Below are 55,140 nucleotides of genomic sequence, written 5' to 3' on the forward strand. Positions count from 1 at the left end.
AGCCCGAGAAGTTCGACCTGTCGTACACCGACTCCGACGGCGGCCGACGGCGGCCGGTGATGGTGCACCGCAGCCTGGTCGGCAGCATGGAACGGCTGTTCGCCCACCTGATCGAGGCGCACGACGGCGCCTTCCCGCCCTGGTACGCCCCCGTGCAGGTGACCGTGCTCCCGGTCGACCCCGACGATCCGGGCCAGGCCGTGGCGGCCGACCGGCTCGCCCGGGACGCCGTCGCGCTCGGCCTGCGGGCCGAGGTCGACGGGGGCGGGTCGCTGGGCTCCCGGATCCGCGACACCGCCCGCCGTCGGGTGCCGTACGTCGCGGTGCTCGGTGCCCGGGAGGCGGCCGACGGCGCGGTCGCCCTGCGCCTGCGCGACGGCCGCCGCCTGGACCCGCAGCCCGCCGCCGACGCCCTGGCCCTGGTCGCGTCGGTGGTCGCCACCAGGTCGGCGGCGCTGCTGCCCTGACCCCGGCCCGTCACCCGGACCGGGGCCGGTCGTCGCTGTCGCTGGATCTCCGGCCACGACGATCAGCCCTGGACCGAGGCGGCGGGCAGCGACACGGGGTCGGGGGGGAGGACGGGATCGGGCTGGCTGAACTGGGACTGGTAGAGCCGGTGGTACGCGCCCCGGGCGGCCAGCAGCCGATCGTGGGTGCCCTGCTCGACGATGCTGCCGTTCTCCATCATCAGGATCAGGTCCGCGTCCTGGATGGTGGAGAGACGGTGGGCGATGACGAAGCTGGTCCGGTCCGAGCGCAGCGCCGCCATGGCCCGCTGGAGCAGCACCTCGGTCCGGGTGTCCACCGAGCTGGTCGCCTCGTCGAGGATCAGCAGCGACGGCTCGGCCAGGAACGCCCGGGCGATGGTGATGAGCTGCTTCTCGCCGGCGCTGACGTTGCTGCCCTCCTCGTCGATGACGGTGTCGTAGCCGTCGGGGAGGCTGTGGACGAACCGGTCCACGAAGGTGGCCCGGGCGGCGGCGGCGATCTCCTCCTCGCTGGCGGTCGGCCGGCCGTACGCGATGTTGTCCCGGATGGTGCCACCGAACAGCCAGGTGTCCTGGAGCACCATGCCGATCCGGCCGCGCAGGTCGTCCCGGCTCAGGGTGGTGACGTCGACCCCGTCCAGGGTGATCCGGCCGGCGTCCAGCTCGTAGAAGCGCATGATCAGGTTGACCAGGGTGGTCTTGCCCGCCCCGGTCGGCCCGACGATCGCCACCGTGTGCCCCGGCTCGGCGACCAGCGACAGGTCCTCGATCAACGGCTTGTCCGGCTCGTACCGGAAGGAGACGTGCTCGAACTCGACCCGGCCGTGCGGGTCGGTCACCCGGGCCGGCGCGGCCGGGTCGGGGCTCTGCTCGTCGGCGTCGAGGACGGCGAACACCCGCTCGGCGGACGCCACCCCGGACTGGAGCTGGCTCGCCATCGAGGCGACCTGGGTGAGCGGCTGGGTGAACATCCGGGAGTACTGGATGAACGCCTGTACGTCGCCGAGGCTCATCGACCCCGACGCCACCCGCAGGCCGCCGACCACGGCGATGGCCATGTAGCTGAGGTTCCCGACGAACATCGTCGCCGGCATGATGATCCCGGAGATGAACTGGGCGCCGAAGCTGGCCCGGAACAGCTCCTCGTTCTTGGCGGTGAAGGCCGCCTCCACCTCGCGCTGCCGGCCGAAGACCTTGACCAGCTCGTGGCCGGTGAACGCCTCCTCGATCTGGCCGTTCAGCTCGCCGGTGTGCTTCCACTGGGCGATGAACTTCGGCTGCGAACGCTTGGCGATCTGGCTGGTCACCAGCACCGACAGCGGCACCGCGACCAGGGCGACCAGCGCCAGCAGCGGCGAGATCCAGAACATCATGGCCAGTACGCCGACCAGGGTGAGCAGCGAGGTGAGCACCTGGCTCAGGGTCTGCTGGAGGGTCTGCGAGATGTTGTCGATGTCGTTGGTGACCCGGCTGAGCAGGTCGCCGCGCGGCTGCCTGTCGAAGTAGGGCAGCGGCAGCCGGTTCAGCTTCTCCTCCACCTCGGCGCGCAGCTGCAGCACGGTGCGCTGCACCACGCCGTTGAGCAGCCAGCCCTGCCACCACATCAGCAGGCTGGCCGCCAGGTAGAGGACGAGCGCCAGCAGCAGCACCCGACCCAGCGCGGTGAAGTCGATGCCCACCCCGGGCACCAGGTCCATCCGGGCGAGCATGTCGGCGAAGTTGTCGTTGCCGGACGCCCGGGCCGCCGCCACGGCCTGCTCGGCGGTGGTCCCGGGCGGGAGCTGCCGGCCGATCGCCCCGCTGAAGATCAGGTCGGTGGCATGGCCGAGGATCTTCGGTCCGTACACGTTGAACCCGACGCTGATCAGGGCGAGCCCGACGATGACGACGAGCGGGAGCCGGTGTGGCCGCAGCCGCTTCAGCAGCCGGCGGGCCGACGGCCCGAAGTTCATCGACTTCTCGGCCGGCATGCCGGCGGTCGGCAGCGGGCCGCCGCGGTGGCCGTCCTTGGCCCGCCGCGTCGGCGTCTGCGCCTGGGCGCCGGCCGCAGGCTGTCCCTGCGGCGCGGGCTTCTGACCCGGTACGGCGGTCATGCCGGCACCCCCGCGCTCTGCTGGGAGGCGACGATCTCCGCGTACGTCGGGCAGTTCTCCAGTAGCTCGGCGTGTCGGCCCATCCCGACGATGCCCCCGTCCTCAAGCACGATGATCTGGTCGGCGTCGACGATCGTCGAGACCCGTTGGGCCACGATCACCATCGCCGCGTCCGCGGTGACCGGCCGTAGCGCCGCCCGGAGCCGGGCGTCGGTGCCGAGGTCGAGTGCGGAGAACGAGTCGTCGAACAGGTAGATCTCCGGCCGCCGGACCAGGGCCCGGGCGATGGCCAGGCGCTGCCGCTGCCCGCCGGAGACGTTGGTGCCGCCCTGCGCGATCGGGGCGTCCAACCCCTCGGACAGCTCGGCGACGAAGTCGCGCGCCTGGGCGATCTCCAGGGCCGTCCACAGCTCCGCGTCGGTGGCGTCCGGGTTGCCGTACCGCAGGTTGCTGGCGATCGTCCCGCTGAACAGGTACGGCCGCTGCGGCACCAGCCCGATCCGCCGCCACAGCTCGTTGGGCGCCATGTCGCGGACGTCCACCCTGTCGACCAGCACCGCGCCCGCCGTGGTGTCGACCAGCCGGGGGATCAGCGAGAGCAGGGTGCTCTTGCCGGATCCGGTGCTGCCGATGATCGCCGTCGTGCGCCCGGCCGTGACCCGGAAGGAGATGTCGTGCAGCACCGGCTCGCTCGCCCCCGGGTACTGGAACCGCACGTCGCGCAGTTCCAGCTCGCCCCGGCCGGTCACCTCGGTGGCCGGCGCGGCCGGCGGGACCACCGAGGAGTCGGTGTCCAGCACCTCGACGATCCGCTCGGCGCAGACTGCGGCGCGCGGCACCATCATCAGCATGAAGGTGGCCATCAGGACGGCCATCAGGATCTGCATCAGGTACACGAGGAAGGCGGTGAGCGCGCCGATCTGGATCTGCCCGGAGTCCACCCGTTGCGCGCCGAACCACAGCACCGCGACGCTGGAGACGTTGAGCACCAGCATCACCACCGGGAAGATGACGGCCATCAGCCGGCCCGTGCGCAGTGCGGTCGCGGTCAGGTCGACGTTCGCGCGGGCGAAGCGTTCCGTCTCGTACGGCTCGCGGACGAACGCCCGGACCACCCGGATGCCCGTGATCTGCTCGCGCAGCACCCGGTTGACGGTGTCGATCCGGGTCTGCATGAGCCGGAAACCGGGCACCATCCGCCGGACGATCAGCCCGAGCGCGAGCGCCAGCACCGGGACGCAGACCAGCAGCAGCCAGGACAGTCCGACGTCCTCGCGCAGCGCCATCACCACCCCGCCGACGCTCATGATCGGCGCGCCGACGAGCATCGTGCAGCTCGTCAGCACGAGCATCTGCACCTGTTGCACGTCGTTGGTGTTGCGGGTGATCAACGAGGGCGCGCCGAACCGGGCCACCTCACGGGCGGAGAAGCGGTTGACGTGGCCGAAGATCTCCGCCCGGACGTCCCGCCCGAAGCCCATCGCCGTGCGGGCGCCGAGGTAGGCCGCAGCGATCGAGCAGGCGATCTGGACCAGGCTGACCAGCAGCATCCAGCCGCCGATGCGCAAGATGTAGTCGGTGTCGCCACGGGCCACGCCCCGGTCGATGATGTCGGCGTTGAGGCTCGGCAGGTAGAGCGAGGCCATCGTGCCGACGAACTGGAACGCCACCACCGCCGCCAGCGGGCGGTAGTAGGGGCGCAGGTGGGCGCCGAGCAGCCGGATCAGCACGCCGGCTCCTGCGGTCTCGTCTCGGGACCTGTCATCTGTGGCTCCTCTCCACTGCCGATGACCTCGATCAGGAACTCCCGGATCACGGCTGCCTTCGCCGGGTCGGCGTCGACGGAGGTCAGCGGTGCCCTGGTCTGCATGAGGGTGGTGAGCTTGGCGACCCGCTCCCAGCCGGCGGGGGTGAGGGCCAGCCGTACGCTGCGCCGGTCGGCGTCGTCGCGGTGTCGCTCCACCAGGCCGTCGCGTTCCAGGGTGTCGACGATGCCGGTGAGGGTGGCGGGGCGGACGAAGCAGCGCTCGGCGACCACCCGGTGCGGCAGCTCACCGTGCCGGGCGAGGGTGATCAGGGTGCCCATGCCGGCCTGGGTGAGGCCGTGTTCCTCTGCCAGGTAGCGGTTCCACTGCTGGCCGACGATGTGGCCGGCGGTGACCAACAGACGGCCCAGCGGCACGTCTCCCAGCCCGGTCGCGTCCATGCCCCTCAGATTAGCTCCCTGATAGTCAGGCCCCAAACGATATTACAGCGGCGGTGGCAAGGAGCGCCGCTTGGAGCAACTGCGTGGGGCCGAGTGGAGTTACCGGCCGCCCGGCCAGCGTCAGGTCGCGCCGCCGCCCGGTCCGGCGACTCTGAGCGGTCGCCGGACCGGCGCATCCCGTAGCGAGGTCAGTTCCATGGCCGAAGGCAGCTCCATGATCATCAGGCCCCGAAGGAAATGGCGAGCGCCACGGCGACGTACAGGGCCTGCTCCGCCGTTCGCCGCCCGAGGGGTGTTGCTGGCTGGCCCCCGAAGGGCACCCCGCGCCGGGCGGCCGAGACGTTGGCCGGAAACATGACCATCATCAGCAGGGCCAGGCCGGCCGCGGCCCAGCGGGCGCTCGTCGGCGCGAGCAGCCCCACCGCGCCGACCAGTTCCAGCACCCCGGTTGCCGTGACCAGCAGGTCGGGTCGAGGCAGGGTGGGCGGCACCATCGCGATCATGTCCCTGCGGAGGGGTGGGGCGAAGTGGGCGACGCTGGTCACCACGAACATCAGGGCCAGCCCCACCCGCAGTGCGGGATGCCAGCCGTCGAGTGCGCCCACGCCGGCCAGGCCGGCCAGCCGGGCGAGCCCGGTGCCGGCCACGAGGGCGATGAGTGGAGCCACGGAGAAACCTCCTCAGGGGGGACGAATCTTGTCGCCGGCAAGATTGCCCCTCCCGGCGCTATCTTGTCAACAGCAAGATAGGCTGGCGGCATGACGGGAACGCGCGGCTACCACCACGGCGACCTGCGCCGATCCCTGCTCGCTGAGGCGGTGCGGGTGATCGAGGAGGCTGGGCAGGCGGCGTTGAGTCTGCGCGACCTGGCCCGCCGGGCTGGCGTCTCGCACGCCGCCCCGGCGCACCACTTCGGTGACAAGGCCGGGCTGCTCACCGCGCTCGCCGCCGACGGGTTCGACCTGCTCGCTGAGGCGCTGCACGGCGCGGGCGACGACCTGCTGGACAGGGGCGTCGCGTACGTCGACTTCGCGGTCCGGCACCGCGCGCACTTCGAGGTGATGTTCCGCCCGGACCTCTACCGGCCCGACGCGGAGGAACTGGTGGCGGCCCGCGAGCGCGCCGGCGACGCGTTGCACTCGGGGGTGGCCACGCTGCCCGAGGGACGCCCCACGGCGGAGGAACCGCAGGGCGACGCGCTCGCGGCCTGGTCGATCGTGCACGGCTTCGCCACGCTCTGGCTCTCGGGCGCGCTGCCGGCCCGGGTCGGCGACGACCCCCGGGCCGCGGCCCGGGCGATCGCCGGCCGCCTCTTCCCGAAGGAGTGACGGCGCCGGCCGCCGGACCGGCGGGTCACCAACTCGTGGGCAGCGGCATCCCCTCGGTGTAGCCGGCCGTGCTCTGTACTCCGACCAGCGCACGTTCGTGGAACTCGGCCAGGTTTCGCGCGCCCGCGTACGTGAAGGCGCTGCGTACCCCGGCGATGATCTCGTCGATCAGGTCCTCGACGCCCGGCCGGGTCGGGTCCAGGTACATCCGGGCCGAGGAGATGCCCTCCTCGAAGGCCGCCTTGCGGGCCCGGTCGAACGGGCTGTCGTCGGCGGTCCGGGCGCTGACCGCCCGGGACGAGGCCATCCCGAAGCTCTCCTTGTACCGCCGGCCGTCCGCGTCGGTGTACAGGTCGCCCGGTGACTCGTACGTGCCGGCGAACCAGGACCCGATCATCACGTTCGACGCGCCGGCCGCCAGCGCGAGCGCCACGTCCCGGGGGTGCCGCACCCCGCCGTCGGCCCAGACGTGCCGGCCCAGGTCCCGGGCCGCCGCCGCGCAGTCGAGCACGGCGGAGAACTGCGGCCGGCCGACCCCGGTCATCATCCGGGTGGTGCACATCGCACCCGGTCCGACGCCCACCTTCACGATGTCCGCGCCGGCCTCGACCAGGTCGCGTACCCCGTCGGCGGTGACCACGTTGCCGGCCGCGACCGGGACGCCCGGGTCGAGCTTGCGCACCGCCCGCAGCGCGGAGAGCATCCGTTCCTGGTGGCCGTGCGCGGTGTCCACCACCAGCGTGTCCACCCCCGCCTCCAGCAGCGCGGCGGCCTTGCCGGTGACGTCGCCGTTGATCCCGACCGCCGCCGCGACCCGCAGCCGACCCCGGTCGTCCGTCGCCGGCCGGTAGAGGGTGGCGCGCAGCGCGCCCTTGCGGGTCAGCACCCCGACCAGCCGTCCCTCGCCGTCCACCACCGGCGCGAGCCGCCGCCGGCCCGCCGAGAGTCGGTCGAACCCGGTACGCGGGTCCGCGTCCGCCGGCACCGTGTGCAGCTCGGTCGACATCACGTGCCGGAGCTGGGCGAACCGGTCCACCCCGACGGTGTCCGCCTCGGTCACCACGCCCAGCGGGCGACCGGCTTCGTCGATCACGACCACCGCCCCGTGCGAGCGTTTCGGCAGCAGGTGGATGGCGTCGCCGACAGTGTCCGTCGGGCCGAGCGTGATCGCGGTGTCGTGCACCAGGTGCCGCCGCTTGACCCAGTCGACGACGGTGGCCACCACCTCGATGGGGATGTCCTGCGGGATCACCGCGACGGCGCCACGCCGGGCGACCGTCTCGGCCATCCGCCGGCCGGCCACGGCCGTCATGTTGGCCACCACCAGGGGGATCGTCGTGCCCGTGCCGTCCGCGGTGGCCAGGTTGACGTCCAACCGGGAACCGACCTCGGAGCGGGCGGGCGCCATGAAGACATCGTTGTATGTCAGGTCGTGCGCGGGAACCGCGCCTTGAAGAAAACGCACGTCGCCATCATTCCCGCCCGCCGACGCCCGCGCCCCCGGTGGTAGCCGAAAACACCCTGACCAAGCCCGGAGCCGACGTGGTCAGCCGAGCAGCAGGGTCACCGCGACCGCGACCATCACGAGGGCGACCACGCCGTCGACGAGCCGCCAGGCCGCCGGGCGGGCCAGCACGGGCGCGAGGCGGTGGGCGGCGGTGCCGAGGGCCGTGAACCAGACCGCGCTGGCCAGCGCGGCTCCCGCGCCGAAGACCCAGTGGTGCGGATGCTGGCGGGCCACCCCACCGAGCAGGAGGACGGTGTCGAGGTACACGTGCGGGTTGAGGTAGGTGAACGCGAGGCAGGCCAGCAGCGTCGCCCCGAGGGTTGCCGGCGGCCGGTCGGCGGGGGAGAGCGCGCCGGGCCGCAGCGCGCGGCGGACGGCCAGCGCGGCGTACCCGAGCAGGAACGCGGCGCCGAGCCAACGGACAGCGGTGACGGCGGCGGGGTGTTCCGCCGTGGCGGTGCCCATCCCGGCGATGCCGAGCGAGATGAGCAGCGCGTCGGACGCGGCGCAGACGGCGACCACCGGCACGACGTGCTCCCGGCGCAGGCCCTGCCGCAGGACGAAGGCGTTCTGCGCGCCGATGGCGGCGATCAGCGCGATGGAGAGGGAGAAACCGGCGGCGGCGGAGCCGGCCACGGAACTGCTGAGGATTTCGGGCACGGGCAGACGCTACGAGCCGCCCGCGATGCAGCCCAGCTAAAGATCTTCATGGTGGATAAGCTCAGCTTCATCATGCTGGACTCCATGCAGCTCAGGACGTTCGTCGCGGTGGTCCGCGAGGGCAGCTTCGAGGCGGCGGCGCGGTCCCTGCACGTCACCCCCTCGGCCGTCAGCCAGCGGGTCAAGGCGCTGGAACAGGCCGTCGGTCAGGTGCTCATCCGCCGGTCGAAGCCGTGCCGGGCCACCGACGCGGGCCGTCCGCTGCTGCGGCTGGCCGGGCAGGTGGCCCTGCTGGAGCGCGAGGCGCTGCATGCCGCCCGACCGCCGACGGTCGGCGGATCCACCCCCACCCGGGTGACGATCGTCGCGAACGGGGACTCGCTCGGCACCTGGTTCGTCGGCGCGCTGGCGCTGCTGCCCACCGAGCTGGCGCTGCTGTTCGACGTCCGCCGGGACGATGAGGACCACACGGCGGAGCTGATCCGCGACGGTACGGCGATGGCGGCGGTGACCGCGCAGCGGGAGGCCGTCCAGGGCTGCCGGGTGGAGCGGCTGGGCGCGATGCGGTACGTCGCGCTGGCCCGGGCCGGGTTCGCCGCCCGCCACTTCCCCGACGGCCTCACCGAGGCGGCCCTCGCGTCGGCGCCGATGATGGCGTTCGACCGGAAGGACCAGCTTCAGCACAGGTTCGCCCGTACCGTGACCCGCCGTCGGATCGACCCGCCGATCCACTACGTCCCGTCCTTCGACGGCTTCAACGAGGCGGTGCGGCTCGGGTTGGGCTGGGGCATGGTCCCGGAGCGGTTCGCCCGCGTCGACCTCGCCGCCGGGCACTGTGTCGACCTCGGTGCCGGGCGTCACCTGGACCGCCCGTTGTACTGGCAGCACTGGCGGGTGGCCTCCGCCGCCCTGGACGCGCTGACCGCCGCCGTCCGGGCGGTGGCGGGCGCCGAGCTGCGCTGACGTCGCCCGCCCGCGTCCCGCTCGCTGGGTGGGCTCGGCCTGGGCCGCGCTGGGGCCGCCCCCGCCCCGGGGCGCGTGGGTCAGGCGATGGTGCAGATTGCCGCGCCGGCGGTGATGACGGCACCGACCTCGGCCGCGAGGCCGCTGACCGTGCCCGCCCTGTGGGCGTGCAGCGGCTGCTCCATCTTCATCGCCTCCAGCACCACGACCAGGTCACCCTCGGCGACCGTGTCCCCGTCGGCGACGGCGATCTTGACGAGGGTGCCCTGCATCGGGGAGGTGAGCGCGTCCCCGCTGACCGCCGCGCCGGCCTTGGCCCCGCCGCCCCGGCGGGCCGGCTTGCGCGTGGCGGGCGCGGCTGCGGTCGTACCCGCGCCGAGGCCGGCGGGGAGGCTCACCTCCAGCCGCTTGCCGCCGACCTCGACCACGACGGTCTCGCGCCCGGCCGGCGCCTCGGCGGGGCCGGCTGCGGCGGTGAACGGTGGGACGGTGTTGTCGAACTCGGTCTCGATCCACCGGGTGTGCACGCTGAACGGTTCGGCGGTGAACGCCTCGTCGCGCACCACGAGCCGGTGGAACGGCAGGGCGGTGGCCATCCCCTCGACGACCATCTCGTCCAGCGCCCGCCGGGCCCGCTCCAGGGCCTCGGTGCGGGTCTCGCCGGTGACGATCACCTTGGCCAGCAACGAGTCGAAGTTGCCGCCGATCACGTCGCCGGCCGAGATGCCGGTGTCCACCCGGACGCCCGGGCCGGTGGGCAGCCGCAGCGCGGTGACCGTGCCGGGGGCGGGCAGGAAGCTGCGGCCCGGGTCCTCGCCGTTGATCCGGAACTCGATGGAGTGCCCGCGCGGGGTCGGATCCCCGGCCAGCCGCAGCTTCTCGCCGTCGGCGATCCGGAACTGCTCACGGACGAGGTCGATGCCGGCGGTCTCCTCGGTGACCGGATGCTCCACCTGGAGCCGGGTGTTGACCTCCAGGAAGGAGATGGTGCCGTCCGCGCCGACCAGGTACTCCACGGTGCCGGCGCCCTGGTACCCGGCCTCCCGGCAGATCGCCTTGGCGCTCTCGTGGATCTGGGCGCGTTGGGCGTCGGTGAGGAACGGCGCGGGGGCCTCCTCGACCAGCTTCTGGTGCCGGCGCTGGAGCGAGCAGTCCCGGGTGCCCACGACGACCACGTTGCCGTGCTGGTCGGCGAGGATCTGCGCCTCGACGTGCCGGGGCTTGTCCAGGTACCGCTCGACGAAGCACTCACCCCGGCCGAATGCGGCGACCGCCTCCCGGGTGGCCGACTCGAAGAGCTGCGGGATCTCCTCCATCGTGCGGGCCACCTTGAGTCCGCGCCCGCCGCCGCCGAAGGCGGCCTTGATGGCCACCGGCAGGCCGTGGTCGACGGCGAAGGCGATCACCTCGTCCGGGCCGCCGACCGGGTCGGCGGTGCCGGGGACCAGGGGAGCGCCGGCCCGCTGGGCGATGTGCCGGGCGGTGACCTTGTCGCCGAGGTCGCGGATCGCCTGCGGGGCCGGGCCGATCCAGGTCAGACCCGCGTCGATGACGGCATGGGCGAAGTCGGCGTTCTCGGAGAGGAACCCGTACCCGGGGTGGACGGCGTCCGCGCCGGCCTTCTCGGCGACGTCGATCAGCTTGTCGATCCGCAGGTACGTCTCGGCAGCGGTGTCGCCGCCCAGGGCGTACGCCTCGTCGGCCAGGGTGGCGTGCAGTGCGTCCCGGTCGGAGTCCGCGTAGACGGCGACGCTGCCCAGGCCGGCGTCGCGGCAGGCACGGATGACGCGGACGGCGATCTCGCCGCGATTGGCGATGAGTACCTTGCGCACCTTGGTGGCTCCTCCCCGGAGGTTACTGACCGGGAGTTTATCGGCCGCCGTCGGCACCCTAACGATCGCTCAGTGTGGCATGCGGCACTGCCCGAACGTCGATAGTCAAACTTGTCTAATACGCTCGTCGGGTGTCTGCCACACGCATGATGATTCTCGGGCTGGTCAAGTGGATGCAGCCGGTGCACGGCTACGACGTACGTCGTGAGCTGCTCAGCTGGGGTGCCGACAAGTGGGCCAACGTGCAGCCCGGCTCGATCTACCATGCGCTGCGCAAGCTGGCCCAGGACGGGCTGCTCCGCGAGGTGGCGAACGAACAGGTCGGGGCCCGGCCGGCGCGGACGACGTACGAGATCACCCCGAGAGGGCTCGGCGAGTTCGAGACCCTGCTACGCGAGCTGTGGTGGGGCAACCAGCAGCCCGCCGACCCGTTCGTGGCCGCGTTCGCGTTCCTGCCGGCGCTGCCCCGCCCGGAGGCGGTGGCCGCGCTGCGCAGCCGGGGGCAGGTGATCCGGGCCGGCGTGGAGAGCATGCGCGCCTCGATGGAGTCGTCCTGGATCCGGGATTCCAAGCCGGTCGGGGTCGCCTGGACGTACGAGTTGTGGATCGCGCGGGGGGAGGCGGAGGCGGACTGGTGCGACCGGGTCGCCGACCGGATCGAGGCCGGCGTGCCGTACCTGCCGGAGGGCCTGGCCGGCCGCGACGGCCGGATCGCGGTGGAGCCGGCCGCTGCCCTTGCCCCGACCCAGGAGTCGGAGCCGGAGTCGGAGTCGGAGCCCGGATCGCCGCCGAGAGTCGACGGGAACGCGTAATAATCAAAGTTGACCATTGAATTTATATCGCGTTAGCCTCGGCGGGACGTCCGGAGTGACGCCCCCGTGCCACCCCTGCGGAACGGCCGGTTCCGTCCGGCCCACGGACGAACAGGAGCGAAGATGATCGAGACCAGAGGGCTGCGGAAGTCCTTCCGCTCCCGCGCCGGTCGGGACAAGAAGACCGTGGACGCCGTCCGCGGGGTCGACCTGAACGTCGCCGAGGGGGAGATCTTCGGCTTTCTCGGGCCCAACGGGGCCGGCAAGACCACCACGCTGCGGATGCTGGCCACCCTCATCGAACCCGACGGCGGCGCGGCCACCATCGCCGGCGCCGACCTGCTTCGCCGGCCGGACGAGGTGCGCCGCCGAATCGGCTACGTCGCCCAGGGCGGCAGCACCTGGGACGACTCCACCGCCCGCGAGGAGCTCGTCCTGCACGCCCGGATGTACGGCATCCGCAAGGCCGACGCCCACCGGCGCGCGGAGCGCGCCCTGGCCGCGTTCCAGCTCACCGAGTACGCCGACCGCAAGTGCAAGACCTACTCCGGCGGCCAGCGACGGCGGGTCGACATCGCCCTCGGCATCATCCACGAGCCACGGATCGTCTTCCTGGACGAGCCGACCTCCGGCCTCGACCCGCAGAGCCGGGCCCACATGTGGGACGAGATCCGCCGACTGCGCAGTGAGGGGATGACCGTCTTCATCACCACGCACTACCTGGACGAGGCCGACGCGCTCTGCGACCGGATCGCGATCATGGACCATGGCGAGCTGGTCGCCGAGGGCACCCCGGTCGAGCTGAAGCGCGAGATCTCCGGCGAGGTGGTCGTCGTCGGGCTGGACGCCGCCGCGACCCCGCACGCCGCCCAGCTGCTCGACTCCGAGCCGTACGTCAACAAGCTGGAGACCACCGACGGCGGCGGCCTGCGCCTCCACGTCGACGAGGGGGCGACCGCCATCCCGCAGATCCTGCGCCGCATCGACAACGCAGGCCTCGGGCTGAGCTCCATCGAGCTGCACCGGCCCAGCCTCGACGACGTCTTCCTCACCAAGACCGGCCGCTCGCTGCGCGAGTCCTGACCCGCCCCCGACAGGAGAACCCCGTGAAACTCGCCCGCGACACGTGGCTGATCTTCCAGCGCCAGATACAACTGCTGCTGCGTAACCCGGTCTGGGTCGTCGTCGGCGTCTTCCAGCCGGTGATGTACCTGCTCCTCTTCGCCCCGCTGCTCAAGCCGGCCCTGAACGCGCCGACCCAGGCCGAGGCATACAAGATCTTCGTGCCCGGCCTGCTCGTGCTGCTGGCCATCTTCGGCGGCCTGTTCCAGGGCTTCGGCCTGATCGCCGAGCTGCGCGCCGGGATCATCGAGCGGTCCCGGGTCACCCCGGTGAGCCGGCTCGCCCTGCTACTCGGCCGTTCGATGCGCGACGTGGTGTCGCTGCTGGCCCAGGCCGTCATCATCACCCTGCTCGCGCTCCTGTTCGACCTGCGGGTGTTCATCGGCGACCTGCTGCTGGCGTACCTGATGCTCGCCCTGATCGCGCTGATGACCTCGGCTGTCTCGTACGGCGTCGCGCTCAAGGTCAAGAGCGAGGACGCGCTCGCCCCGCTGATGAACACCGTCGCCCAGCCGGTGCTGCTGCTCTCCGGCATCCTGCTGCCGCTCACCTTCGCCCCCGGCTGGCTCCAGGGCGTAGCCGAGTGGAACCCGTTCTCCTGGGCGGTCGACGGCACCCGGGCGCTGTTCGCCGGGGAACTCGGCGACGACAAGGTCTGGCAGGGGCTGGCCATCATCGCGGTGCTGGCCGCCGCCGGCGTCGTCTGGGCCGCCCGCCAGTTCGCCCGCAGCGTGCGCTGATTGGAAGGGCATCCTTCCAGCGCCCGCCGCGCGTGGGGCAGGGGCGCCACTCATCGCCGAGAGCTGCCTCTCACCGAGGGCGGGGCACCGGTCAGGCGCGCGTAGCGTAAGGGCCGTGCCCCGCCTCACCCATGACCGAACCACCTGGCTGGCCTACTCCCAACTGGCGTTGTGGGGCTTCTTCGTCTACGGCTTCGGCCCCGTCGTTCCGCTGCTGCGCGACGAGCAGGGCACCAGCGCCGCCGTCGCCGGCCTGCACAGCACCGCCATCGCCGTCGGCGCGCTCCTCGGCGGGGCGCTGTTCGCACCAGTCGCCCGCCGGATCGGCCGGAGCCGGGCGGCCTGGCTCGGCCTCGCCGGGGTGGCCGTCGGCGTCACCGGGTTCGGCACCCTCCGGCCCCTGCCCGCGACCCTCGCCGCCGTCGTGGTGATCGCCACCTTCGGCATGATGGTGATCAGCGGGGTCAACGTCGTCCTCACCGCCCACCACGGCCCCACCGCGCCGGCCGCCCTCACCGAGGCCAACGCCGCCTGCGCCGGCATGGGCATCCTGGCACCGCTGCTCATCGGGGCGACCGTCGACGCGGGGCTCGGCTGGCGGCCGGTGATGGCCGTCGAGGTCGGCCTGATCGTGCTGCTCGCCCTCGCCGCCCTGACGTTCCGGGTACGCCCACCCGCCGCGTCGCCGGCCGTGTCGGTCCCCGCCGTACCGTCGGCCGTGTCGGTTCCCGCCGTACCGTCGCCGGCTGTGTCGGTTCCCGCCGCGTCGCGGGCTGTGTCGCCGGAGCACGCGGTCCCCGCCGTCGCGTCCCGCGTCGGCGAACCGGCGGTCGCGCCGACCGGGATGCCGGCCGGTGCGGGACGCGCGAGGGGCGGAGGGCTGCCCAGGCCGTACTGGATCGCCTGGGTCCTGATGGCGGTGACCGGCTCGATCGAGGTCTGCCTGTCGCTGTGGACCGCCGACGTGCTCCGCTCGCACGCGGGGCTGGGCGCCGGGGCGGCCTCGGCGGCGGTCGCCGCGATCGTCGGCGGGATGTTCCTCGGCCGGCTGGCCGGCGGCCGGGCCGCGCTGCGCTACCGGCCCGTGCCGCTGCTGCTGGTCGCGCTGGCCGTCTCGCTGACCGGGTTCGCCGTCTTCTGGGTCGCTTCGGTCGGCTGGCTGGCGGTGACCGGGCTCGTCGTGCTCGGCCTCGGCAACGCGCTGCACTACCCGCTGGCCATCTCGCTCGCCCTGGCCGTCGCCGGGCCGGCCGCCGACAAGGCGGCCGGCTGGTCGTCGTACTCGATGGGGGTGGGCTTCGGGATCGCGCCGGTGGCGCTCGGCTGGGTGGCCGACGGCGTCGGCCCGCACCCTGCCTTCCTGCTGCTGCCCGGGTTCATCGCGACGGCCGCGCTGCTCACCCTGCGGCTGGGCCGCGCGCTGCGCCCGCACGACCATGATCGGCATGACGAACGGCAGGTCGTTGTCTCCCGCCGGGCACAGCCCGCGACATCCCACACATCGGTCTGATCAAGGACGGCCCGGAGGCGGTCAGCGCACCCGGGCGAGCGTCAGCCCGTCGGCGATCGGCAGCAGCACCGTCTCCACCCGGACATCGGCCATGATCTCGTCGTTGAACGCGGCGATCGCCCGGTCATCGGCGTTCTGCGGAGCGAGCACCCGGCCCCCGCGCAGCGTGTTGTCGACCGCGACGATGCCACCCGGACGCATCCGCGGCACCAACTCCGCCCAGTAGACCGGGTACCCGGTCTTGTCCGCGTCGATGAACGCGAAGTCCAGGTGCCGGTCGTTCGGCAACTCGCGCAGCGTTTCCCCGGCCGGCCCGATGCGCAGCTCGATCCGGTCGGCCACCCCGGCCCGCGCCCAGTACCGCCGGGCGATGCCCGTGTACTCCTCGGAGATGTCGAAGCAGGTCAGCCGCCCGTCCTCGGGCAGCCCGCGGGCGATCGCCAGGGACGACAGCCCCGTGAAGGTGCCCACCTCCACCGCCCGCCGCGCTCCGAGCAGCCGGGTGAGGAAGGTCAGGAACGCCGCCTGCTCCGGTGCCACCCGCATCCCCGCCTGGGCCGGCAGCGCGGCGAGGGTTTCCTCGACCAGGTCGTCCATCACCTCGTCCGGGGCCGAGCCGTGGGCCACGACGTACGCGTGTAGTTCCGGGGTCAGCGGCAGCGATTTGCTCATGGCTGGAAGCTAGCCGAGCGGCTCGACCGACTGGCCGCCGGGCGCGATCTTCGTCCACAGGTCGGTGATCTGCACGTCCAGTTCGGCGAGGAGCCTGCGCAGCAGCGGCAGGGAGAGCCCGACCACCGTCCCCGGATCGCCGTCGATCCCGTCGAGGAAGGCCCCGCCCAGGCCGTCGATGGTGAACGCCCCGGCCACGGCGAGCGGCTCGCCCGTAGCGACGTACGCGGCGATCTCGTCGTCGCTGACGTCGGCGAACCGGACGGTCGTCGAGGCGACCGCCTCTGCGCGCGACTCGTGGACCACGTCGATCAGGCAGTGACCGGTGTGCAGCACCCCGCTGCGCCCCCGCATCCGCTCCCAGCGCCCGACGGCGTCCGCCGCGTCGGTCGGTTTCCCGAGGATCTCGCCGTCGAAGGCGAGCAACGAGTCGCAGCCCAGGACCAGAGTCCGCTCGTCCGGGGATGGCCGCATCCGGCCGACGACCGCCTGCGCCTTGAGCCGGGCCAGCTCCAGGCACAGCTCCTCGGCGCTCTCGCTGACCACCTGGGACTCGTCGACCCCGCTCACCAGCACGTCGGGTTCGATCCCGGCGGCGTGGAGCAGCTTGCGGCGGGCGGGGCTCGCCGAGGCGAGTACGAGACGGAGCGGCGTCGAGTTCGGCACGAAGCCGACGCTACCGGCTACCCCCGCCCCCACGCGTCGCGGCACCCGGCCATTGGTTCTTTCGCCCTCGGGCCCGCCTTGAGCAGAAGCGCCGGGCGGCCGATCCGATGTCGGCCGCTCACCGGCTGATCCGGGGCGGCGGGTCGTCGCCGCGGCGTCGCCGTCGGGCGACCAGCGCCCAGGCACCCCCGGCGGCCATGATCACACCCAACGTGGCCAGCCCTCGGGCGGTCGCCCCGCCATCGCCCCCGTCATTGCCGGCCGGCTCCGCGACGGCCGTCGTGACCGACCCGGACCCGGCCGGGGCATGCGCCGTGGCCGATTCGAAACCCAGCGGGGGTACGTCTGCCGTCAGCGCCGCGACCAGGTCGATGACGCCATAGCCGTACTCGTCGTCCCGGCCAGGCGGGCCCTTGTCGACGGCGGTGGCGGTGAGCCGGTGCGCGACCTCGGCGGCGGGGAGGCCGGGGTACTTGGAACGGATCAGAGCGGCAGCACCCGCGACGATCGCAGTAGCGCTGGAGGTCCCCGTGCCCTTCGAGTACTTGCCGCCGTAACTGGTGCTGTAGATGTCGACAGCCGGCGCTACGACGTCGAGTCCTGTGCCGGTAACCGAGACTGAAGCGTGATTGCCCTGCTGGTCGATGCCGCCAACCGAAATCACTCCTTCTTCGGTGGCGGGATACTGAATACCTGAGTCTTCTGGGGCGTTGCCGGCTGCTGCCACTACTACAATGTCCGCTGCGAGCGCCCCTCTGACTGCTTGAATTAGGCGAGTGTTCGACCCGCCCCCGCTGGAAATGCTGATGACCTTTGCGCCGCGTGAGGTCGCGTACTCAATTCCTGCGGCTAGGTCGTCTGCCTCTCCCAAGTTGTAAGAGGAGGAGGATGTAATTGGTATGATTTTCGCCCTGGGTGCAATGCCCAGGGCGCCGCCATTTGCGTTTTGTCCGTGTGCTGCAATTAGCCCAGCCATGCTGGTTCCATGGCTATTCTGGTCGCGGTGGCCGTCGCCAGTTTCTCCCGCGACAACATCGATGCCGCTGAGTAGATTTTTCTGAAGGTCTGGGTGCGGGTCGACGCCAGTGTCTGGCACCGCTACCACAATCCCTTCACCTTGAGAAACTCTTTGAGCTTCCGTTACTCTAAGAAAGTTCAGATGCCATTGGTCTGCACGAATGCGAGTGCTGCCGTCTTCCTCGCGACTGAGTGCTGTCCTGCAAGGGTTGATCGTCAGTACGTTTACCGCCAGGGCTAGTATTGGAGCGGCAAGGCGCCACCGGGTGTTACTTCTCACCTGTCGAAGCCAATGGCCGGTCCGGGATTGATTGGTCCGTCCTCTGTCGGCGGGCGAACCACTGGCGGGACTCCCTCATTGGTAGCCCACGGATGGTCGGGATCCCAGCGCTGTGGGCTGGCATCATCACTCTGTGCTTGGGGTGAGGATCGTCCGAGTGTGCCATTCCAGCTTGAGGTGCCACTTGCTCCGAAGGAGTTGCCAAATGGAGGTGCGGCATGAGTTGCGCCAAGGTGAGGTCCGCGACCGGCACCTGGGCGGGAGCCCGCTCCGCCCGTTGGTGAAGTTCCAGCCCCTCCTCCTCCGATTACCCCCCCAATCGGGTTGATTCGTCGCGATGGTTGGGTAGTGGCGGGCTGACTCATGCCCATTCCAGGAAGGCCGCCAATCAAGCCGCCAGGTGGAAGAGGGCGGGGTGGGGGCGTCGGGTTTAGCCCACTTGGGTTGGTGCTGCCCCACTTATTAATTGAGCCGCTCTGGTTTCCCGTCTGTCCGACAGGATTGCCCCGGACTGGTATTCCTAATGCGTCCAGGGCGCTTGGCGGCAAGCTTATACCCGGCCCGACTGGCGAGGTGGATTTAATGGGTTGATTTCCGGCAATAGGCGGGCTGGATGGCGGAGTTGTGAGGCCTGCTCCGGTTCCGCCAAGGACAGGCCCCGTTCCTAGGTTAGGCCCTGTTACCGGGGCGCGACTGACAGGCAGCGCCGTCCGTGGTCCCTTCACAGAAAAGCTTGGCGAAGTCGTAATAGGTGCTGTGATTGGAACTGGTAGGACGGGCGGGATAACTGGGATGGTGGTGTTACCGTAGACGTCTGGGTCATTGGGCTGTCGGCCAGGTCGGGATGGTGGCGGCGGGGGTTGGCGGAGCATTACCTGGGCCTGTTGGAGTTCGCCGCTGAGGCCGTACATCAGGGTCCGGGCTTGGGCGTTGAGTCGTTCCAGGTCGACGTCGGTCACGGGCTTGTCCGGCACCCGGCTGCCCATCGCAGCCTTCGGGTCTGCCAGCGTCGCCTCGTACGTCCGCTTCTGCTGAAGCTTGGTCACGTACGCGTCGTGGAGCGGCTTCAGCTCGACGCGGGCGCCGCTGATCGCGCGGGTGGCAGCGGCGAGGGCGTCGTAGTTCGCGGCGGCCGTGTCGTGGGTGCGCTGCACCTTGTCGATGAGGTCGTCGAGTTCGCCCAGGTACGCGCGGGCGGCCGCGTTCTTCGCCGGTGGCCAGGCTTCGGCCAGGCCGCGCCGGTACTCCTTCAATCGGCCCAGGTGGGCCTGGGCGAGGTCGCAGACCTTGCGCCAGCCGGCGACCTGCTTCCAGTGCCCGGTGGTGTCATGGTCCTGAATGCAGGCCCACATGCTGAGCAGGTCCATCAGCCGCCAGTCGGTGAGGCCGGGCGTCCGGCCGCTGCCTCGCTCGATCACGGCAACACCACCCGCCCCGGCCCGCTGTCGGGGCCGGCCGGGTCGGGCAGGGTGGGTGTGGGGCGGGTCGGGACGACGACGCTGGGGTCGGCCAGGGCGCGCTCGACGTCGGAGACGCGGGCGGCGGAGAAGGCGTCGGTGTCGGCGTACTTCGTGGCGATCCTTCCGGCTGCGGCGGCCAGGCGGCCGGTGGCGCCGCCGACGGACCAGACCATCGTGGCCGTGGCCCGCTGGGTCTCGTTGTGGGCCTGGAGGAACTGCACCAGCTCCACGAAGGCGTCGGCGGGGTTGGGGATCTTCGCCTTCATGTCGTCCGCGATGTACGACAGGTGGGGCGTGTAGTTCCGCTCCACCTCGGCCTGGAGCCTGTCGGCGAAGTCGCGTAGCTGGCGGATGTCGGCCTCGATGCCCCCGTAGTCGCTCAACCAGCGCGCGGGGCGGTCCTCCTCGGGGGTCATCGGCCCTCCCAACCTGTCACGGCACCGTGTCCCTGAGTGAGGTTAACGGGTGCCCGTGACGTCCGGCAGCCCCGTGTACGCCTGGAGTCAGCGGGGCAGGCCGGAGGCCCGCCACGCTCCGGGGCCGGCGGCGGGCGTCGCCGCGGCCGGTCGGCTGCTGCGGGTCCAGACCGAGGCGGCGACCGGTCCGGCTGCGGCGACGGGGCGGGTCCGGGAGACAACCGCGCCGACCAGGGCGGCCAATTCCTCGGCGGTCGGCACACCCCGGGTAACCCGCAACAGCGGCTCTTCGGCAGACATGGGCTCAGCGTACGCGTCGCGAACTTGACCTTCGCCGCACTGTAGGCGTGCCGGCGGTGTACGGCGAGCCGCCGCCGGGTACCGTCTCCTGCGATGTCGAACCCGCTTCCCCAACTCGTCGCCGACCGGTACCGGCTCATCTCGCCGCTCGGCCAGGGTGGCATGGGTCGGGTGTGGAAGGCGCGCGACGAGGTGCTGCACCGGGACGTGGCGATCAAGGAATTGGTCCCGCCGCCCAGCCTCACCGCCGAGGAGCGCCGCGAGATGCGGGAACGCTCGCTGCGGGAGGCCCGCGCGATCGCGCGGCTCAACCACGTCAACGTGGTCCGCATCTTCGACGTGCTGCGTACCGATGGTGATCCGTGGATCGTCATGGAGTACGTGCCGTCGAAGTCCCTTCAGGACATCCTGGCCGAGAGCGGGCCGGTGTCGCTGGCCAAGGCGATCGATGTCGGCCTCGGTGTGCTCGGCGCGCTGAATGCGGCGCACAAGGCCGGCGTCATGCACCGCGACGTCAAGCCCGGCAACGTGCTGATCGGCGACGACGGCCGGGTGGTGCTGACCGATTTCGGGCTGGCCACCATCCCCGGCGATCCGAACGTGACGCGGACCGGCATGGTGCTCGGCTCCCCGGCGTACATCGCCCCGGAGCGGGCGAAGGACGGCACCGCCGGGCCGGAGGCCGACCTGTGGTCGCTGGGCGCGACGCTCTACGCGGCGGTCGAGGGCAAGTCGCCGTACGCCCGGCCGTCGGCGATAGGGACCCTCGCCGCGCTCGCCACGGAACCGATGCCGCCGCCGAAGAACGCCGGCCCGCTCAAGGCGGTGCTGACCGGCCTGCTGCGCAAGGACCCGGCCGAGCGGATCGACGCGGTGGCTGCGGAGCGGCTGCTGCGCCGGGCCGCCGGCCGACGGGCGAAGGGCATCTCACTGCTCGACGGCGTACGCCGGCCGGGGCCGAACGGCCCGCGCGAGCCGCGCCGGACCGTGGTGCCGGCTCCGCGCCCGGCCGAGCAGGGCACGGAGCGGACGGTCACCCCGCCCACGCCGCGTACCCCGGGGTTCGCCGCTGCCGCGGCGGCCGGTTCGGGGGCAGCCGGCGTGAGTGGCGGCGACGCGACCGCGAAGGTCCCCGCCGGCGCGGACGCCGATCCGACCGCGAAGGTCGACCGGACGACGCCGCCCATCGACGCGGATCCGACCGCGAAGGTCACCGAACCGGGTCCGGTCCTCGACCGGCCGGCGACGGCTGCCGGCGTGGGAGGGGCGACCGCTGACCCGACGGCCAAGCTGTCCGAGCCGACCGCGAAGCTGTCCGAGCCGGAGACCGCGCGGGGCGGTGCCGTCGACGACACGCGCGTCGAGCCGGCCGCCGACGCGCCGGTCCCGCCGCCCATCCCGCCCCGTGAGCGGGCCACGTCCGTGATGTCGGCCCCGGTGAGTTCTCCGCCGGTCTCGTCGGGCCGGGCCGCCGTCGTCGCGGGCGTCAAGCCCGATCACCGACGGCGTAACCTGCTGATCGGCGCGTTGGTCGCGGTGCTGCTGATCGGGCTGCTGGTGGTGGTCCCGTTGCTCGGCAACGACGACGATCCGGAGAAGGGCGGCGGCCCGCAGGCCGGTGCCACGAGCAGCGCCTCGGTCGCCCCGTCGGCGCCGGTGACCTCGGCGCCCGCGCCGTCGCCGACGAGCGCCGCCCCGCCGACGCCGAGCCCGACCGGGCTGGTGCTGCCCGACGGGTGGACCCTGCACAAGGACCCGACCGGCTTCAGCATGCCGCTGCCGAAGGGATGGCGGCGCAGCGCGGGCAGCACGTGGGTGCAGTTCCGGGAGCCGAACGGGGTCCGCGAGGTGACCATCGACCGGACCGACAGGCCTCAGCGCGACGCCGCAGCGGCGTGGCGGGCCATCGAGGGCGACCGGGGGACGAGAGTCAACAACTACAAGAACCTGGGCATCCGGACCGTCCCGGGCTTCTGGAAGACCTGCGCGGACTGGGAGTGGCTGGAGACCCGGGACAACACCCGCCTCCACGTCCGCAACCGCGGCTTCGTGACGGCCAAGAACCGCGGATACGCCATCCGCTGGGAGGTTCCCGCCTCAGAGTGGGCGGCCAACCTCGATGAGTTCGAGCTGATCGCGAAGAACTTCGAGCCCGATCGTAAGGACTGACCGGCGGTTGCGGGCGGCGGAACACCGCCGCGTCGCGGCGCAATTCTCATCCGCGCGAAATTGACTTGCATGACCTTCCGTCACACGGGGTACATGACCTCCACGACGGAAGGAGGTACGACATGGGACACCGAATCAGGGACACCCGGCCCCGGCTGGCACTGTGGATGCTCGTCGCCCTCGGCGACGTGGTGCTGCTGCTGGTGAGTGCGGGTCTGCCAGTGCTGTTCGCGCTGTTCAGCGTCGTCACCGTCACCGTCGCCGGGGTGGCCGCCTGGCGGATGACCCGGCGCGGAGCGTTGGCCCGCGAGGAGCGGATCTCCGGCCCGGTCGCGACGCCGGTGGCGTCACGGCGGAGGGCCTGACCCCGGTCGTCGAGGTGGCGAGCTGGCGGCAGCCGGACCAGTTGTCGACCGTACGGTCGCAGTCGATCCCGCTGCCGCCAACTGCCCGTCCGGGTGCCAGGATCAGCCGTTGTTCGCGAGCGCGATCAGCCGGGTGCGGTCGCCGTTCCAGTAGTTGCGGTCGACGTTGCCGCTGATCCCGGAGACGGCCCCGGTGGCGGTGTACTGCCAGAAGCTGTAGAACGGCGCGCCGGCCGGCAGGGTGCCCGGCGTGCTCGCCCAGCGGGCGAGCCAGCGCGGGTGGTTGGCCCACGGGCCGGTCCAGCTGCCGGTGCACTGGTTCCACCAGCTCGTGGTGGTGTAGATGACCGCGTACCGGCTGGTGCGGGCCCGGTACGTGTTCAGGAAGTCCTGGACCCAGTTGCGCATCCCGGTCGTGCTGAGGCCGTAGCAGTACCCGCCGGCGTAGGGGTTGCCCTCGAGATCGAGCGCGGCAGGCAGGGTGCGGCTGTCCGCCGACCAGGCGCCGCCGTTGCTGGCGAGATAGTTGGCCTGGGTGGCGCCGGAGGAGATGTTCGGCCGGGCGAAGTGGTACGCCCCGCGGATCACCCCGGCGTCAGCCGTGGCCGGGTCGGGCCGGGGCCGGTAGGCTCGCGCCCCATGGTGTCGATCGACGGGCTGGGCACGCTCTGGGACCGGCTGTTCACCGCGCAGCCCGACCCCCCACCGCTGCTTGTCCTCGTCACCGCCGCGGTGGCGCTGGTGGTGGTGTCCACCCGGCTGCCCTGGCGGATCGCCCGCAACGCCGTCACCATCGCCCACGAGGGCGGGCACGCCCTCGCGGCCCTGCTCACCGGCCGCCGGCTGCACGGCGTCCGGCTGCACTCGGACACCTCCGGCCTGACCCTCTCGGCGGGCCGGCCGACCGGGCCCGGCATGATCCTCACCCTGCTCGCCGGGTACGTCGCACCGTCGCTGATCGGCGTCGCCGGCGCCTGGCTGCTGGGCGGCAACCGGATCACCCTGCTGCTCTGGGTGGCCGTGGCGCTCCTGCTGGCCATGCTGGTCATGGTCCGCAACGTCTTCGGGGCGCTGTCGCTGCTGGTCACCGGCGGGGTGGTGCTCGCCGTGTCCTGGTACGCCTCCCCACAGGTCCAGGCCGCCTTCGCCTGGACCTGCGTCTGGTTCCTGCTCCTCGGCGGCGTACGGCCGGTGGTCGAACTCCAGCGGATGCGCTCCCGGGGCCGGATGCCGGAGTCCGACGCCGACCAGCTCGCCCGGCTCACCCCGTTCCCACCGCTGTTCTGGGTGGCGCTGTTCGCGCTGGTCAACCTGCTCGCCCTGGTCGTCGGCGCGGCGCTGCTGGCCGGCCCGATCCTCACCGACGCCGGTCTAACCGTCTGACCGGACAGCCGGCAAAACCGGTCGGCTGATCCGGCAACCGCGCCACCCGGCCCGCGCGTGTCCACTGCGACCGACACGGGGGAGGTGGCAGGTGCCGGACGTCGACGGGTTCGACGAGTTCTACCGGGGTAGCCGGCAGCGGCTGCTCGGCTTCGTCTTCGCGCTCACGGGCAATCTCGCCGAGGCGCAGGACGCGGTGCAGGAGGCGTACATCCGGGCCTGGCAGCGCTGGTCCACGGTGCGCGGCTACGACGACCCGGAGGCGTGGGTCCGGGTCGTCGCCTCCCGGATCGCGGTCAGCCGCTGGCGGAGCCTGCGTAGCCGGGCCAGGGCGTACCTGCGGCACGGCGCCGACGACACCACGCCCGGGCCGAGCACCGACACCGTCGCGGTGGTGGCCGCGCTGCGCCGGCTCCCCGAGGAGCAGCGCGTCGCCCTCGCCCTGTACTACCTGCTCGGCATGCCGGTCGCCGAGGTGGCGCGGGAGACCGCAGCCCCGGTCGGCACGGTGAAGGCCCGACTCTCCCGGGGGCGGGTCGCGCTCGCCGGGCTGCTCGCCGTCTCTGACCTGGAGGAGGCCACCGATGCGTGACGACCTGACGTTCGCCGAACGGATACACCGGGAACTGCGGGAAGTCCGCTGGCCCGAGCCGGCGGAGATCCGGGCGCGGGCCCGCCGCCGCAGCCGGCGTACGGCGGTGGCGGCGGCGATCGCGGTGCTGGCCGTCGCCTCGGTCTCCGCCGTGGCGATCGGCGGCCGGGACGGCGCGGTCGCGCCGTTGGCGTCCTGGGCCGACCGGCGGCTGTTCCAGCCCGAGCCGGAGCCGTCCGGGCAGGCCGAGATCCCGCAGGAGGCGCTGCTGGAGCCGGCCGACGTCGGCGTGCGGAGCAACGTGCGCCTGGGGGACGCGGGGCTGGGGGAACAGGTGCGGGTGGACCCGCTGCTGGAGATCTGCGCCGACGGCAGGGGACTGTCGGGGCAGCAGACCGTGTCCCGCTACTCCCGCTCGCAGACCCTGCTGCAGAAGGACATGCCCGGTCAGGCATGGTCGTCGGGTGGCCTGGTGCTCACCCAGGACGTGTACCGACTCACCCCCGGGGCGTCCGCCCGGTTCTTCACCGGGCTGGACCGCATCGTGACCGCCTGCGCCGGCTGGACCGAGGTGGCACCCAGGCCGTGGGGCCCGGGCACCGTCACGGCCTCCGTGGCGCACACCTGGCGGGCGGTCGAGCGCGACTTCGCCGGCGACGAGGCGGTCCTGCTGCGGCAGACCCTGTCGCAGCCGGTGGACGTCGCGACGGGCAAGTCCCTGGACGTGCGGTACCCCTCGGAGACCCGGATGGTCGTCCGGGTCGGGGACCTGGTCACCGTCATCGTCCCGGCGTCCGAGCTGGGCGTCGACCTGCCGAGTTCCCTCCGTTGGACGAGCGACGCGGAACTGCTCGAACTGGGCCGTACCGCCGCCCGGCGGCTGTGCGTCGCCGCCAACCCGTCCTGCTGAGGACCGGCGTCGGCCGGGGCTCCTGCCGGGGGTACGCCCGACAGGAGCCCTGCCACCCGCCTACAGCGGGATGTTGCCGTGCTTCTTCGGCGGGAGCGTCTCGCGCTTGGTACGCAGCACCCGAAGCGCGCGGACGATCTGGGTACGCGTCTCGTGCGGCGAGATCACCGAGTCGATGTACCCACGTTCGGCGGCGATGTACGGGTTGGCCAGGGTGTCCTCGTAGTCGGCGATCTTCTCGGCCCGCACGGCGGCGGGGTCGTCGGCCTTCGCCAACTCCGAGCGGTACAGGATGTTCACCGCGCCCTGCGCGCCCATCACCGCGATCTGCGCGGTCGGCCAGGCGAAGTTCAGGTCCGCGCCGAGGTGCTTGGAGCCCATCACGTCGTACGCCCCGCCGTACGCCTTGCGGGTGATGACGGTGACCTTCGGGACGGTGGCCTCGGCGTACGCGTAGATCAGCTTGGCGCCCCGGCGGATGATGCCGTCCCACTCCTGGCCGGTGCCGGGCAGGAAGCCGGGGACGTCCACGAAGGTCAGCACCGGGACGTTGAACGCGTCGCAGGTGCGCACGAACCGGGCGGCCTTCTCCGACGCGGCGATGTCGAGGGTGCCGGCGAAGTGCATCGGCTGGTTGGCCACCACGCCGACCGGGCGGCCCTCGACCCGGCCGAAGCCGACGACGAGGTTCTGCGCGTAGAGCGGCTGGACCTCCAGGAACTCGCCGTCGTCGAGGACGTGCTCGATCACCCGGTGCATGTCGTACGGCTGGTTGGCCGAGTCGGGGATCAGGGTGTCCAGCTCACGGTCGGAGTCCGTGACCGTCAGGTCGGCCGGGGCCTCGAACACCGGTGGCTCGTCCAGGTTGTTCGACGGCAGGTACGACAGCAGCGCCTTGACGTACTCGACCGCGTCCTCCTCGTCCGTGCCGAGGTAGTGCGCGTTGCCGCTGCGCGAGTTGTGCGTCCGCGCGCCGCCCAACTCCTCCATCGCCACGTCCTCGCCGGTGACCGTCTTGATCACGTCCGGGCCGGTGATGAACATGTGCGAGGTCTGGTCGACCATCACGGTGAAGTCGGTGACCGCCGGGGAGTACACCGCGCCGCCCGCGCACGGCCCCATGATCAGGGAGACCTGCGGGATGACGCCGCTGGCCCGCACGTTGCGGAAGAAGATCTCACCGTAGAGGCCGAGCGAGGCGACGCCCTCCTGGATCCGGGCCCCGCCGGAGTCGTTGATGCCGACCACCGGGCAGCCGATCTTCATGGCCAGGTCCATCACCTTGACGATCTTCTCGCCGAAGACCTCGCCGAGGGAGCCGCCGAAGACCGTGAAGTCCTGGGAGAAGACGCAGACCTGCCGGCCGTCGACCGTGCCGTAGCCGGTGATCACCCCGTCGCCGTACGGGCGGGTCCGCTCCAGGCCGAAGTTGGTGGACCGGTGCCGGGCGAACTCGTCCAGCTCGACGAAGGAGCCCTCGTCGAGCAGCATCTCGATCCGTTCCCGGGCGGTCTTCTTGCCCCGCGCGTGCTGCTTCTCGACCGCCCGCGCCGACCCGGCGTGCACCGCCTCGTCGACCCGTCGCTCCAGGTCCGCCAGCTTGCCGGCGGTGCTGTGGATGTTGATCCCGGTCTCGGTAGTCACCCTGGGAATATAACGATGGTTCAGGCCGGCGCGGTGTGTAGTGCGCCTCAGTGCGGGCTCCGCCGACGGTTCCCGGCCGGCCGCCGGGGCGGGCCGTAGGCTGGCGGGATGCCCGGCTCCCCGTACACCGACCTGGACCGCCCGCCGCTGTCGGCGGCCCGGCTGCGCCGCGCGCTGGTCGCCCCGCACGGGCCCTGGCGGCACCTCGACCTGCGCGACGAGACCGGCTCCACCAACGCCGACGTCGCCGAGGCGGCCCAGGCGGGGGAGCCGGAGGGGCTGGTCGTGGTCGCCGAGCGGCAGACCGCCGGTCGGGGTCGGCGCGGCCGGTCCTGGCAGTCGCCGCCCCGCGCGGGCATCGCGACCAGCGTCCTGCTGCGGCCCGGCGAGGCCGTCGCGGAACGCGGCTGGCCGCCGGCCCCCGCCTCGGGGTACGGCTGGCTGCCGCTGCTCGCCGGCGTCGCACTGGTGGAGACGGTGGCCCGGCTGGCCGAGCTGGACGCCGCCCTGAAATGGCCCAACGACCTGCTCGTCGGCGACGCGAAGTGCGCCGGCATCCTGGCCGAGGCGGTGCCCGGCCCGGCCCCGGACCGGCCGACGGCGGTCGTGCTCGGCATCGGCCTCAACGTCACCCTCGGGGCCGGCGAGCTGCCGGAGAACCCGACCGGCCTGCCCGCCACCTCGCTGCGACTGGCCGGGGCCACCGCCACCGACCGGGACCCGCTGGTCCGCGCCCTGCTGCGCTCGCTCGCCGACTGGTACGACCGGTGGCGCTCCGCCGGCGGGGACGCGGTGGCCAGCGGCCTGCGCGACGCCTACCTGGCCGCCTGCGCCACCGTCGGTCGGCCGGTGCGGGTGCTGCTGCCCGGCGGCGACGAGGTCACCGGCACGGCCACCGGCGTCGACCCCGACGGTCAGCTCATCGTCGACACCCCCGTCGGCCCGCGCGCCCTCGCGGCCGGCGACGTCCTGCACCTGCGCTAGCCGCCACGCGGGAACCACCGCACCGGCTGATCCAACTGTGCGCGTCGACCGGTTACGGTCAGCGCGTCCGTTCTGCGAGGAGGTTCCCGTGGCGTTCCCCGAAGACGTGCTCACCGAGGACGAGCACGTCGTGCTGCACCTGCATCCGCACTGGAAGTCGGTCGTGCGGCCGGTACTGGTGCTGGTGCTCGCCGTCGCCGCAGTGGTGGCGGCCTGGATCCTGCTCCCGGACGGCGAGGCCTCGACCATCGCCCTGTACGCGGTCGCGGGGCTCGCCCTGCTGCTCGTGCTCTGGTTCGGGCTCTGGCCGTTCCTGGTCTGGCGCAGTACGCACTACCTGTTCACCAACGAGCGGGTGCTGCTCCAGCAGGGGGTGCTCTCCCGGGACCGGCGGGACATCCCGCTCACCCGGATCAACGACCACGCGATGAGCCAGCGCTTCGTCGAGCGGCTGCTCGGCTGCGGCACGCTGACCATCGAGTCGGCCGGCGAGCGCGGCCAGTCGATGCTGACCGACGTCCCGGGGGTGGACCGGGTGCAGACCAAGCTGTACGAGCTGGTCGAGGCGCACCACGACCGGCACTCCCTCGGCGACGGCGAGATGCGCGAGATCCTCGCTGACATGCGCGAGGGTAAACCCCTCCGAGACCCCACCTCCTGACCTCACCCACCCGGCCCCCTCCCGCAGCGGGTGGGGGCCGGGTGGGGTCGGAGTCAGGTGGGGCGGAGGGTGAACCAGCCGCGGAAGCGGGTGCGGAGCACCTCTCGGTCCGGCTGGTCGTCCGGCCCGAGGCGGAACATCGTGCCGGTGAGGCTGACCGTGCCGAGCCCCGGCCGGGCGGTGGACGGGCGACTGCCCGCCACGTCTAGGCGCACCGTCAGGCGGTCGCCGGCCCGTACCGGGGCCAGCCAACGCAGTTCCTCCAGTCCGGGGGAGGCGTCGGCCGCAGCCCGGGCCAGCACGTGGTCGACATACGCCCGCATGAAGAGGCTGACCGTGTAGAAGCCGCTGGCGATCAGCCCGCCGTGGTGGCTCGCGGCGGCCTGTTCGGGATCGACGTGGTACCACTGCGGGTCGAACCGGCGGGCGAAGGCGACCATCTCGTCGCCGTCCACCAGCACCACGCCCAGATCGAAGGTACGCCCGGGAGTCAGGTCCTCGAAGAACAGCTCGGCCGGTGCGCCCGTGCCCGATCGCACCGGAAGGCCCACCGGGGACGGCGCGACGGCGCTGCCGCCCGGCACGGCGGCCGAGCTCTCGTGGTGCGTCGTCGGCGAACCGGGAGCGGCCTGCTCCGGGGCGGCCGGTCGGGCTTGCTCCGGGGCGGCCGGTCGGGCTTGCTCCGGGACGATCGGTCGGGCCTGCTCCGGGGCGGCCGGTTCGGTGTCGGCGGTGCCGGTCTGCTGTGGGCCGGCCGATCCGGCGTCGCCGGCCTGCTCCGGGACGGTCGGTCCGGCCTGATCCCAGGCGATTGGTCCGGTGCCGGCGGGGGGCGTCCCCGGACCGGCGAAGCCAGGACGATCGGGGCCGGGACGATCGGGGCCGGGCTGCGGCGTGGCGGGGCTGGGGCGGTCCGGGCCGGTCCCCGGCGTGGCGATGTCGGTCACGTCGCGGCTCACCGCCGGCGCCGGCGGGTGCCGGCGTGCAGCTCGTCGGCGAGTTCCGCCGCCAGTTCGCCGTCAAGCGTGGCCCCGAGCGCGGCGTCGGCCGGCGCGGGACGCCCCTGCGTCGGGGCGGCGCCACTGCGGCGGCCTGCCGGCCGGCGGGTTCCGGGCTCCGGCTCGGCCTCCTCCAGCTCGCTGACCGACTCGGCCAGTTCGGCGACCGGGTCCATCTCGGCCATCGTGTCCCACTCGTCTCGGGGAATGGTGTGCCAGGTGTCGGCCTGTGGCTCGACCGGCGCGGGCTGGAAGACGAACGTCCGGTACGACCAGAAGCGGAAGAGGGTGGCCAGTAGCACGCCGCCGGTCTTCGCCACGTTCAGGGCGAGCAGGCTGGTCATGCCGAGGCCGTACTTTGCCGCCGCCAGGACGCCGAGCTCGATAAGCAATCCGGTCGCGTTGAACAGGAAGAAAAGGGCGTATTCTCGACGTAGCGCCGCTTTTGGGCGATCCCGGTACGTCCAGTGCCGATTCATCAGATACGACGTGATCGTCGCCACCACGGTGGCGATGGCAGTCGCCTTGAGCTGGCCCTCCCGGAAGACGGTGAGTGCCAGCGCGTTGAACACCGCGTAATTGATGACGGTGTTGATGCCGCCGACGATGCCGAATTTGAGCGCCTCATGGATGAACTTCTGCCAGCGCTCAGGCAGCAGACGGACAAGACGCATGGGCAACACCTTAGGCGAGTGGGCGGGGCCGGTTAGGCCCGGCCGGACGAGAGGGGCGGCAGGTCACGCCCGGGGTTCCCGGTCGAGGGCCGCTCCCGTGACGGTCTGGGTTCCCGCCTCGACGGACTGGGTTCCCGCTTCGACGGTTTGGGTTCCCGCTTCCACGAAGACGAACCTTCGGTACGACCAGAACCGGAACAGGGTGCCGAGGCCGGTGCCGACGATGAAGCTGGCGACGTTGTCGGCGAGCGCGGTCTGGAAGACGCCGGGCCAGAGGGCGCCGAGGCCGTACCGGCTGATCGCCAGGCAGGCCACCGCGATGCCCAGGCCGACCGCGTTGAAGAAGAAGAACAGCGCGTACTCGCGGGCCGGGTTGGAACGCTGGCGGTGCCGCCACGTCCAGAACCGGTTGCCGACGAAGGCGACGGTCGCGGCGATCACGGTGGAGATCGTCTTCGAGGTCACCTGCTCGAAGCCCTGGGCGTTGACCAGGTAGTTGAAGAGGGCGAAGTCGACGAGGAAGGCCACGCTGCCCACGGTCGCGAACTTGCTGAGCTCGCGGACCAGATGACCGAAACGGTCAATCAGGGTGCGTACCGGACCCGGGCGGGTCGGCGGGGGGCCTGACTGGTCCCCGGTCATCGTCGCGGCCACCCGCCGAGCGTACCGGTTCCATCCGCCGGAGGCGGGCACCAACGGGCGACCGGCCCCCCGGCGCGCTGCGGGGGCGCGGGGCCAGGCTGAGCCGCCGGGAGCACCGACGCGCGTCGGTGAGCACACCGTAACCCGCGGTGCGCCAATTGTGGATGGGGTTGCCGAATGGATGCGGGTCACCCGTCGCGCAGTTCCGGCGTCGGTCCAGCCGCGTCAACGCCCCGGCCACCCGTACCACCCCGGCGCCGTTGACCCGAAGTCGCCCCGTGCGGCGGTGACCTCGGCCAAGGTTCACCAAAGGATTTGCGTGAAACTGCGCGTGAAAGTGGGTATTAGATCGTGATGCCGCAGCGTGGCCGCACCTTGTGCAGTTCTTCACAACCAGTCCCACTGACTCGCGACGTCGCCCGGTTTACGCTGAGGCCAATCCCAGGTTTCCACGAAGGCGACGCCTCGCGCCGTCCCAACTCGTGCATCCCATAGATCGGTCAGCGTCGACCACAAGGAGATGTGTCATGGTTGCTCCGGCTACCGTTCGAGGTATCGATCAGGCCCCGACGTCCCACCCCGAACTGCTCACCTGGGTCCGAGAAGTAGCGGAACTGACCACCCCGGACCGGGTCGTGTGGGTGGACGGGTCCGACGAGGAGTGGCGCCGCCTCACCGACGAACTCGTCGACAACGGCACCCTGATCCGGCTCAACCCGGAGAAGAAGCCCAACTCGTTCTACGCCCGCACCGACCCGTCGGACGTCGCCCGGGTCGAGGAGCGCACCTTCATCTGCTCCGTGGACGAGGCGGACGCCGGCCCCACCAACAACTGGATGGCGCCGGCCGAGATGAAGCGGACGATGACCGAGCTGTACCGCGGCTGCATGCGTGGACGCACCATGTACGTCATCCCGTTCTGCATGGGCCCGGTCGAGGCCGAGAGCCCCATGTTCGGCGTCGAGATCACCGACAGCCCGTACGTGGTGGCCTCGATGCGCATCATGACCCGGATGGGCGCGAAGGTCCTGGAGGCGATGGGCGACGACGCGGACTTCGTCCACGCGCTGCACTCCATCGGCGCGCCGCTCGCCCCCGGCCAGCAGGACGTCACCTGGCCGTGCAACGAGACGAAGTACATCTCCCACTTCCCGGAGACCCGGGAGATCTGGTCCTTCGGCTCCGGCTACGGCGGCAACTCGCTGCTCGGCAAGAAGTGCTACTCGCTGCGGATCGCCAGCGTGATGGGGCGCGACGAGGGCTGGCTCGCCGAGCACATGCTGATCCTGAAGATCACCTCACCGGAGGGGCGGGTCTACCACGTCGCCGGGGCGTTCCCGTCCGCGTGCGGCAAGACCAACCTGGCCATGCTGGAGCCGACCATCCCGGGCTGGAAGGTCGAGACCATCGGCGACGACATCGCCTGGATGCGCTTCGGCCAGGACGGCCGGCTCTACGCGGTCAACCCCGAGTACGGCCTCTTCGGCGTCGCCCCCGGTACCGACTGGAAGACCAACGCCAACGCGATGCGGACGCTGGACCGCGGCAACTCCGTCTTCACCAACGTCGCCCTCACCGACGACGGCGACATCTGGTGGGAGGGGATGGGCGAGCCGCCGGCGCACCTGGTCGACTGGAAGGGCAACGACTGGACGCCGCAGAGCGACAGCCTCTCCTCGCACGCGAACAGCCGGTTCTGCACCCCGATCACCCAGTGCCCGATCCTGTCCGACGACTACTACGACCCGAACGGCGTGCCGATCGACGCGATTCTGTTCGGCGGTCGTCGCCGGGACACCATCCCGCTGGTCACCGAGGCCCGGGACTGGGTGCACGGCGTCTACCTGGGGGCGACGCTGTCCTCGGAGACCACCGCCGCCGCGTCCGGCGCGGTGGGCGTGGTGCGCCGCGACCCGATGGCCATGCTGCCGTTCATCGGCTACCACGCCGGCGACTACTTCCGGCACTGGATCGAGATGGGCAAGGGCACCGACGGCGACGAGTCCAAGCTGCCGAAGATTTACTACGTCAACTGGTTCCGCAAGGACGCCGAGGGCAGCTTCCTCTGGCCGGGCTTCGGCGAGAACTCGCGGGTGCTCAAGTGGGTCGTCGAGCGGCTGGAGGGCCGGGCCGACGCGGTGGAGACCCCGATCGGCATGGTGCCGGCGCAGGACGCGCTGGACATCGAGGGCCTCGACATGACCCCGGAGGACGTCCGGATCGCGCTGAAGGTCGACCCGGCGGAGTGGCGCGAGGAACTGCCGCTGATCACCGAGTGGTTCGAGAAGTTCGGGGACAAGCTCCCCGGCGTGCTCTGGGCCGAGCTGGACGCGCTGCGCGCCCGGCTCGACGCGGAGCAGCCGACGCGGTAGGTGTGATCCGCCCCCGTACAGGGCATCATCTGATCCCATGAGGACGGCCGTCGAGACCCAGGTCCGGCGGCCGTCCGCCGTCCGGGCGCTGACCATCCTGCTCGCCGTGACGGCGGCGGCCACCGTCGTGGTCGAGCTGCTCAACTGGTGGTACGCGCCGGAGCAGGAGTTCGGGCTCGCGGTACGCACCGGCTGGGCGATGCTCCGCTCGCTCGGCTTCCTGGTGCTGATCGGGCACGTCCGCCGGGGCCGTACCGTGGCCAGGCCGTTCGGGCTGATCCTCGCCGTCACCACGGTCTTCGCGGTGGGCCGGCTGGTGGTGCCCCGGCAGGGCGTGCCGCCACTGCCCGGGCTGCTCGGCTTCGCCCTGCTGGCCGCGCTCTGCGTGGCCGTGGTCTGGCTGCTGTACCGCTCGGACGCGGTCGCGGGCCACCTGGTCCGGCACCGCAAGGGCCTGGTCGTCTCCGGCGGGACGATCTCCTGGCAGGAGGTCGCCCCGAAGCGCCCGCCGGTCACCGGCTGGCTGCTCACCAGCCGGGTCGCCGCGTTCACGTACAGCCCGTTGATGCTGGTCCCGGCCCTGGTCGCCACCGGCGCGATCCTGGACGGTCGGTTGGCCGCCGTGCCCGCCGTGCTGTTCTGGTTCGCCGCCGGCATCGGGGTCAGCTACCTCGTGCTGCTCTGCACCGCCTTCCTCATGCGCGGCAAGCGCTGGGCCAGGTCGCTGCTGGTGGCGATCACCCTCGGCGTGCTCGCCGTCGACCTGCCGCTGTGCTGGTGGCTGCTTGGGATCGACGGCCTGATTCGCGACGGCGGGCCGTTGCTCGCCGCCGCCGCCCTGGCGTTGTACGGGTTGTGGCGCGCCGGCCGGGTCGAGCAAGCGGCCGTGCCGGGCTGAGCGCACCGAGCAGGTCGTGGCGCGCCGGCCGGGCGTGCCGGGCTGAGCGCACGGAGCAGGGGGAGGCGGCATGACCGACGAGTACGACGTGGCGGTGGTCGGGGCGGGCCCGGCCGGGGCGGCCGCCGCGCTGGCGGCCCGCCGGGTCGGGGCCCGGGTGCTGCTGCTGGACCGGGCCGACTTCCCCCGGGACAAGGCGTGCGGGGACGGCATCGCCGCGCACGCGCTGGATGTCCTCGCCGGGCTGGGCGTCACCGACGCCGTCGACGGGTACGTCCCGCTGCCCCGGCTGCGGCTGGTCGGGCCCAACGGCGGGGCGGTGGCCCGGCCGCTGCCCCGGCCCGCGTACACGGTGCCCCGGAAGGTCTTCGACGCCCGGCTGGTGGCGGCGGCGGTGGCGGCCGGCGCGGAGCTGCGCCGGCACGCCGTGCGCCGGGTCGAGGCGCGCGACGGGTGGGTGGTGCTCGACGGCGACGTCGCCGCGCGGGCGGTGGTCGGCGCGGACGGCGCCGGGTCGGTGGTCCGCCGGGCGCTCGGCCACCCGCCGAACCCGGACCGCCACCTGGCGCTGGCCGTCCGGGGGTACGCCCAGGCCCGGCCGGGCCCGTCCGAGCAGCTCATCGTCACCTCGGCACCGCGCTGGCCGGCGTACGCGTGGTCGTTCCCGATCGGCGACGGGCGGGCGAACGTCGGGTACGGGGAGGTGCTGCGGGGCGAGCCGCTGACCCGCGCCCACCTGCTGGACCGGCTGGCCGCGCTGCTGCCCGGCACCGACCCGGCCGCGGTGACCGCCCTGCGCGCCCACCACCTGCCGCTGTCCACCCACCGCCCGCCGCCGGGCCGGGGTCGGCTGGTGCTCGCCGGGGACGCGTTGTCGCTGATCAACCCGTTCACCGGAGAGGGGATCTTCTACGCGCTGCTCTCCGGCGCGTTGGCCGGCGCGGCGGCGGCCGGTGACCCGGGCGCCGCCGCCCGGCGGTACGCCGCCGCCCTGCGCCGTCGCCTCGGCACCCACCTGCGGCACAGCTCGACGGCGGCCCGGCTGGCCCGGCGGCGGTGGGTGGTCGACGGGGCGGTGCGCGCGGCCCGCCGCGACGAACGGGTCTTCGGCACCGTCGTCGAGCTGGGCCTCGGCGACGGCCTGCTGGACGCACGCACCCTCGCGATGATCGGCATCGGACTCTCGGCCCGGGATGGGCCACCGCGGGACTGATCCGGGTGGCGGGTCGCTACTCTGCAAGGTGATGACTCTGCGGAACCTCCTCTACTCCGTGTACGAGCGGCGGCTGACGGCCATGCTCGCGGGCAAGCCGGTGCCTCGGCACGTGGGCGTGATGTGCGACGGAAACCGCCGGTGGGCCCGTGAGATGGGATTCGTCGACCCCAACGACGGGCACCGGATGGGCGCGGAGCGGATCAAGGAGCTGCTGCGCTGGTGTGACGCCGCCGGGGTGGGGCACGTGACGCTCTGGCTGCTCTCCACCGACAACCTGTCCCGCCCGGCGGAGGAGCTGGACCCGCTGCTCCAGATCATCGAGGACCTGAGCACCGAGCTGGCCGAGGAGGGCAACCCCTGGCGGCTGCGGATGGTCGGGGCACTTGACGTCCTGCCGGCGCAGCACTCGGCGGCGCTCAAGGCGGCCGAGGAACGGACCCGGGGGCGCGTCGGCGGCGCCCAGGTCAACATCGCCGTCGGGTACGGCGGCCGGCGCGAGATCGCCGACGCGGTCCGCTCGCTGCTGCTGGAGCATGCCGCAGCCGGCGGCACCATCGAGGAACTGGCCGAGGCGTTGGACGTCGACCACATCTCCGAGCACCTCTACACCCGCGGCCTGCCGGACCCGGACCTGATCATCCGGACCAGTGGAGAGCAGCGGCTGTCGGGCTTCATGCTGTGGCAGTCGGCCCACTCGGAGTACTACTTCTGCGAGCTGAACTGGCCCGACTTCCGCCGGGTCGACTTCCTCCGCGCGCTGCGCTCGTACGCCACCCGCCAGCGCCGTTTCGGCACCTGACCCGCCCCGTTTCCCACCGGCGGGGTGTGGGCGTCCTCAGCGTAGGTGGGGGAGGGCCTCGGTGAGGAAGTCGCCGAGGGCGGCGGGGGAGTCGATCGTCAGGTCGGCGGCCTCGGCGACCTCGTGGCCGGTCTCCGGGTTGGCCACCGCCACGCAGACCCCGAGGAACTCCGGGTCCGCCGCCGCGCGGGCGCGCAGCGCCGCGAACGCCTTGATGTCGGAGACGTCGTCGCCGAAGTACCAGGCGCCGCCGGCGTCCCGGACCACCTCGCCGATGACCATTCCCTTGTCCCGGTCGACCGGAGGCTTGATCTCCAGCACCATCCGGCCGGCCTGCACGCGCAGACCGAGCCGGTCGGCCTGGGCCCGGCCCCATTCCTGCACCTGGGCGCCGAGCTGCGGGGCGGTGCGCCAGTGCAGAGCCACGGAAAGCCGCTTGAACTCGACCAGCGCCCCGGCCGGCAACTCGGCGCGGGCGAGGTCGGCCAGCTCCCGCATGGTCGGCACCCAGGGCAGTGCCGCCGGCTCGGTGACCGTCTCGCCGCCGGAGTGGCTGTGCTCCAGCCCGTAGAGGCCGTAGAGGTCGACGCCGGCCAGCCCGCCGAGTTGGTCGCGGAGGAACTCCACCGGCCGGGCGGAGACGATCGCGATCCGCCGGACCAGCGGCGCGAGGGCCTCGATCGCGGCCAACACCTTCGGGGCCGGCAGTACCGCCGTCGGGTCGTCGTCGACGGGCGCGAGTGTGCCGTCGAAGTCGAAGAAGAGGACGGTGTCGCCCACCCGGCTGGCGGTCGCCTGCCAGGCCCGGTCGGCGTCCAGCGGGGTCTTCGGCTGTTGGTTGCCCAGATTCAACGGTGGTGGCACGGGCGAAAGCGTACCCCGGAGTGAGCGGCCTATCCGTGGTCGAGACGAGTCTCCCCGGACCGGTTCAGGTCAGCGTTCGGAGGCTCCCCGACCCCGTCGTCCGAACGGCACCACCTCGGCGTCCTGGCCGTGGCTGAGCAGGTAGCCCTCCACGAAACCGGTGTTCCGGTCGCCGGTGCGCGCCTCGATCTCGTTGAGCCGGGCCACCAGGAACTCGGTGAGCGCGCTGATCCGGTCGTTGAGCCGGTCGTGCAGCTCGGCGACGACGGCCAGGACGACCGCCGTGCCGGCGGTGGTGAGCGCGAGGACGTTGGCGACCACGGGGAGCTGCCCGCCACCGGCCGCGCCGAGCACCAGGTTGCCGGTCACGGCCGATGTCAGGGACACCACCGCGACCACGACTGCCAACCACTTCAGGGTCATGGACAGACCCCTCCTTCTGTCCCGCAGGGCTGAGTTCGGCCTTGTCCCGTCCCCCCGCCGATGACGAGCCCAAGCAGTACGAATAGGGACGCTAGCGCTCCCGTTCCTCCCCCGAAGGCAAACGAATGGGTTCGATCCTGCCGTTCTTTCGCCATCTGAGGAACTACCCCGCCCGATTACCCATTTTCCGGACATCGATGGGAAGGGTTGGGCGATAAGCGAGGTATCGGATGGTTTCCCGGATGTGGAACTTCTCCGCGTCCGACACGTTCGGGTCGATCAGCCGGCGCAGCAGCGCCTCCACGTCCGGGTCCATCGGAGGTGGGCCGGGCGCGGGGCGCGGGGTGGCCGCCCGGTCCCAGCCGAGCGCCGCGAAGGCGGCCGTCGGGTTGAGGCCGAGGCCCTCGCAGAAGGCGACCACCCGCTCGGCCTCCGGGTCGCTGACCCAGTCCCCCCGGACCCAGCGGTTGATGGTCTGGCGGGAGACGCCGGTACGCCGGGAGGCCTCGGTTCCGCTCCAGGCGCGCATGGCCCGGGCGTCGTCGAGGGCCCGGCGAACGAAGGCGGCGAAGGCGATTTTCCGGGCGTGAGCGCTCTCGGTCACTCCGTGACGGTACGACCACTCACGTCTGGTCCGGTCGCGGGGCGCGCTTCTGTCACGTGAGTGGGACACGCGTACGACCCGTCGGGTGACCGTTCCGCACCGGTTTCGTGGGGCCTCACCAGGGGTGGAATAGGTGCCGGTCAGTGCCGGTGTGATCGGACGAAAAGCTGATACTGTCACGTTCATGGGACAATCTACCGTGTGTCACGTGCCTGAGACGACTGGTGCTCGCATGCGTCCCTCAACCGGTACGAGGGAGGTGTGGTGACCGAACTCGCCACTCGCGCCCAGGCATTCGGCCTGATCGCGGAGGGGGTGGCCGCCGGGCTGAGCGCGCCGTGGCGCCTCTACCTAGCCAGGGGCTGCCGTTTCCTGTCGCTCAACGTGGGAGATCGGGTGGAGTGGAACGCCTGGCGGACCCACCTCGGCTGCCCGGAGCTCAGCGTCCGGGTCTACGACGCCGGCGGCGAGATCCGCCGCTCCTCGGTCGCCGAGGTGGTCCTGGACGGCTGCCGGATCAGCGTCGAACTGACCGAGGAGGTCAGCACCGACGACCTGGACCGGCTGCTGGCCACCGACCCCACCTCCGTCGAGCCGGAGGAACGATGAGCGTCCCGCCGCGCCGCCGTCCCGCCGCGCCGCCGTCCCGCCGCGCCGAGCCGCTGTCCCGCCGCGCAGCCGCCGGGACGTCCCGCCGGGGGGCCGCCGGATGAGTCCTTTCCTCGCGGTCTTCCTCGTCCTCGTCCTCGGCTCGACCAGTTACGCTGCCGGCCGGCTGCACGGTCAGCTCAGCTACCGGATCGGCTACCGCTTCGGGTACCGGCAGGGGTACTTCGACGGCGACCGGGGCGCCTGGAACCGGCGCCGCCGGGAGGCGCAGGCGGCCATCGCCTCAGCCCTGGCCGGCCCGCCGCCGGCCCGCGACCGGAGCGGCCAGGCCGCCCGGCAGGGCACCACCTACACCGGCTCGTCCTTCGCCGCACCGTCCCGCAGGGGTGCCGTGGCGGTCGCCGCGCCGGCCAACGCGAGCGGGCGGCACCCCACCGGCGCCCTGGTCCGGTGGCGGGGCTGAGCAGGCCCGGCCGGCCGCCAGCTCGCGGCGGCGGCTCCGGCCTGGCTTCCGGCGGCGGCTACGCCCCCCGCCCGCCGGCTTCCGCCGGCCGGGGGGAGGGTCGGACCGCCGGCTCCCGCCGGGGCGGCACGAGCCCGGTGCGTCGTCCGCGGCGGACGCGCACCGTCGGGGCCACGTCAGACCGGTGACCGTGGCCCCACCGGCCGGCCGGGATGCGCGCAGGGGGCATGCATCCCGGCCGGTCCGCCGTGCCCGCCCGCCGGCCCGTCGCCGGAGATCCAGTCGACAACCTCTAGCCGGGACGTCCCGGCGGGGCTAGCGTCTAGTCATGGCACGGGGCTCCCCCGAGCCAGCCGGTCAGCCCGGATCTGCGACCTCGCGCACGGGGCCCGCATCCGACCCCGTGTCCCCGGGCACCGGACGAGGCGGAACGCGGATGGCCGGGTGCCCATCCGTCGGAGCAGGCCTGTGACGACTCGCCGTACCCCCGCCGGTGCCGACCAGACCCCGGCCGCGACTGCCACGACCCGCCGCGCCACCCGGAGCCGCCGCGCGGCTGCCCCGGTCGAGCCCGAGGAGCCCCGACCAGCCGGCCAGGCGTTCGTCCTGGACACCTCGGTCCTGCTCTCGGACCCGGCGGCGTTCCACCGGTTCGCCGAGCACGAGGTGGTGCTGCCCCTCGTGGTCATCTCCGAATTGGAGGGCAAGCGGCACCATCCGGAGCTGGGCTGGTTCGCCCGGCAGTCGCTGCGCATGCTGGACGAACTGCGCGTACGTCACGGCCGGCTGGACCGGCCGGTGCCCGCCAACGACGACGGCGGCACCCTGCGGGTGGAGCTGAACCACACGGACGACGGCGTGCTGCCGCCCGGCTTCCGCAACGAGTCCAACGACGCCCGGATCCTTTCGGTCGCGCTCAACCTCGCCGCCGAGGGGCGGGAGGTGACCCTGGTCAGCAAGGACATGCCGCTGCGGGTGAAGGCGGCCTCGGTCGGGCTGCACGCCGACGAGTACCGGCACGGCCAGGCCAGTGACCCGACCTGGACGGGGATGGCCGATCTGGAGTTGGCTGAGGACGAGATCGGTCGGCTCTACGCGGGCGAGACCCTGGACGTGGACGCCGCAGCCGGGCTGTCCTGCCACACCGGGCTGGTGCTGCAATCAACGCGCGGCTCCGCGCTGGGCCGGGTGCTGCCCGACAAGACGGTCCGGCTGGTCCGGGGCGACCGGGAGGCGTTCGGCGTGCACGGCCGCTCGGCCGAGCAGCGGATCGCCCTCGACCTGCTGCTGGACGAGTCGATCGGGATCGTCTCGCTGGGCGGCCGGGCCGGCACCGGCAAGTCGGCGCTGGCGCTGTGCGCCGGCCTGGAGGCGGTGATGGAGCGGCGCCGGCACAAGAAGGTGGTCGTCTTCCGCCCGCTCTACGCCGTCGGTGGCCAGGAGTTGGGCTACCTGCCCGGCTCCGAGACCGAGAAGATGTCGCCCTGGGCGCAGGCGGTCTTCGACACCCTCGGCGCGGTGGTGCACGAGAACGTGCTGGAGGAGGTCATGGCCCGGGGGATCCTGGAGGTCCTGCCGCTCACCCACATCCGGGGCCGCAGCCTGCACGACGCCTTCGTCATCGTGGACGAGGCCCAGTCGCTGGAGCGGGGCGTGCTGCTCACCGTGCTGTCCCGGATCGGCCAGGGCTCGCGGGTGGTCCTCACCCACGACGTCGCCCAGCGGGACAACCTGCGGGTGGGGCGGCACGACGGGGTGACCGCCGTGATCGAGGCGCTCAGGGGCCACCCCCTGTTCGCGCACGTCACGCTGACCCGGTCCGAGCGGTCGCCCATCGCCGCGATGGTGACCGACCTGTTGGAGGGCATTCCACTCTGAGCGCGATTACCGACCGTTAAATGGTGTTTCGTCCCCATTCTGCCTGTGGCCCAGGTCACAAATGTGGCTGATGGTTTCCCATCGGTCCCACCGTGCGCAATGGTGTCCAACGAGCGCCCGCGTCCCGGAAAGACGTCCGCCGTCGTCGACGGCGGGGCGGAAGGAACCCGGGTGCGCCGGCTGCGACCGGCAGGGTCGGGGCGCTCACGACGCGGGTCGACCCCTCCGCGGGTCGGGGCCGCGTCGTGTCCTTGCCCCCGACGAAGGGACCACTTCGTGAGTCGGCTGTGGAGCCGGTTCGGTGCCCGTACCGCCGCCGTCGCACTGCTCTCCGTGGGCGTTGCCGGCGGCTTCTATCTGGGCGAAGACCGGGAAACTCAGCAACAGGGCCTGACCGCGCAGGTCGGCCTCCAGGTCGACCAGGCCGAGTACGACTACCAGCGCGACCGGCAGGCCGAGCACCGGATCAGCTCCGCCAAGCAGCGGGCCGCCGAGTACCAGGCCAAGCTGCGCGCCGCCGCGGCGGCGAAGGAGGCCGCCGAGCGGGCCCGCGAGGCCGAGGCCGCAGCGGCGTCCCGCAAGAAGGAGCGCGAGGCGGCGGCGAAGAAGGAGGCCGCCGAGAAGGCGGCGGCGGCAACCAAGGCGAGCAAGCCGTACGACGGCCCGATCCCGGCCTCGTGCGGCGAGTACGGCGGCAACCGGAAGATCGGCTGCGCGCTGATGCTCGACGCCGGCTTCGGCATCGACCAGTTCCCGTGCCTGGACAAGCTCTGGACCAAGGAGAGCGGCTGGAACCACAAGGCCCGCAACCCTTCCTCCGGCGCGTACGGCATCCCCCAGTCGCTGCCGGGCAGCAAGATGGGCTCGGTGGCCGGTGACTGGGAGACCAACCCGGCCACCCAGATCAAGTGGGGCCTCGGCTACATCAAGGGCCGGTACGACAACCCCTGCGGCGCGTGGCGCAAGTCGCAGAGCAGCGGCTGGTACTGACCGGCGGAGCATCGGGGCGGGGGGGGGTGCGGAATTCGCACCCCCCGCCGCTGTCATGTCGGGACCGGTTTCACCCACGGGTGGCGGTCGGCGGGGTTTGCTGATAGCTCTTGGGGGGTGACCCTGCACGGCGAACCCCCGGGTGGCGACCCGCGACGCTTCGGCACCGAGGCCTTCTACGCCTCGATCGGCCGCGCCTTCGTCGCCATGTGCGCCGTCGTGCCGGTCCTCTTCCTGGTCGAGGGCCTCGACGCCGGTCTCGGCATCGACCTCGACCTGGCCGGCGGCATCATCCCGCGCCGCATCGACGGGCTGGACGGGGTGCTCTTCTCGCCGTTCCTGCACGCCGACTTCAACCACCTCTACAGCAACAGCGTGCCGCTGATCCTGCTCGGCACGTTCGTGCTCGCTGCCGGCTTCCGGCGCTTCCTCTGGTCCACCCTGGTCGTGGTGCTGGTCAGCGGGCTGGGCGTGTGGTTCACCGGCTCGCCGAACTCGGTCGTGGTCGGGGCCAGCGGGGTGATCTTCGGCTACCTGGGCATCCTGCTCACCCGAGGCGTGGTCGAACGGAGCTGGTGGAACTTCGGCGTGGTGCTGCTGGTCGGTCTGCTCTACGGCTGGCAACTGCTGGGCATCCTCCCCACCAATGAGCGGATCTCCTGGCAGGGCCACCTCTTCGGGCTGGTCGGTGGCGCGGTCGCCGCGATCCTGTTCCGGCGTCGCCGGGCCGAGTCCGATCCGTACGACCTGGACTCCCCGCTCACCCTGCCCTGACGCGGCCCCTTCCCCTGCCACCCGGGCGCGGCGCGCGGGTGTGGGACGTGCTTGCCCCGCTCCCGCGCCGGGCCTACGGTCGGCACCAGCACGCGTTTATCCATGAGCGGAAAGTGACGGTACGTCATGCCCGAGGTGGACGTCGCAGTGATCGGTGCCGGTCCGACGGGGCTCTTCGCCGCGTACTACGCCGGGTTCCGGGGGCTCTCCGTGGCGGTGGTCGACGCGCTGCCCGAGGCAGGTGGCCAGATCACCGCGATGTACCCGGAGAAGTTGATCCTCGATGTGGCCGGCTTCCCGGCGGTCAAGGGTCGGGACCTGGTGGCCAACCTGGTCGCCCAGGCCGCCCCGTTCCACCCGCGGTACCTGCTCGGCACCCGGGCCGAGAAGCTGTCCCTTGCCGAGGGGCGGCCGGTGCTCGGCCTCGCCGGTGGCCAGCAGCTCTCCTGCGGCGCGGTGATCGTCACCGGCGGTCTGGGCAGCTTCAGCCCACGTCCGCTGCCGGTGGCCGACAGCTTCACCGGCGCCGGGATCGTCTACTTCGTGCCGGAGCCCGCCGCGCTGGCCGGCCGGGATGTGCTGATCGTCGGCGGTGGCGACTCGGCGTTCGACTGGGCGCTGGCGTTGCAGCCGCTGGCCCGCTCGGTGACGCTGGTGCACCGGCGGGAGAGGTTCCGGGCCCACGCCGGCACCGTCGCCCGGGTGCAGGAGCTGCCCGTCCGGGTCATCGTCAACGCCGAGGTCACCCGGCTGCACGGGGACAGCGCGGTGACCGGTGCCGAGATCACCGTGCGGGGCGGTAGGCCCGAGACGCTGCCGGTCGACACGGTGGTGGCCGCGCTCGGCTTCACGGCAGACCTGGGCCCGATCGCCGAGTGGGGGCTGCGACTGGACCGTCGGCACATCGTGGTGGACAGCGCGATGGCGACCAACCTGCCCCGGGTGTTCGCGGCCGGGGACATCACCGAGTACCCGGGCAAGGTCCGGCTGATCGCCACGGGCTTCGGCGAGGCGGCCACCGCGGTCAACAACGCCGCCGTGGCGATCGACCCGTCGGCCCACCTCTTCCCCGGCCACTCCTCCGACGCCTGACCCCAATCCCACCCCACCCCACCCCACCCACCCCGCCCGCGCCGCACCTCATCCGTGCGCCGATCTTGCAGTTGAGGCCCGGACAAAAGGTGCAGAATGGGTCGAACCGGGGGCCCGAAGTGCAAGATCGCGGGGTGGGTCAGCGGGGGCGGTGGGTGGGTCGGGTCAGCGGGGGAGGCCGATGAGGTCGGCCATCAGGGCGGTCTGGTGGTCGAAGTACGCGTCGCGATGCGGTAGCGCGCGGTTGATCCGGCCGAACAGCTCGAAGCTGATCAGCCCGAAGAGCTGGGTCCAGCCGGCCATCCCCCGGGCGAGCAGCGCCGAAGGCAGCCCGGGGGCGAGGCCGTCGGCGACCTCCGCGAGGTCCGTCCGGAGCGGCTCGGGCACCTCTCCCGGGTCGGGGGCGGCGAGCCGCCCGGCGGCCATGCCGTCGCGCAGGATGCCGACCAGGATGGCCGGTGGGCGCTGGGCCGGCCCCACCGTGTCGGCCGGGGCGGCGTACCCGGGGACCGGGCTGCCGTAGAGCAGCGCGTACTCGGCGGGGTGGGCCAGGGCCCAGTCACGGGCCGCCCGGCACGCCGCGTGCCAGCGCCCCCGCAGGTCGAGCCGGTCCGCGCCCGCGTCGGCCGCCTCCACCACCGCCCCCAGTGCGTCGTACGCATCGATGATCAGTGCGGTGAGCAGGTCGTCCCGGCTCGGGAAGTAGCGGTAGATCGCCGAGGACACCATTCCCATGTCCCGGGCCACCGCCCGCAGGCTGAGGTTCGCCCCGTCGCTGGCGAGGTGCCGGCGGGCGACGGCCTTGATCTCATCGAGCATCTCGGCGCGGACCCGGGCGCGGATCGAGGAGGCGGGCATGGTCCTCACTCTGCCACAGCCGAGAGCGGCCATCAAAACAGAGAGCACTGCTCTTGACGGGCGGCTGGGCGGGGCTGCATGCTGGGCGGGCCACGTCGAGAGCAGTGCTCTCTAGTCGTACTCATGCTTCGAAAGGTGATCTGTGATGTCGCTGCACGTGATCGTCGGCGGCGGGCCCGTCGCCACCGCCACCGCCCGCCTCCTCACGGCCGCCGGCGAGCGGGTCCGGATGGTCACCCGGCGCGGGACCGGCCCGGATCACCCGACCGTCGAGCGGGTCGCCGCCGACGCCGCCGACCCGGACCGGCTCGCCGCCCTCGCCGAGGGCGCGGTCGCCCTCTACAACTGCGCCAACCCGGCGTACCACCGCTGGCCGATCGACTGGCCACCGCTGGCCGCCGCGCTGCTCACCGCCGCCGAGCGCGCCGACGCCGTGCTCGCCACGGTCGGCAACCTCTACGGGTACGGGCCGGTCGACGGCCCGATGACCGAGGCGACCCCGCCGGCGGCCCCCGGCACGAAGGGGCGGGTCCGCAACCGGATGTGGGCCGAGGCGCTGGCCGCCCACCGCGCGGGCCGGGTCCGGGTGACCGAGGTGCGCGGCTCCGACTACCTGGGCGCCGGCGCCACCTCGATGCCGATGATGCTGCTGCCCGGGGTACTCGCCGGCCGCCGGGTGGTGCTGCCCGTCGACTTCGACGCCCCGCACACCTGGACGTACGTCGACGACGTCGCCCGTACCCTGGTGGCGGTCGCCGCCGACGAGCGCGCCTGGGGCCGGGCCTGGCACGTACCCAGCCCGCCCGCGGTCTCCGCCCGCGAGTTGGCCACCCGGGCCGCAGTCCTGGCCGGCGCCCCTGCCCCGAGACTCACCCGGCTGCCGTACCCGGCGCTCTGGCTGGGCGGGCTGGTCAACCCGTTCGCCCGGGAGTTGCGGGAGACCGCCTACCAGTTCGACCGGCCGTACCTGCTCGACTCGACCGCGGCCACCGCCACGCTCGGCCTCGCGCCGACCCCGCTGGACCGCGCGCTCGCCGAGACCGTCGCGGCCCTGCGCGGCGTCACCCCGCCCGCCGACCGGAAGGCCGCTCGGTGACCGTCGGCGCTGAGCCGGAGCCCTCCTGACCGGTGGCGGGCCGGGTGCGGGCGGCGATCACCACCGCGACCAGGGTGAGCGCCGCACCCGGCAGCGTGGCCACGTCGGGGTGTTACTCCTGCTCGGCCAGCGGACGACCGTCGAAGTCGATCGCCGAGTACAGCGCCAGCTTCTCCAGCCGGTGGTACGAGTCGATCACCCGGATCGTGCCGCTCTTGGAGCGCATCACGATCGACTGCGTGTACGCCCCGCCGGCCCGGTAGCGCACACCGCGCAGCAGGTCGCCGGAGGTGACCCCGGTGGCCACGAAGAAGCAGTTGTCGCCCGTGACCAGCTCGTCGGTGGTGAGCACCCGGTCCAGGTCGTGCCCGGCGGCGAGCGCCTTCTCCCGCTCCGCGGAGTCGCTCGGCCAGAGCTTGGCCTGCATCATCCCGCCCATGCACTTGAGGGCGCAGGCGGCGATGATCCCCTCGGGAGTTCCGCCGATGCCCATCAGCACGTCGACGTCCGACTCGTCGCGGGCGGCGGCGATGGCACCGGCGATGTCGCCGTCGGAGATGAACCTGATGCCGGCCCCGGCGCGGCGGATCTGGGTGACCAGGTCGTTGTGGCGCGGGCGGTCCAGCACGCAGACGGTGACCTCGGAGATGTCGGTGCCCTTGACCTTGGCGATCCGGCGCAGGTTGTCGGCCACCCCGGCGTTGATGTCGACCACGTCGGCGTAGGCCGGGCCGACGGCCAGCTTCTCCATGTAGAAGACGGCACTCGGGTCGAACATCGCCCCGCGTTCGGCCACCGCGAGCACGGCGAGCGCGTTCGGCATGCCCTTGCTCATCAGCGTGGTCCCGTCGACCGGGTCGACCGCGACGTCCACCTCGGGGCCGGTGCCGTCGCCGACCTCCTCGCCGTTGAAGAGCATCGGGGCGTTGTCCTTCTCGCCCTCGCCGATCACCACGACGCCCCGCATCGGGATCGAGTTGATCAGCTTGCGCATGGCGTCGACGGCAGCCCCGTCGCCGCCCTCCTTGTCGCCCCGGCCGACCCACCGGCCGGCGGCCATCGCCGCCGCCTCGGTGACCCGGACCAGGTCGAGGGCGAGATTGCGGTCCAGATCCTGGGGGGTACGCGTCCTGGTGCTCGTCATGACGGCTTCCTCCTCGCGACGTTGCGGGGTGGACCGGCGGCACGCGGTCGTCGCCGCCGCCAGTTTTGTCGCTGATCCTCACACGATCGTCAACCTATCGCCGGGTCGGGGCGCTGGTGGCCACCTTCCCGCCAACCGGTCGGTGGGACGGATCACCCTGTTACTCCCGCTCACCCGGCCGGCTGGGGAACGCGCCGGCTGGGAAACGCGCCGGCTGCCGGTGGTGGTGGGCCGCTTCTCGTTCCTCGGGGCCTGGAAGAATGGGGAGGTGGATCCCGCACAGCCCGCCGAGCGCACCCCCGCCGAGCCGACCCCTGCGACGCCCGCTCCGTCGGAGCCGACCCCGCCGGCCCCGGCCGGGGCGCCGGCCCTCGTCGAGCCGGCGTCCACCCGCCCGGCCGGGCCGGGCGAGCAGTCCGCGCCGTCCCCGAGCGGGCCGGCGGTGTCGCCGGGGCGGCCCGGGGGGCGACCGGCAGCCGGCAAAGAGAAGAGCAGGTCCGAGCGGTCGCCGAAGGACATGGCGATCTCGCTGTTGGTGCTGCTGGTCCCCATCGTCCTGCTGCTCGCCTTCTACCGGGGCTTCCTCGGGGGCGACCAGCCGAACACCGTCGACCCCGCCCCGGCGCTGGAGCAGGCCCGCGCGGCCAACGCGTTCCCGGTGAGCCAGCCCACCGGGCTCGGCGACGACTGGAAGACGGTCAGCGCCAGCTACCGCGGCGTGGAGGGCGGCTCCAGCCTGCGGATCGGTTACCTGACCCCGGAGGGGCGGGGCGCCCAGCTCGTGCAGAGCAGCGTGCCTCCCGAGCAGCTGTTGCCCGCCGAGCTGACCGCCGAGGGGCAGCCCCAGGGCCCCACCGAGTTGGGCGGGCGCAGTTGGCAGCGCTACACCGCCCGGGGCAACGAGCAGGCCCTCGTGCTGCTCGAACCGGACCGTACGGTGATCGTGGTCGGCGACGCTCGGGAGAACGAGCTGCGCCGGCTCGCCGACGCCGTCCGTTAGGGCGGGCCGCCTCGCCACCGGGCCGCCCCGGTGGGGCGGATGGACCGGACAGGGATTGCCGAAGGCGGCGACAGGGAACAGAAGGTGTGCGACCTCGTCGGCGCAGCCAGCCGGACGGGACTCGTGCGTCGGAGCCAGCGCTCGGGCTACGGCGTGACGCCTCCGGTGCCCTGCGCGGGCCGGACGACCCACTTGGAGAGGTTCACGTGACCATTCGTCGCTTCAGCGCAGCGGTCTTCGCCGCGACGCTGCTCACCCCTGGTCTGGCAGCCTGCAACAGCACCGGAACCGGAGAGGCGGGGTCCTCCGCGTCCCCGGCGGTTTCCGGTAGCGCGGCTTCCGGCAGCGCCGCCCCGGGCAGCGCCTCGCCCGGTACGGGCGACGCCAAGCAGGCCCTGTTGAACTCGACCAACGAGATCCGCAACGGAAACTTCCGGTTCACCATCGCCGGCGTCGGCACCACCGCCGAGGGGCGGGTGCACGAGCCGAGCCAGAGCGCCGAGATGAAGCTGACCATCGGCGACGCCTCCTCGGACGTGCTGATGAAGCTGGACCTGGTGCACCTCAAGCCGGACAGCTGGGTCAAGCTCGACCTCGGTGGCCAGGCGGCCAAGCTGCCCGGCGTGCAGAACCTCAACCTCGGCAAGTACCAGCACCTCGACCAGTCCCGGATCAAGGGCAACCGCAACCTGGCGTTCGACTTCGACAAGGTCGACCCGGCGGGCAGCGAGGTGCTGACCCAGGGGGTCACCGAGGTCCGGCAGACCGGCGAGGGCGCGTACGCGGGCACGATCGACGTGACGAAGGCCGCCGAGGCCGGCTCGCTGAACGCCGAGCTGATCAAGACGCTCGGCCAGCAGGCCCGTTCGCTGCCGTTCACGGCGAAGCTGGACCCGCAGGGCCGGCTCAGTGAGCTGGTCATCCAGATCCCGGCGTCCGGCCAGAACAAGGCGCAGGACATCAAGATCACGTACGCCGACTACGGTGCGGCGAGCGCCGCCCAGCGCCCGCCGGCGGCCCAGGTCGTCGAGGCTCCCAACGAGCTGTACAACCTGTTCAGCTGAGGCTCGGGCGGGTGCGGGGCCGGCCGTTGCCGCCCCGCACCCGCCGTCAGGCGTCCGGCTGCTGCTGACGGGCCGCGTCGATGCGGGCCCGCGCGCCGTCGAGCCAGCGCTGGCAGATCTCGGCCAGCTTCTCGCCGCGTTCCCAGAGCGCCAGCGACTCCTCCAGCGAGGTGCCGCCCGTCTCCAGCCGTTCCACCACCGAGGCCAGCTCGGCGCGGGCCTGCTCGTAGCTGAGCCGCTCGTCCGGCCCGGCGTTCTTCTCGTCAGTCATCGGTCCCATCCCAGCACATCCCCGTCCGTCCGCCACGCCGGGCGCTCCGCCGTTCCGTACCGGGCCGCCCGGTCGGCCCGCCCGCGTCACGCCAGCCCGCTCCGCCGGCTCGCCCCGCGCGCTCAACCATCGCGGCCGACTCGCCCCGCGCTCAACCGTCGACCGTCGCGGCCAGCTCGCCCTCGGCGAGGCGTACCCGCAGCGGGTCGCCCCCGCCCACCTCGCCGGCCGATCGGACCACGTGGCCGTCGGCCCGCTGGACGATCGCGTAGCCCCGGTCGAGGGTGGCGGCGGGGGAGAGGGCGCGCAGCCGGGCCAGGGTGTGCCGCAGTTCCTCCCCGGCCGCGCCGAGGCGGTGGTCCAGGCAACGCCCGGCCCGCTGGCGCAGCGCGGCGACCTCGGTGGCCCGCTGCTCCACCATCACCTGCGGCCGGGCCAGCACCGGCCGGGACCGCAGCCCGTCCAGGCGGTGTGACTCCCGGTCGACCAGGTTGCGCACGGCCCGTTCCAGCCGGTGCCGGGCCTGCCCGATCAGGCGCAGTTCCTCGCCCAGGTCGGGCACCACCCGCTTGGCCGCGTCCGTCGGCGTCGAGGCCCGCACGTCGGCGACGTAGTCGACCAGCGGCGCGTCCGCCTCGTGGCCGATCGCGCTGACCACCGGCGTACGGCAGGCGAACACCGCCCGGCACAGCGCCTCGTCGGAGAAGGGGAGCAGGTCCTCGATGCCGCCGCCACCCCGGGCGATGACGATCACGTCGACGGTCGGGTCGGCGTCGAGCACCCGCAGCGCGTCGACGATCTGGGTGACGGCGCCCGCGCCCTGAACGGCCACGTTGACCGTGCGGAACTCCACGGCCGGCCAGCGCCGACGGGCGTTGGTCAGCACGTCCCGCTCGGCGGCGGAGGCGCGGCCGGTGATCAACCCGACCCGCCCGGGCAGGAACGGCAGCCGCCGCTTGCGGGCCCGGTCGAACAGCCCCTCGGCGGCCAGCAGCTTCTTCAGCTTCTCCAGCCGGGCCAGCAGCTCGCCGAGCCCCACCTGACGGATCTCGTCGGCGCGCAGGCTCAGCGTGCCCCGGGCCGCGTAGAACTCGGGCTTGGCGTGCAGCACCACCCGGGCGCCCTCGCGCAGCTCGGGGGCGCCCGCGTCGAGCACGTCCCGGTTGGTGGTCACGGTCAGACTCAGGTCGGCCGCCGGGTCCCGCAGGGTGAGGAAGACGGTGCTGGCCCCGGGCCGCCGGCTGATCTGCGCCACCTGCCCGTCGACCCACACCCAGCCGAGTCGGGCGATCCACGCCCCCACCTTCTGGCTGACCACCCGCACCGGCCACGGCTCCTCGGAGCTGCTCCGCCCGTTCTCACCCGCACTCACCCCCTCACCCTACGGACGCCCCTGACGATCACGGGTCCCGCGTCGCCGGCCGGGCGTCTCGCGGCCCGGATCTCGCGGCCTCCGGTCGACGGCTGGGGACCAGCCCGGCGGTCGGCGGGGGCTGTGGCGGGGATCGCAGCGGCCGTCCGGCTCGGGTCCGGCACGTAGGATGGGCGGGTGACCGAGGCTCAGGCGACCCCCCAGACCGGCAAGCGCGTGCTCCTGGCCAAGCCCCGCGGCTACTGCGCGGGCGTCGACCGGGCGGTGCAGACCGTCGAGGAGGCGCTGAAGCTCTACGGCGCCCCGATCTACGTGCGCAAGCAGATCGTGCACAACAAGCACGTGGTCCGCACGCTGGAGGACCAGGGCGCGATCTTCGTGGAGGAGAACGAGGAGGTGCCGGAGGGCGCCACCGTGATCTTCTCCGCGCACGGCGTCGCCCCCGAGGTCTACGAGCAGGCGAAGGTCCGCTCACTCAAGGCGATCGACGCGACCTGCCCGCTGGTGACCAAGGTCCACCAGGAGGCGAAGCGGTTCGCGGCCGAGGACTACGACATCCTGCTGATCGGCCACGAGGGGCACGAGGAGGTCGTCGGCACCGCAGGCGAGGCCCCCGCGCACATCCAGCTCGTCGACGGCCCGGGCGACGCCGACAAGGTCACCGTCCGCGACCCGAGCAAGGTGGTCTGGCTCTCCCAGACCACGCTGTCGGTCGACGAGACCCTGGAGACCGTGGCCCGGCTCAAGGCCCGGCTGCCGCTGCTCCAGTCGCCGCCCAGCGACGACATCTGCTACGCCACCTCCAACCGGCAGCACGTGGTCAAGGAGATCGCCCCCGAGTGCGACGTGATGCTGGTCGTCGGTTCGCGCAACTCGTCGAACTCGGTACGGCTGGTCGAGGTCGCCCTGGACGCCGGCGCCCGCGCCGGCCACCTGGTCGACTTCGCGCACGAGATCGACGACACCTGGCTGACCGAGGCCCGCACCGTGGGGCTGACGTCGGGCGCGAGCGTCCCCGACGAGTTGGTCCAGGAGGTGCTGGCGTACCTCGCCGAGCGGGGCTTCACCGACGTGGACGAGGTGGTGACCGCCAACGAGCGGCTGATCTTCTCCCTGCCCCAGGAGCTCAAGCGGGACATGAAGGCCGCCGCGGCGGCCACCCGGGCCTGACAGCCGTGCGGTGCCCGACTGTCGACCGGCGGCCGTCGCGCCTGACGGTCGGGCCTGCCCGGCGGTTCACCCGTCCGGTCCGGCGCCGGTTCGTCGCCCTCGGCGGCGAACCCATGGCCGGCGTCGGAACGGATCGTCGTCCGGGCGCGTCGGAACAAGCATGAAGACTCCTCGGATGGCCCTCGCCGCCCTGGTCGTCTGCGCCGCCCTGAGCGCCTGCGGCGGCCAGGGGGCCGGTGACGGCACGCCCGCCCCCAGCCCCTCGGGAGGATCGCCGATGACTGATGCGACCAGCACCGGACCGACGGACCCGGCCGACCCGACCGCCGCCGTGCCGCCCCCGTCGGCGCCCACCAAGACCCCGCAGGGGCCGAGCCTCCCGCCGGGCCCCGGCGCGGCCACGCTGACGGGCACCGTCGAGGCCGGGGTGGAGCCCGGCTGCCGGCTGCTGGACGGCCACCAGCTCGTCGGAGGCCCCGCCGACGTGCTCACACCCGGCACGAAGGTCACGGTCACCGGCCAGGCCAAGCCCGACATGATGACCACCTGCCAGCAGGGCATCCCGTTCGTCGTCGAGTCCGCCCGCCGCGGCTGACCCGTACCCGACCGAACGGGACGTCCCGGCAGCCCGTCCCCCGCCCGACGCGGGGCGGGCTGCCGGTGACGCTGGATGTCAACGCGGACCAGGACGATTCGCCCCGACGGTCAGTTGGCCGTGGCCGCGGCGAGGGACGCCGGATCCACATCGGGGACGGCGAACCTGGGGTTCGACCCCGCTGCCACGACACGCATGACGAATCCCGCGGCCTCCTCCAGTTGGCGCGCACTGGTCAGCCCACCGATCACCGCAGTCCGTCCGCCAAGGTCAGCGGTCAGCGCTGCGGCACGTTCCAGCGCACCGGGCTGGTCGCCGCAGATCGCCACGACCGGTGCCGAGTCCTGCGGCCCCGCGTAGGGCCAGGACGCTCCGGCGAACAGGTGGAGTGCCTTCACCACGTGCGCGCCCCGCGCGATGCGGGCGACGAGTTCCGCGGCCGAGCCCGACGTCGGCTTGAGCTGCCCGGTGGCGTAGTCGACGGCGTTGGTGCAGTCGATCACCGTCATGCCGCTCAGGGCGCCGTCGGCCCCGCCGACGAGGGAGAGTGCCTCCTCCAGGCCATCCCATGCGACCGCGACCACGACCACGTCGACCCGTGCCGCGAAGTCGGCGGGTCCGACAGCCTCAGCCGCGTCGCCGATCTGGCCGGCGGCCCGGCTGGCGTTTCCCGAACTGCGCCCTGTGACCACGACCGTGTGGCCAGCCGCCGCCCATGCCCGGCCGAGCGTTGTGGCGAGGTTTCCGGTTCCCAAAATTCCCACGTTCACGGTGATCTCCTTGATCTGAGGGATGACCTGGAGAACGCTAGGACGGCGGCTCCTACCATCTGGTAGGAGATCGCTGCGACACTGGGAGGATGATCGACGGGACCTGCCAGACATTCGTGTCGGACTGTCACGTCCGCACGGCAGTCGAACTGATTAACCACGCGTGGGATCCCGTCGTCCTGTCGGCACTGCGCGCCGGCCCCACGAGGCGCAACGACCTGTTGGAACGCATCGCGGGCATCAGCGACAAGGTCCTGACGCAGGCGCTGCGACGGCTGCGAGCGCGGGGCCTGATCACCCGGCGGGGCAACGACGACCGGGCGCCGGGGCGTCGCGGCGTCGTCTATCAGCTGTCGCCGCTGGGCGAGTCGTTTGCCAACGGCCCACTCGCGCAACTGGCCCAGTGGGCCGCAGCGCACCAGGCGGAGCTCCTCGAGCCGGCAACAACGTGACGATCCGCGACAGCTAGCGCTCCGTCGCCCGGTGCCGGTCGGCCACTGCCGAGGTCGGCTCCGCCAGCTCCGGCGCCTGCGGCTGGCGGGGGGCCACCTCGACCTGCGCGGGGACGGCCAGCTCCTGGTCGGACACGCCCAGCTCGGCGAGCTTGCGGGCGCTGACCAGCACCCGTGCCTCCAGCGAGCCGACCGCCCGGTTGTACGCCGTCACCGCCCCGCCGAGCGACGCGCCGAGCTTGCCGACGTGGTCGCCCAGGGTGGACAGCCGGCCGTACAGCTCGCGGGCCAGCGAGTGCACCGCGACCGCGTTGCGGGCCAGCGACTCCTGCCGCCACGAGTACGCCACCGTACGCAGCAGCGCCACCAGGGTGGCCGGCGTCGCCAGCACCACGTCGCGGGCGAACGCGTGCTCCAGCAGCGTCGGGTCGCGCTGCAACGCCACGTCGAGGAACGGGTCGGCCGGCACGAACAGCACCACGAACTCGGGGGTCGAGTCGAACGCGGCCCAGTAGGACTTCGCGGCCAGCGCGTCGACGTGTGCCCGCAGGTGTTTCGCGTGCGCGTCGAGCTGGGTGTTCCGGCCCCGTTCGTCGCGCGCCTCCATCGCGGTCAGGTACGCGTCGAAGGGCGCCTTCGCGTCCACCACCACGGTGCGTCCGCCGTGCAGCCGGACCACCAGGTCGGGGCGGACCCCCTGGTGGTCGGTGGCGGCGGTGACCTGCTCGTTGAAGTCGCAGTGCTCCAGCATCCCGGCGGCCTCGACGATCCGGCGGAGCTGGTGCTCGCCCCAGCGGCCCCGCACCTGGGGCGCGCGCAACGCCGCCACGAGCTGCTTGGTCTCGGTACGCAGCTCGCCGGAGACGGTGTTCATCGCGCGGACCTGCTCGCGCAGTTCGGCGTACGCGTCGACCCGGACGTGCTCCAGGTCGGCGACCCGCTGCTCATAGCGCCGGAGGGTGTCGTGCAGCGGCGCGACCGCCCGGGCCACCGCCTCCTGGGACTGGGCGGTCGCCTCGTAGCTGAGCGCCCGCATCGACTGCTCCAGCCGCCCCTCGCCCTCCCGGGTCGCGGCGAGGGTGGCCTCCAGCCGGGCGATGTCGGCTGCCGCCCGGGACCGGGCGGCGAACCAGCCCAGCGCGCAGCCGAAGGTGAGGCAGAACACCACCACGGCCAGCGTCGAGAAGCTCATCACCAGAGCTTGCCAAACGCGTACGAGGTGACGACGCCGGGTACGTTCGATGACATGGAACTTGTGCTCGTGGTCATCCT

The 55,140-nt window shown here is 72.5% G+C and carries 57 protein-coding genes and 1 pseudogene (2 of these 58 cut by a window edge); 31 read left to right on the forward strand and 27 right to left on the reverse strand.

Annotated features, from left to right (window positions below; genetic code table 11):
• Positions 1-467, forward strand: partial view of a threonine--tRNA ligase gene (thrS, locus tag ACFYZF_RS13845; protein ID WP_387019706.1) — the 3' portion only. It extends 754 nt beyond the left edge of the window; 467 of the gene's 1,221 nt are visible here — the last part of the coding sequence; its start codon lies off the left edge, out of view; its stop codon occupies positions 465-467.
• 62 nt (positions 468-529) lie between these two features.
• Here thrS and ACFYZF_RS13850 read toward each other — a convergent pair whose 3' ends face one another.
• From ACFYZF_RS13850 to ACFYZF_RS13865, 4 genes are all read right to left on the reverse strand, one after another.
• Entirely contained in the window at positions 530-2,581 is a 2,052-nt protein-coding gene (locus ACFYZF_RS13850; protein ID WP_387019709.1) for an ABC transporter ATP-binding protein, read from the reverse strand.
• Positions 2,578-4,311: an ABC transporter ATP-binding protein gene (locus ACFYZF_RS13855; RefSeq protein WP_387019712.1), complete on the reverse strand. Its 1,734-nt coding sequence runs from the start codon at positions 4,309-4,311 to the stop codon at positions 2,578-2,580. Before ACFYZF_RS13855 ends, ACFYZF_RS13850 begins: the two co-directional genes overlap by 4 nt.
• Positions 4,305-4,787, reverse strand: a complete 483-nt coding sequence (locus ACFYZF_RS13860) for a MarR family winged helix-turn-helix transcriptional regulator (protein ID WP_387019714.1) — start codon at positions 4,785-4,787, stop codon at positions 4,305-4,307. The genes ACFYZF_RS13855 and ACFYZF_RS13860 overlap by 7 nt, the downstream gene beginning before the upstream one ends.
• Positions 4,788-5,008: 221 nt before the next feature.
• Complete coding sequence (locus ACFYZF_RS13865; protein ID WP_387019717.1) at positions 5,009-5,455, reverse strand: DoxX family protein; 447 nt, start codon at positions 5,453-5,455, stop codon at positions 5,009-5,011.
• Between the two features lie 90 nt (positions 5,456-5,545).
• Here ACFYZF_RS13865 and ACFYZF_RS13870 point away from each other — a divergent pair, with 90 nt between their 5' ends.
• The gene (locus ACFYZF_RS13870) at positions 5,546-6,115 is read left to right on the forward strand and encodes a TetR/AcrR family transcriptional regulator (protein WP_387019719.1); all 570 of its coding nucleotides are present in this window, start codon (positions 5,546-5,548) and stop codon (positions 6,113-6,115) included.
• A 25-nt stretch (positions 6,116-6,140) separates the two neighbouring features.
• Here ACFYZF_RS13870 and ACFYZF_RS13875 read toward each other — a convergent pair whose 3' ends face one another.
• Both ACFYZF_RS13875 and ACFYZF_RS13880 read right to left on the reverse strand, forming a co-directional pair.
• Complete coding sequence (locus ACFYZF_RS13875; RefSeq protein WP_387019721.1) at positions 6,141-7,580, reverse strand: GuaB1 family IMP dehydrogenase-related protein; 1,440 nt, start codon at positions 7,578-7,580, stop codon at positions 6,141-6,143.
• Between the two features lie 81 nt (positions 7,581-7,661).
• Entirely contained in the window at positions 7,662-8,258 is a 597-nt protein-coding gene (locus tag ACFYZF_RS13880; protein ID WP_387020396.1) for a LysE/ArgO family amino acid transporter, read from the reverse strand.
• A gap of 96 nt (positions 8,259-8,354) precedes the next feature.
• Between ACFYZF_RS13880 and ACFYZF_RS13885 the strand changes: the two genes are divergently transcribed.
• A complete protein-coding gene (locus ACFYZF_RS13885; protein ID WP_387020399.1) occupies positions 8,355-9,245 on the forward strand; it encodes a LysR family transcriptional regulator ArgP in 891 nt (296 codons plus the stop codon).
• Between the two features lie 80 nt (positions 9,246-9,325).
• On the opposite strand, the gene ACFYZF_RS13890 is transcribed toward ACFYZF_RS13885, so the two are convergent.
• On the reverse strand, positions 9,326-11,077 hold the full coding sequence (locus ACFYZF_RS13890) for an acetyl/propionyl/methylcrotonyl-CoA carboxylase subunit alpha (RefSeq protein ID WP_387019723.1): 1,752 nt from the start codon (positions 11,075-11,077) through the stop codon (positions 9,326-9,328).
• Positions 11,078-11,208: 131 nt separating this feature from the next.
• Here ACFYZF_RS13890 and ACFYZF_RS13895 point away from each other — a divergent pair, with 131 nt between their 5' ends.
• From ACFYZF_RS13895 to ACFYZF_RS13910, 4 genes are all read left to right on the forward strand, one after another.
• Positions 11,209-11,889, forward strand: coding sequence for a PadR family transcriptional regulator (locus ACFYZF_RS13895; protein ID WP_387019726.1), 681 nt, complete (start codon positions 11,209-11,211; stop codon positions 11,887-11,889).
• A gap of 123 nt (positions 11,890-12,012) precedes the next feature.
• A complete protein-coding gene (locus ACFYZF_RS13900) occupies positions 12,013-12,972 on the forward strand; it encodes an ATP-binding cassette domain-containing protein (RefSeq protein WP_387019728.1) in 960 nt (319 codons plus the stop codon).
• A 23-nt stretch (positions 12,973-12,995) separates the two neighbouring features.
• Positions 12,996-13,751, forward strand: a complete 756-nt coding sequence (locus ACFYZF_RS13905; RefSeq protein ID WP_387019731.1) for an ABC transporter permease — start codon at positions 12,996-12,998, stop codon at positions 13,749-13,751.
• A gap of 115 nt (positions 13,752-13,866) precedes the next feature.
• Positions 13,867-15,261 carry an MFS transporter gene (locus ACFYZF_RS13910; RefSeq protein WP_387019734.1) on the forward strand — a complete coding sequence of 465 codons (1,395 nt, stop codon included), beginning with the start codon at positions 13,867-13,869 and terminating at the stop codon, positions 15,259-15,261.
• A gap of 21 nt (positions 15,262-15,282) precedes the next feature.
• Here the strand turns inward: ACFYZF_RS13910 and ACFYZF_RS13915 are convergent, their stop codons facing one another.
• The 5 genes from ACFYZF_RS13915 to ACFYZF_RS13935 all read right to left on the reverse strand — a co-directional run bounded on the left by ACFYZF_RS13915 (position 15,283) and on the right by ACFYZF_RS13935 (position 20,072).
• On the reverse strand, positions 15,283-15,933 hold the full coding sequence (locus ACFYZF_RS13915; RefSeq protein WP_387019735.1) for an O-methyltransferase: 651 nt from the start codon (positions 15,931-15,933) through the stop codon (positions 15,283-15,285).
• Positions 15,934-15,942: 9 nt separating this feature from the next.
• Entirely contained in the window at positions 15,943-16,599 is a 657-nt protein-coding gene (locus ACFYZF_RS13920) for a Maf family protein (RefSeq protein WP_387019738.1), read from the reverse strand.
• A 118-nt stretch (positions 16,600-16,717) separates the two neighbouring features.
• On the reverse strand, positions 16,718-17,860 hold the full coding sequence (locus ACFYZF_RS13925; protein WP_387020401.1) for a S8 family serine peptidase: 1,143 nt from the start codon (positions 17,858-17,860) through the stop codon (positions 16,718-16,720).
• Positions 17,861-19,310: 1,450 nt separating this feature from the next.
• On the reverse strand, positions 19,311-19,772 hold the full coding sequence (locus tag ACFYZF_RS13930) for a hypothetical protein (protein WP_387019741.1): 462 nt from the start codon (positions 19,770-19,772) through the stop codon (positions 19,311-19,313).
• 87 nt (positions 19,773-19,859) lie between these two features.
• Positions 19,860-20,072 (reverse strand): acyl-CoA carboxylase subunit epsilon, encoded by a 213-nt coding sequence (locus ACFYZF_RS13935; protein ID WP_387019744.1) that lies wholly within the window; start codon positions 20,070-20,072, stop codon positions 19,860-19,862.
• Positions 20,073-20,165: 93 nt separating this feature from the next.
• On the opposite strand from ACFYZF_RS13935, the gene ACFYZF_RS13940 reads away from it, so the two are divergent.
• Together ACFYZF_RS13940 and ACFYZF_RS13945 are read left to right on the forward strand one after the other, a co-directional pair.
• Entirely contained in the window at positions 20,166-22,241 is a 2,076-nt protein-coding gene (locus tag ACFYZF_RS13940) for a protein kinase (RefSeq protein ID WP_387019746.1), read from the forward strand.
• 122 nt (positions 22,242-22,363) lie between these two features.
• Positions 22,364-22,606: a hypothetical protein gene (locus ACFYZF_RS13945; protein WP_387019749.1), complete on the forward strand. Its 243-nt coding sequence runs from the start codon at positions 22,364-22,366 to the stop codon at positions 22,604-22,606.
• Between the two features lie 102 nt (positions 22,607-22,708).
• Here ACFYZF_RS13945 and ACFYZF_RS13950 read toward each other — a convergent pair.
• Positions 22,709-23,203 (reverse strand): annotated as a pseudogene (locus tag ACFYZF_RS13950) (GH25 family lysozyme); the annotation flags it as partial.
• Positions 23,204-23,245: 42 nt separating this feature from the next.
• Here ACFYZF_RS13950 and ACFYZF_RS13955 point away from each other — a divergent pair.
• From ACFYZF_RS13955 to ACFYZF_RS13965, 3 genes are all read left to right on the forward strand, one after another.
• The gene (locus ACFYZF_RS13955) at positions 23,246-23,989 is read left to right on the forward strand and encodes a M50 family metallopeptidase (protein ID WP_387019751.1); all 744 of its coding nucleotides are present in this window, start codon (positions 23,246-23,248) and stop codon (positions 23,987-23,989) included.
• A gap of 91 nt (positions 23,990-24,080) precedes the next feature.
• Positions 24,081-24,581, forward strand: coding sequence for a SigE family RNA polymerase sigma factor (locus tag ACFYZF_RS13960; RefSeq protein ID WP_387019754.1), 501 nt, complete (start codon positions 24,081-24,083; stop codon positions 24,579-24,581).
• Positions 24,574-25,491, forward strand: coding sequence for a hypothetical protein (locus ACFYZF_RS13965; RefSeq protein ID WP_387019757.1), 918 nt, complete (start codon positions 24,574-24,576; stop codon positions 25,489-25,491). The genes ACFYZF_RS13960 and ACFYZF_RS13965 overlap by 8 nt, the downstream gene beginning before the upstream one ends.
• Positions 25,492-25,551: 60 nt before the next feature.
• On the opposite strand, the gene ACFYZF_RS13970 is transcribed toward ACFYZF_RS13965, so the two are convergent.
• Positions 25,552-27,135, reverse strand: a complete 1,584-nt coding sequence (locus tag ACFYZF_RS13970; protein WP_387019759.1) for an acyl-CoA carboxylase subunit beta — start codon at positions 27,133-27,135, stop codon at positions 25,552-25,554.
• Positions 27,136-27,243: 108 nt separating this feature from the next.
• On the opposite strand from ACFYZF_RS13970, the gene ACFYZF_RS13975 reads away from it, so the two are divergent.
• A complete protein-coding gene (locus ACFYZF_RS13975) occupies positions 27,244-28,119 on the forward strand; it encodes a biotin--[acetyl-CoA-carboxylase] ligase (RefSeq protein ID WP_387019762.1) in 876 nt (291 codons plus the stop codon).
• 88 nt (positions 28,120-28,207) lie between these two features.
• On the forward strand, positions 28,208-28,780 hold the full coding sequence (locus ACFYZF_RS13980) for a PH domain-containing protein (protein WP_387019765.1): 573 nt from the start codon (positions 28,208-28,210) through the stop codon (positions 28,778-28,780).
• Positions 28,781-28,833: 53 nt separating this feature from the next.
• On the opposite strand, the gene ACFYZF_RS13985 is transcribed toward ACFYZF_RS13980, so the two are convergent.
• The 3 genes from ACFYZF_RS13985 to ACFYZF_RS13995 form a co-directional block, all read right to left on the reverse strand.
• Complete coding sequence (locus tag ACFYZF_RS13985) at positions 28,834-29,727, reverse strand: MaoC/PaaZ C-terminal domain-containing protein (protein WP_387019768.1); 894 nt, start codon at positions 29,725-29,727, stop codon at positions 28,834-28,836.
• A gap of 8 nt (positions 29,728-29,735) precedes the next feature.
• Positions 29,736-30,452 carry a GtrA family protein gene (locus ACFYZF_RS13990; protein ID WP_387020404.1) on the reverse strand — a complete coding sequence of 239 codons (717 nt, stop codon included), beginning with the start codon at positions 30,450-30,452 and terminating at the stop codon, positions 29,736-29,738.
• A 63-nt stretch (positions 30,453-30,515) separates the two neighbouring features.
• Complete coding sequence (locus ACFYZF_RS13995; RefSeq protein ID WP_387020406.1) at positions 30,516-31,094, reverse strand: GtrA family protein; 579 nt, start codon at positions 31,092-31,094, stop codon at positions 30,516-30,518.
• Positions 31,095-31,621: 527 nt separating this feature from the next.
• Here ACFYZF_RS13995 and ACFYZF_RS14000 point away from each other — a divergent pair.
• From ACFYZF_RS14000 to ACFYZF_RS14015, 4 genes are all read left to right on the forward strand, one after another.
• The gene (locus ACFYZF_RS14000) at positions 31,622-33,466 is read left to right on the forward strand and encodes a phosphoenolpyruvate carboxykinase (GTP) (RefSeq protein ID WP_387019771.1); all 1,845 of its coding nucleotides are present in this window, start codon (positions 31,622-31,624) and stop codon (positions 33,464-33,466) included.
• 37 nt (positions 33,467-33,503) lie between these two features.
• On the forward strand, positions 33,504-34,364 hold the full coding sequence (locus tag ACFYZF_RS14005; protein WP_387019774.1) for a hypothetical protein: 861 nt from the start codon (positions 33,504-33,506) through the stop codon (positions 34,362-34,364).
• A gap of 70 nt (positions 34,365-34,434) precedes the next feature.
• Positions 34,435-35,577 carry a geranylgeranyl reductase family protein gene (locus ACFYZF_RS14010; protein WP_387019777.1) on the forward strand — a complete coding sequence of 381 codons (1,143 nt, stop codon included), beginning with the start codon at positions 34,435-34,437 and terminating at the stop codon, positions 35,575-35,577.
• A gap of 31 nt (positions 35,578-35,608) precedes the next feature.
• On the forward strand, positions 35,609-36,379 hold the full coding sequence (locus ACFYZF_RS14015; RefSeq protein ID WP_387019780.1) for an isoprenyl transferase: 771 nt from the start codon (positions 35,609-35,611) through the stop codon (positions 36,377-36,379).
• Positions 36,380-36,415: 36 nt separating this feature from the next.
• Here ACFYZF_RS14015 and otsB read toward each other — a convergent pair whose 3' ends face one another.
• The 3 genes from otsB to ACFYZF_RS14030 all read right to left on the reverse strand — a co-directional run bounded on the left by otsB (position 36,416) and on the right by ACFYZF_RS14030 (position 38,270).
• Entirely contained in the window at positions 36,416-37,243 is an 828-nt protein-coding gene (gene otsB, locus ACFYZF_RS14020) for a trehalose-phosphatase (RefSeq protein WP_387019783.1), read from the reverse strand.
• Positions 37,244-37,312: 69 nt separating this feature from the next.
• Complete coding sequence (locus tag ACFYZF_RS14025) at positions 37,313-37,666, reverse strand: hypothetical protein (RefSeq protein WP_387019785.1); 354 nt, start codon at positions 37,664-37,666, stop codon at positions 37,313-37,315.
• Positions 37,667-37,829: 163 nt separating this feature from the next.
• Positions 37,830-38,270, reverse strand: a complete 441-nt coding sequence (locus ACFYZF_RS14030; RefSeq protein ID WP_387019787.1) for a helix-turn-helix domain-containing protein — start codon at positions 38,268-38,270, stop codon at positions 37,830-37,832.
• A gap of 264 nt (positions 38,271-38,534) precedes the next feature.
• Between ACFYZF_RS14030 and ACFYZF_RS14035 the strand changes: the two genes are divergently transcribed.
• The 6 genes from ACFYZF_RS14035 (at position 38,535) to ACFYZF_RS14060 (ending at position 44,076) form a co-directional block, all read left to right on the forward strand.
• Positions 38,535-38,879, forward strand: a complete 345-nt coding sequence (locus tag ACFYZF_RS14035) for a hypothetical protein (RefSeq protein ID WP_350880777.1) — start codon at positions 38,535-38,537, stop codon at positions 38,877-38,879.
• A 100-nt stretch (positions 38,880-38,979) separates the two neighbouring features.
• A complete protein-coding gene (locus tag ACFYZF_RS14040; protein WP_387019789.1) occupies positions 38,980-39,342 on the forward strand; it encodes a hypothetical protein in 363 nt (120 codons plus the stop codon).
• Between the two features lie 468 nt (positions 39,343-39,810).
• On the forward strand, positions 39,811-41,220 hold the full coding sequence (locus ACFYZF_RS14045; RefSeq protein WP_387019792.1) for a PhoH family protein: 1,410 nt from the start codon (positions 39,811-39,813) through the stop codon (positions 41,218-41,220).
• A 276-nt stretch (positions 41,221-41,496) separates the two neighbouring features.
• Positions 41,497-42,210: a lytic transglycosylase domain-containing protein gene (locus ACFYZF_RS14050; protein ID WP_387019795.1), complete on the forward strand. Its 714-nt coding sequence runs from the start codon at positions 41,497-41,499 to the stop codon at positions 42,208-42,210.
• A 117-nt stretch (positions 42,211-42,327) separates the two neighbouring features.
• Positions 42,328-42,984 carry a rhomboid family intramembrane serine protease gene (locus ACFYZF_RS14055; RefSeq protein ID WP_387019797.1) on the forward strand — a complete coding sequence of 219 codons (657 nt, stop codon included), beginning with the start codon at positions 42,328-42,330 and terminating at the stop codon, positions 42,982-42,984.
• 126 nt (positions 42,985-43,110) lie between these two features.
• Entirely contained in the window at positions 43,111-44,076 is a 966-nt protein-coding gene (locus ACFYZF_RS14060; protein WP_387019800.1) for an NAD(P)/FAD-dependent oxidoreductase, read from the forward strand.
• A 165-nt stretch (positions 44,077-44,241) separates the two neighbouring features.
• Here ACFYZF_RS14060 and ACFYZF_RS14065 read toward each other — a convergent pair whose 3' ends face one another.
• Entirely contained in the window at positions 44,242-44,934 is a 693-nt protein-coding gene (locus ACFYZF_RS14065; RefSeq protein WP_387019803.1) for a TetR/AcrR family transcriptional regulator, read from the reverse strand.
• A 145-nt stretch (positions 44,935-45,079) separates the two neighbouring features.
• On the opposite strand from ACFYZF_RS14065, the gene ACFYZF_RS14070 reads away from it, so the two are divergent.
• Positions 45,080-46,030: an NAD-dependent epimerase/dehydratase family protein gene (locus ACFYZF_RS14070; RefSeq protein ID WP_387019804.1), complete on the forward strand. Its 951-nt coding sequence runs from the start codon at positions 45,080-45,082 to the stop codon at positions 46,028-46,030.
• Here ACFYZF_RS14070 and ACFYZF_RS14075 read toward each other — a convergent pair.
• Together ACFYZF_RS14075 and glpX are read right to left on the reverse strand one after the other, a co-directional pair.
• Positions 45,996-46,133, reverse strand: a complete 138-nt coding sequence (locus tag ACFYZF_RS14075) for a hypothetical protein (RefSeq protein WP_387019807.1) — start codon at positions 46,131-46,133, stop codon at positions 45,996-45,998. The two genes, ACFYZF_RS14070 and ACFYZF_RS14075, sit on opposite strands and share 35 nt — an antisense overlap.
• Before the next feature lie 9 nt (positions 46,134-46,142).
• The gene (glpX, locus tag ACFYZF_RS14080; RefSeq protein ID WP_387019810.1) at positions 46,143-47,174 is read right to left on the reverse strand and encodes a class II fructose-bisphosphatase; all 1,032 of its coding nucleotides are present in this window, start codon (positions 47,172-47,174) and stop codon (positions 46,143-46,145) included.
• A 268-nt stretch (positions 47,175-47,442) separates the two neighbouring features.
• On the opposite strand from glpX, the gene ACFYZF_RS14085 reads away from it, so the two are divergent.
• Together ACFYZF_RS14085 and ACFYZF_RS14090 are read left to right on the forward strand one after the other, a co-directional pair.
• Positions 47,443-48,174 carry a DUF4245 family protein gene (locus ACFYZF_RS14085; RefSeq protein WP_387019813.1) on the forward strand — a complete coding sequence of 244 codons (732 nt, stop codon included), beginning with the start codon at positions 47,443-47,445 and terminating at the stop codon, positions 48,172-48,174.
• Positions 48,175-48,380: 206 nt separating this feature from the next.
• A complete protein-coding gene (locus ACFYZF_RS14090) occupies positions 48,381-49,238 on the forward strand; it encodes a hypothetical protein (protein WP_387019816.1) in 858 nt (285 codons plus the stop codon).
• 46 nt (positions 49,239-49,284) lie between these two features.
• Here the strand turns inward: ACFYZF_RS14090 and ACFYZF_RS14095 are convergent, their stop codons facing one another.
• Together ACFYZF_RS14095 and xseA are read right to left on the reverse strand one after the other, a co-directional pair.
• Entirely contained in the window at positions 49,285-49,509 is a 225-nt protein-coding gene (locus ACFYZF_RS14095) for an exodeoxyribonuclease VII small subunit (protein ID WP_387019818.1), read from the reverse strand.
• Positions 49,510-49,660: 151 nt separating this feature from the next.
• A complete protein-coding gene (gene xseA / locus ACFYZF_RS14100; RefSeq protein WP_387019821.1) occupies positions 49,661-50,881 on the reverse strand; it encodes an exodeoxyribonuclease VII large subunit in 1,221 nt (406 codons plus the stop codon).
• 177 nt (positions 50,882-51,058) lie between these two features.
• Here xseA and ACFYZF_RS14105 point away from each other — a divergent pair, with 177 nt between their 5' ends.
• Both ACFYZF_RS14105 and ACFYZF_RS14110 read left to right on the forward strand, forming a co-directional pair.
• Positions 51,059-52,051: a 4-hydroxy-3-methylbut-2-enyl diphosphate reductase gene (locus ACFYZF_RS14105; protein ID WP_387019824.1), complete on the forward strand. Its 993-nt coding sequence runs from the start codon at positions 51,059-51,061 to the stop codon at positions 52,049-52,051.
• 160 nt (positions 52,052-52,211) lie between these two features.
• Positions 52,212-52,646, forward strand: coding sequence for a hypothetical protein (locus tag ACFYZF_RS14110; protein WP_387019827.1), 435 nt, complete (start codon positions 52,212-52,214; stop codon positions 52,644-52,646).
• A 110-nt stretch (positions 52,647-52,756) separates the two neighbouring features.
• Here the strand turns inward: ACFYZF_RS14110 and ACFYZF_RS14115 are convergent, their stop codons facing one another.
• A complete protein-coding gene (locus ACFYZF_RS14115; protein WP_387019830.1) occupies positions 52,757-53,530 on the reverse strand; it encodes an NADPH-dependent F420 reductase in 774 nt (257 codons plus the stop codon).
• Between ACFYZF_RS14115 and ACFYZF_RS14120 the strand changes: the two genes are divergently transcribed.
• Entirely contained in the window at positions 53,506-53,868 is a 363-nt protein-coding gene (locus ACFYZF_RS14120; protein ID WP_387019832.1) for a winged helix-turn-helix transcriptional regulator, read from the forward strand. The genes ACFYZF_RS14115 and ACFYZF_RS14120 overlap by 25 nt on opposite strands.
• A 13-nt stretch (positions 53,869-53,881) precedes the next feature.
• Here ACFYZF_RS14120 and ACFYZF_RS14125 read toward each other — a convergent pair whose 3' ends face one another.
• Positions 53,882-55,060, reverse strand: coding sequence for a DNA recombination protein RmuC (locus tag ACFYZF_RS14125; RefSeq protein WP_387019834.1), 1,179 nt, complete (start codon positions 55,058-55,060; stop codon positions 53,882-53,884).
• Between the two features lie 54 nt (positions 55,061-55,114).
• Between ACFYZF_RS14125 and ACFYZF_RS14130 the strand changes: the two genes are divergently transcribed.
• On the forward strand, positions 55,115-55,140 hold the start of the coding sequence (locus ACFYZF_RS14130) for a hypothetical protein (protein ID WP_387019837.1). The gene runs 739 nt beyond the window's last position; 26 of the gene's 765 nt are visible here — the first part of the coding sequence; it begins with the start codon at positions 55,115-55,117; its stop codon lies off the right edge, out of view.

Source organism: Micromonospora sp. NPDC001898 (assembly GCF_042891255.1).
GTDB lineage: Bacteria > Actinomycetota > Actinomycetes > Mycobacteriales > Micromonosporaceae > Micromonospora.

Bases quoted from the DNA above. Each gene is read 5' to 3' on its own strand.
- ACFYZF_RS14065 (WP_387019803.1), bottom strand. From the start codon at position 44,934: ATGCCCGCCTCCTCGATCCGCGCCCGGGTCCGCGCCGAGATGCTCGAT.
- ACFYZF_RS14110 (WP_387019827.1), top strand. From the start codon at position 52,212: ATGAAGACTCCTCGGATGGCCCTCGCCGCCCTGGTCGTCTGCGCCGCC.
- ACFYZF_RS14120 (WP_387019832.1), top strand. From the start codon at position 53,506: ATGATCGACGGGACCTGCCAGACATTCGTGTCGGACTGTCACGTCCGC.
- ACFYZF_RS14040 (WP_387019789.1), top strand. From the start codon at position 38,980: ATGAGTCCTTTCCTCGCGGTCTTCCTCGTCCTCGTCCTCGGCTCGACC.
- ACFYZF_RS13945 (WP_387019749.1), top strand. From the start codon at position 22,364: ATGGGACACCGAATCAGGGACACCCGGCCCCGGCTGGCACTGTGGATG.
- ACFYZF_RS13955 (WP_387019751.1), top strand. From the start codon at position 23,246: ATGGTGTCGATCGACGGGCTGGGCACGCTCTGGGACCGGCTGTTCACC.
- ACFYZF_RS13930 (WP_387019741.1), bottom strand. From the start codon at position 19,772: ATGACCCCCGAGGAGGACCGCCCCGCGCGCTGGTTGAGCGACTACGGG.
- ACFYZF_RS13885 (WP_387020399.1), top strand. From the start codon at position 8,355: ATGCTGGACTCCATGCAGCTCAGGACGTTCGTCGCGGTGGTCCGCGAG.
- ACFYZF_RS13935 (WP_387019744.1), bottom strand. From the start codon at position 20,072: ATGTCTGCCGAAGAGCCGCTGTTGCGGGTTACCCGGGGTGTGCCGACC.
- ACFYZF_RS13900 (WP_387019728.1), top strand. From the start codon at position 12,013: ATGATCGAGACCAGAGGGCTGCGGAAGTCCTTCCGCTCCCGCGCCGGT.
- ACFYZF_RS13940 (WP_387019746.1), top strand. From the start codon at position 20,166: ATGTCGAACCCGCTTCCCCAACTCGTCGCCGACCGGTACCGGCTCATC.
- ACFYZF_RS13965 (WP_387019757.1), top strand. From the start codon at position 24,574: ATGCGTGACGACCTGACGTTCGCCGAACGGATACACCGGGAACTGCGG.
- ACFYZF_RS13850 (WP_387019709.1), bottom strand. From the start codon at position 2,581: ATGACCGCCGTACCGGGTCAGAAGCCCGCGCCGCAGGGACAGCCTGCG.
- ACFYZF_RS13870 (WP_387019719.1), top strand. From the start codon at position 5,546: ATGACGGGAACGCGCGGCTACCACCACGGCGACCTGCGCCGATCCCTG.
- ACFYZF_RS14095 (WP_387019818.1), bottom strand. From the start codon at position 49,509: ATGACTGACGAGAAGAACGCCGGGCCGGACGAGCGGCTCAGCTACGAG.
- ACFYZF_RS13915 (WP_387019735.1), bottom strand. From the start codon at position 15,933: ATGAGCAAATCGCTGCCGCTGACCCCGGAACTACACGCGTACGTCGTG.
- ACFYZF_RS14060 (WP_387019800.1), top strand. From the start codon at position 43,111: ATGCCCGAGGTGGACGTCGCAGTGATCGGTGCCGGTCCGACGGGGCTC.
- ACFYZF_RS13990 (WP_387020404.1), bottom strand. From the start codon at position 30,452: ATGCGTCTTGTCCGTCTGCTGCCTGAGCGCTGGCAGAAGTTCATCCAT.
- ACFYZF_RS14010 (WP_387019777.1), top strand. From the start codon at position 34,435: ATGACCGACGAGTACGACGTGGCGGTGGTCGGGGCGGGCCCGGCCGGG.
- ACFYZF_RS14000 (WP_387019771.1), top strand. From the start codon at position 31,622: ATGGTTGCTCCGGCTACCGTTCGAGGTATCGATCAGGCCCCGACGTCC.
- ACFYZF_RS14125 (WP_387019834.1), bottom strand. From the start codon at position 55,060: ATGAGCTTCTCGACGCTGGCCGTGGTGGTGTTCTGCCTCACCTTCGGC.
- ACFYZF_RS14025 (WP_387019785.1), bottom strand. From the start codon at position 37,666: ATGACCCTGAAGTGGTTGGCAGTCGTGGTCGCGGTGGTGTCCCTGACA.
- ACFYZF_RS14115 (WP_387019830.1), bottom strand. From the start codon at position 53,530: ATGTCTGGCAGGTCCCGTCGATCATCCTCCCAGTGTCGCAGCGATCTC.
- ACFYZF_RS13995 (WP_387020406.1), bottom strand. From the start codon at position 31,094: ATGACCGGGGACCAGTCAGGCCCCCCGCCGACCCGCCCGGGTCCGGTA.
- ACFYZF_RS14005 (WP_387019774.1), top strand. From the start codon at position 33,504: ATGAGGACGGCCGTCGAGACCCAGGTCCGGCGGCCGTCCGCCGTCCGG.
- glpX (WP_387019810.1), bottom strand. From the start codon at position 47,174: ATGACGAGCACCAGGACGCGTACCCCCCAGGATCTGGACCGCAATCTC.
- ACFYZF_RS14070 (WP_387019804.1), top strand. From the start codon at position 45,080: ATGTCGCTGCACGTGATCGTCGGCGGCGGGCCCGTCGCCACCGCCACC.
- ACFYZF_RS13860 (WP_387019714.1), bottom strand. From the start codon at position 4,787: ATGGACGCGACCGGGCTGGGAGACGTGCCGCTGGGCCGTCTGTTGGTC.
- ACFYZF_RS13975 (WP_387019762.1), top strand. From the start codon at position 27,244: ATGCCCGGCTCCCCGTACACCGACCTGGACCGCCCGCCGCTGTCGGCG.
- ACFYZF_RS14015 (WP_387019780.1), top strand. From the start codon at position 35,609: ATGACTCTGCGGAACCTCCTCTACTCCGTGTACGAGCGGCGGCTGACG.